Genomic DNA, 57,671 nt, shown 5'->3' with positions numbered 1-57,671 from the left:
TCCACGGCGACGTAGAGGAGCATGCCGAGCGACCACAGGTCGGCGGCCGGTCCGCCGACCCGGCCGCGGACCCGCTCGGGCGCCATGTAGTCAGGCGACCCGATGACCGAGTCGGTGGCCGTCAGGCGCGTGGCCCCCTGGAGGGCGGCGATGCCGAAGTCGGTGAGGACGGGGCGGCCGTCGGGGCGCAGCAGGACGTTCGCGGGTTTCACGTCGCGGTGCTCGATGCCGTGCGCGTGCGCGGCGACGAGGGCGGCGAGCAGGTCACGGCCGAGGCGGGCCGCGTCCGTGGGTGTCATCGGGCCGCGGTCGAAGCGGTCCTGGAGGGAGCCGCCGGTGACCAGTTCCATCACCAACCACGGGTAGGTGTCGGAGCCGCCGTCGATGATGTGGTGGATGGTGACCACGTTCGGGTGGTCGACGCGGGCCAGGGCGCGGGCCTCACGCAGGACACGGGCGCGCAGGGTGCGTACGCTCTCCGCGTCCTCGTCGACGCTCTGCGGACGGACCTCCTTGAGGGCGACGTCGCGGTGGAGCGCCAGGTCGCGGGCGCGCCACACGGTGCCCATGCCGCCGCCCCCGAGCCGTTGCGCCAACTCGAAACGGTCATCGATCACCCGTGGACCGTTGGCGTTCACCGGCCGGACTCCTCACTCAGGGCCTGCCGGGCGGCCCCGGCGTGCTGCGGCCATGCGCGCAGGGAGACCTCGGGGCCGGAGTGCAGGCGACGTGACGGGAGGTCGACGGGTCCGCGCGGAGCGACGGGGAAGGTGTGGGTCCGGGACATGACAGCGTGCGGGGATCTTTCCTACGGAGGGGGACGGAGGGGACGGGGGGGGTTACCAGGCCAGTCGCTTCCAGGGACTGCCGTCGTCGGCCAGCAGCTCCTTGGCCGCCCGCTCGAACTTCTCCACGTCGTCCCCGGCCTTGGTCTGGTCGAAGCGCTTGGCGCCCAACTGCCAGAACAGCCGCCCGGTGCGGAACGCGGACTCGTACTCCTCCCAGGACCGGTACGCGGACCGGGCGAGCTCCACCGCCTGCTCCATCGCCGCCCACGCCTCGTCCGGCTCGACGAACCCCGCGTCCGAGAAGATCCGGCTCACGTGAACGACGCGGGCGGCGTCCCACGCGACGATGCTGCGCGGCAGCGGCTCGGGGCTGCCGTAGGTGACGAGGTTGCCGTAGTAGTGGGCGCCGTTGATGAACTGGTTGCGCAGCCGCGTCGGGTCGAGGTCGTGGCGCAGGGCGAGTTCGGGCAGTTCGCGCAGGGCGCGCTCGTGCGGCTCCTTGAGCGCCGCGCGCTTGCGGGTGGGGGCCACCGCCAGGTACGCCTCCAGGTACGGCAGCAGCATCCGGTACGCGACGTCGTGCCCGCCGCCGAGCAGGTAGCGGTACGTGGCACGCGCCGACTCCGCGTCGACGGTGTCCCACGATCCCTTCGCCAGCCTCGCCGCGGTGCCCGCGTCGGCCTCCATGGTGAGGGCGTTGATCGGCAGATGCCCCTCGACCGCGTACATGGCGCCGAGGGCCAGGCCGCGGTCCTGCCCGGGGGTGAGAGCGGGGGCGCCTTCCAGGACGTTGTACGTGGTAGCGCCGGAGAACATGTCACGAAGAGAACTGAACAGACCCATGACAGCGGAGCCTGCCGATCCCGGCGGGCTCCGCACATCCGTGTAACTACGGATTCGACTACGTAAAGATGCTCTGACGTGCAGTCTTTCCGCATCGAGCGTGCGAGGGTGAGGGCGTCAGGCGTTGCGCCGGCGATCAGCTCGGCCATACCCGCGCGAGGGGCACATCCATGATCACGTTCGTCGTCGCTCTCTCCATCGCTCTCGCCGTGGGCGGCATCGCCCACATCGTCCGCCTCTTCATCCGCGACCACAGGATCGAGACGCACGGGCGGGACATTCAGGCCCTGGTGGAGGCAGTTCGCTATCTGAGCTCGAACGACAGCGGTGCCTCCACCATCTGGTATCGCCTCTCGTGGCAGGAGGACGGCACGACCAGGCAGGTGGAAGGCCGGGACACCATCCCCGCCTTTTACTCATCGAGAGTGCAGAAAGGCTGTGTGGTCACCATCAAGTACCTGGATGACGACCACCTTCACTTCGACTTCCACACGTAGCCGATTCCGTCCTCACGAGCGTCGAAACAGCGTCAGAACCTCACCGGCAACGCCCACACCACACGCCATACGCCACACGCCATACGCCATACGCCCCGAAGGAACCGCAGGTCAGGCCCGCTTGGCCGTCGGCTCCAGGATCGCCACGCACTCCACATGATGCGTAACCGGGAAGATGTCGGCCTGAGCGCATCACGGAAAAACCCAGGTCAGACACCATTTCTCAGCTCGCCGTCCTGCGTGTGGGTACCTGGAGCGTCAAACGAGCGTCACAGCCGACAGTCGGTGAACAGGCTGCCAAAGCCAGCTCTCCCCGCGGGTCAGCCTCCGCAGGCTCCGGACGCCAGCTCACGTCATGCCCCGCACCATATGTCCGACCGACATCATGGAGCCATGCCCGCCAGCCGCGAGCTGGTCAAGCACGGGCTGGCCGGGACCGGGACACCTCCCAAGAGGAGCTGCCCGCCCTCGGTGCAGAGCGGGCCCTGGAGGGATACTCCGTCACCATCGCGGCAGAGCTCGGGGACGGCCGCCACCCTGGGGAGACGGTGCGGGAGCGACAACGACCTGCCCACTCCCACAAGGCGGGCAGGTGCCAGGCCAAGAAGCGGGCCCCTGCTCCTCCCCTGGAAGCCGGCAAGGCGAAGCAACCCCTGATCGGGACCAGATGTCGTCCTTCGATCCCGATAAGTGCTCCCTGGGCTGGTACGGGTCAGCCGTCCTTCGGCAGGCTCGCGTACGAGAAGGAGCACCGAACCCGGCCATCGGCCGCAGGACGAGGCGCACCTGCTCGGCGGATCTGGAGCGCCGTGCCCGCCAGCTCTTCCCACAGTGACACCGTTCCTCCGGCCGCCCCGAACGAGAGGTACGGCCGCTCGGGACGGAGCACGCCACTTCGGCTGCCGAGTTTCGCCGCGGGGACCGTCGGCCCGACGCACGTCCACTCCGGCGTCACCCCGAAGTACGAAGGCGGATCCGTCTTCCGAACTGCGGCCGTGCGGAAGTCCTCCACCGCTTCTCCCGCCGAGTCCAGCGCGCACATCGCCACCACCGTCACCTGGGTGAGGACGTACAGCGGGACGCCGAGCCGTTCGACAGGGCTGACGAACGGGGCGTGCACATGCTTCGCGATCCCTCACAGAGCCGGGACGAACAGGGCGTACCTGAGCAAGATCGACAGCTTCACCGCCGATGCGGCCTGCCAGATCCCCGAAACGTCGAGGTCATAGGGTGTCAGCCCGAGACTGTCCGCGTACAACGCGTGCAGCACACGACAGCCGTGAACACGAGCGGTGCCGCCCAGGCTAGCCATTCGCCCCACGTCCACTGGCGGACCAGCAGCCAGATCCCTCCCACCGTCGCCGTGATGGCAAAGAGCGACAGCATCTCCACCGGGGTCCAGCCTCTGTCGTCCTCCATGCCCGCGCCGAACGCGACAACAAGGAGGTAGACAGACACCACACCGGCCATGAAAAGGCTCGCCACGCGACCGCCGGCCGCGAACATGCCATACGCCAATCGGGCTCCTCCGGCAAAGCACAACACCGCTGCACCGGCCCACACCCAGATCCGCACACCGCTGTGGTGCCGGGCGACCACGGCACAGAAGGTCATGGCGAGCAGCCAGGCCACGAGGCGGAACGTACGACGCCGACTGTCTTCGTCGCGACGCGGCACGATGTGCCTTCGCTCCCGGCCGTAGAGCGGCCGTACGTTGTGACAACCCTCGGAGCGGAACCGCCGGGCAAGTCCATGCGGGAGAGCCGGCGGGCTTCCGACGACGAGCACCAGCACACGCTGGTCGTAACGAATCCCCGGCATCAGCTCCCCCTCTCACCGGGCTCCGAAGGTACAGCGGCCTACGATGTGACGGTCACGGTGGAAGGAAGCCACTCCTGCGAGGAAACGGACGTGAAGACATGTCACCGGAGGACAGCGGCAGCCACCACGCACCCCAGCCGAAGGATCAGCTGTCCTTGTACGGCCGCTATCTGGCCGCAAGCGTCTGACGGCCGGGGTACCGCGCAGCGCCCGGCATCAGCGGCTATGGCAGCCAGCGCGCCGCCTGCTCCCGGGTGAACTTGGCCGCGTCGACCCACCAGTGCTCGGCCTCTTTGTCCCACCGGGCTCTGAGCAGGCGCTTCGCCTCGTCCTTCTGCGCATACGGGACTTTGAGGTACAGGCGGCCGTTTCGGATCAGCCCCGGGTACACCTTGTCGGCCTCCTCCGCTCGCTGGGCCGGCACCTCGGGCGCCGGAGCAGCCTGCTCGGCCGGGCGCCACGGCCCCCGCGCCGGGCGTTCCATGCGGGTGCGCTCCATCAGCCGCCGTACGCGGTCGCAGGAGGCCGGGTCGGTGTAGCGCATCATCAAATCCGTCGGCCCGATGTTCGCGAGCAGGTTCTTCGAACCGTGCCACAGGACCGAACCGTCGAGGATGAGAACCTTCTCGTGCATGCGGTCGCGGAACTCAACCCGGCAGCCGACAGCCTCCAGTTGCTGCACGAGTTCCCGGTGCCGTGCCACGCGGGACGGTTCCTGCTGCTCTTCCGGAGGGCGGGTGAAGACCGTCACCTGGATACCGGCAGCCGTCCTCGGCCCGAGCATCCGGGCCCACCGGCGGACCGGAGGCGCATCCATGAACGCCGAGTACAGCTCGATGCTGCGCCGGGCGCGCTCCACGTCCCACTCCACCGCGCTCAAGACCTCGCTGTGTTCGAAGAACGCGGGCCGTGCCAGCTCCTCCTCCGACAGAACGGCAAGCTGGTCCGCATCCCGGATGGGGATCAGCTGATCGGCGGAGATGGTCTGCGCGTGCGCTTCCAAATGGTCGATCATCGCCAATGCCTCGCTGTGCGGGGCCAGGTGCTTGCGCAGGAAGGCGACGTCCGCCACGACGACCAAGTGGTCCTGGGCCCGGCTGAGAGCGACGTTGAGAAGGCGGCAGGTCTGCGAGGACAGCCCCGTTCCGCTGTAGAAGAAGCCGGGGTCCTTGCCGGCGCCCGCCACTGTGTCGAGGAGCACGACGGGGCGCTGGCTGCCCTGGAACCGGTGGACGGTGTCGACCAGGCCGTCGTAATCCTCCCCGAATCGGTGGGCCAGGCTGCTCTTGAGGGCCTTGACCTGCTCCCGGTACGGCGAGATGACGGCGAGCCGGTCGGTCGCCCGTTCTCCCTCGGGGACCTCCTGCCACTTGCGGCCGGGGAGGACTCTCTCGAACTGGAGCCCTCGGACCAGTTCGTGGATGACGGCGGCATGGACAGCGTTCGTCATGTGGGGCTTGCGACCGCCGCCGGCTATCCGACGGCCGGATGTGTCGATCAGGATCACCGGGGAGTCGATGAGCGGGGTGAACGGCAGGCGGCTCGTTTCGCCCCGCCCGGTCCTGAGCGGTGCGTCGGAGTACGCCACCTCGTTGACGACCGCGCAGATCGGTTCCCTCATCCGATACTGAGTGTCGAGCGCCACCAGCCGAGGGTCCTGGCCCACCCGACCGGAAGGGTCGACCAGACCGGCGGCGTGGAAGGCGTCTCGCGCTGTCCATTCGCGGGAGTGGGCCCGCTCCTCCTCGCTCGCCTCCCGGTCGCTGTCGCCCTTGGTCACGGCGGGCAACTGCCGGAAGTCGCCCGCCACGATCACGCGCTTGCGGGCGAGACCGGCGGCGAACCATGCCGAGGGCAGGTTGACCATTCCGGCCTCGTCGATCACCACGACATCGATCTCGTCGAGCAGCTTCCTCGACTGGACGGCTCTGGCCACGGTCGCTCCGAGCACCCGGCAGTGGGACCGGACCTCGTCCTGAATGCGCTTGCGTTTCTGCCCGAGCTCGTCGATGAGCTTCTGGAGTGCGACGGCGGACTCGACGACGGTCTGCCGGGGCGGGATCCCCACGACGGCGGCGTAGGCCCCGGAGAGGACGCGGCGGGCTTCGGCCGCCTGCTTCTCGCCCGCCGTGTGGCGACGGACGGCGCGCGCGACAGCCTCCCTGGCCTGTGCCGCGCGGTCCTCTTCGGCCGCCAGGGCCGTCCAGAGGTCACTCAGTTTCGCCGCTCTGCGCTCCGCACGGAATCCGGTCGGGGATCCCACTTTCTCCATCTTCAAACGCAGTTGTACGGTCAGGGTGTCCGCTGTCGCCACCGTCCGAGCCGCCGCAGCGTGGTCGCGACCGGCCTCGGCCATCTCCGCCGTGGCGGTGGCCAGGTCCGACTCCAGGTCCCGGACGCGGTCGTGCAGGGCGATCGCCGCCCTCGCGCCCTTGAGTTGGTCGGTAGCCGTGCCGATCTGCCGGTCGATGCTCTCCACGAGCAGAGCGGCGATACGGGCAGGGTCGACCTGGTCGCCGTAGCGGCTGCGCAGCGACGGCAGGACGATGTTCCCGGCCCTCTGGACGATTCCCTCGGCGAAGCCCTCCTCGTGCTCCAGCAGGGAGCACATCCGCTCCAGCGCCTGGTCCACTGCGACGTTCGTGGGGGCGAGGAAGAGGACCCTGAGCCCTTGGCGGAAACTGCCTTCGACGATGTGGCCGACGACATCCGTCTTGCCGGTGCCGGGCGGCCCCCACAGGAAGAGCACGTCGCTGGCGAGGGCCTGTGCGACGGCGTCACGCTGACGCGGGTTCAGCTGGAGTCCCGCCCAGTTCGCCACCCATCGCCCCGGGTCCTCGGCACGGCCGGTACGGGGGTTGCCCCGCCCGACCAGCCAGCCGGCGTGGCCAGGATCGACGGGGCTGTCCTGCCCGCCGGCCGTCTCCAGGCGTTCAGCCAGGGCGGCCCAGCCGGCCGCGTCGTCCTTGCGGATCTGGACGTTCGCGGGCGCGATTCCGAGATCGGCTCTCGTCACGAGCCGTACGGTCCCGTCCGGAGCGCGGGATGCCTCGGCCGGATCCCATGCTTTCCGGGAACGTGACGGCCGGGCGAGGACGGGGACACCGTCCAGGCTGTCCTGCCAAGTGCGGCACTCGAAGAGATACTCGCGTGTCCCCCCGGAGTGCGCGAGAAGCCGCCCCTTGGAGAGGGCAACCTTCACGGCCCCGTCGGCGTCGCTCCGGTGTTCCGCAAGGATCTCGGCGCGCACCGCCGTCAGAAACTCCTCAACGGGATACGGATGCCCCGTCTCGGTCATGTATACCGCTCCCCCAAAATCGCCCCCACAGGTCCGAAGACTGTACGTGAGAGTGCCGCCGCCGAGCGGGGCGCTCGACGGCACTGGCCAGTCACTGGCTGGAATCATTCGCGGACCGTCATTGCCAGGAGCGATGTCGACAGCTCCGTATATCGTTGACGCAGCTCACCGACCTGGTGTGAATCAGGGGAGAACGTCGTGAGGCCCACTCTGGCCGCCGCGCAGTTACGGGACGTCTCACCCAGTACTTCACAACGACGTACGCGCTCACCGGCGAGCACACCCAGCGGGCGCTGGAGAGGTGTCTGGAGCATCCCGAGACCGGGATGCTCCGCGGTCCCTTTCTGCGGATGAGCTCCCTTCCACGAGGCCGAGGCCGGCTGGGAGAAGCACCTGGAGTGGGTTCCAGGGTTCGCCCCGTATCGGCATCAGACGAAGGCGTACGAGCGGCTGAGCACGCTCCACGGCCCGCCCTGCCGACGCTGGTCACGACGGGCACGGGTTCCGGGAAGACCGAGTCCTTCCTCGTCCCGGCGCTCGACCACTGCCGCGCCGTGAGAGGGCCCTGGGCCGGCGTGGGGGCAAGGCCGTTCTGCTGTATCCGATGAACGCGCTCGCCTCGGACCAGGCGGGCCGCATCGGCGAGTACCTCGCACAGCCGGAGTTCGCCCAGGCTTGCCACCAGCGGTGCAGGGCGGCGGCGGGGGTGAGCCAGGGGCGGTCCACGCGTAAAGCCCTGGGGCGGCAGGGCATTTGGGGCTAGCGGGGTGTGGCGGTGCCCCCTCTCTGGCCCGGTATCGGGGCAGGGATCCGGTGCGGTGGTGTCCGGCGCCCCGGGCGGGACGAGCCATTGGTTCCAGCAGAGGGAGAACGCTCAGTTGTCGCCGAGGTCGATTCGTGAGCGGTTTCGGGGTTTGAAGCGCACGATGCGGCTTTCATCGCCGAAGGCGCGCTGGACACCGGAGAGACCGTGGGCGAAGCGCAGCGGGCCGTCTACGAGGCCCGTTGCCGATTGCCTTTCAGGTGCCGAGATTGGTCCAGGTCTGCACGTCGGGCCTGCGGCCGTATTCGATGCGACTTTCGAACGCTGACGATAAACACCAAGCCTTACGCACGACACGTTCCGATCAGCCTGACGTGCAGAGAGCCACGTGGCACCTCACATTCTCATTACGCGTGAGTAAATCGGCAAAACCATCGCGCGTCGGGGTCACCCACAACGTAGTAAAGGCGTAGTTCTTTCCCTTCTCCCTCGACGCTCATCGCCCAAGTGTAATCGGTCGGACTCTTTTTTCGGTTCGCCGGAGTGGTATCGGAGCCGTCGATCTGCGCTTGCCCGACCTTCGCGTCACGCGATATTCCGTTCGTTATGGCTACTTGCACAAAGCGCCCATCGGCTACGGTGCGGCCACCTTCGTAAGGGCTAAGGATCCGCCAACTCCCTTTTCCGGAAATACTCCAGTGGTCCTCGAAATCCATTTCTTGTCCTCGAAGCCGCACTGCCGTCACCTCCCCCCCTTTCCTCAAGGAGAGACGAGCGCCTTCGGGCCCGTGCCACTCACCCAACAGCTCACCGACTTTGAAGTGAGGCGCCCGTGGCAGTGGCTCGTAGGCTGTCGAGCATGATGTCGCCAGGATGGAGAATGATGCGAGGCCCGCGAAGAAGAGTTTTCTGTAGCGCGTCACAGCTGGATTTTCCGTTCGTTTCGAGTCATGCATATTCCGCCATATGGAAACCTCATGGCTCACTTAATTTTGAGTGGGTGTGTCATCTTGACTTGGTCTCTCCAGCGAACTGTCATCGCCGCATCCCTCTGCCCGCGTGGGGCAAAATCCAGCCCCATCTCAGAAACCTTCTCCATGAGAGAATTACTCTTCCCCTTCTCATACCCAGACGCACTGGCATCCCGAGTAGCCGAGGCGCGAGTCATCGGGTTTTTGAGGGTGAATGTCACGCCTGCGTTTTTCGTCTTCGTATCGTAGGAATCGAAGCGGGCGCGGAGCGTGTAGGAACCAAGTATTGCTTGAGCTGCGGCCGGACCAGCCGCATCCATTCCCACGGCTCGGTCGGTGAACCGTATTGCATCGAATGCGGGGAGCGCCCATACCGGAATGTGATACAAATCGGCAGCAGAGGTGGCATGATAGTTTATCGCACCGCCGCCAACACTGTCCCCCACTGCCTTTCCTTCGAAATTCGCCAACATCAGCTTAACGATCTGTATCCAGTCCATATTCTTGACGTCCGCGGTAAATCTGTCGCCTTCCCAGAAATCCCATGCCGATGGCGCTGCCCCGAGAGCCCAGAGGGCGATTATCTGAGGTTCCGACGGGTCAAGTGGATTGATCTTCGAGATTCCTGGGAGCCCCGAGCGGTAGGCGGCGCCGGCTCTGCTGCCGAGGCTGCCTCGTCGCTCTTCGGAGTACCCGCCGCAGTACGGCTTGATGCAGGCGCCGGGACCGGGGATGTAGTCCTTTGAGCCGGAGAGGCGCATGCCGCCGTGTTTGTTCTGTACGACGCCGCTGGCGCTGCCGGAGCCGTCGGGGTTGGCGAACATCGTCCCGCTCGGGTCGTTGAAGGTCAGCGGGTTGTTGTTGCCGTAGGTGTAGCCGTTCATCTGCTGGGGGTCCGTCAGGTCCATGACGGGGTCGACGGAGAGGAAGCGGCCGGTGTCGGGGTCGTATTCGCGGGCGCCGAGGTGGGTCAGGCCGGTGTCGGTGGTGTCGTCGGTGCCGCCGACGTAGCCCTTGGAGCCGGGCCAGGTGGTCGGCCGGTCGCCGCGGGGGGTGCCGAAGGGGAGGTTGCGGCGTTGGGTGAGGGTCTGGTCGGCGGCGTTGACGGCGAGTTGGCCGGTGCCGAGGTGGTCGGCGAGGGTGAGGGTGTAGGTGCCGTCGTCGGCGAGGACTGCCTGGTTGCCGCTGCCGAGGGGGATGTAGCGGGTGGCTTTGGGCTTGTCGGCGCCTTTGTCGAGGGTGACTTCGGTGTGGTCGCCGAGGTAGAGGGTGGTTTTGGTGCCGGTGCGGGTGAGGAGGCGGTTGCCGTCGGCGTCGTAGACGTAGGCGGTGGTCTTGGTGCCGGCGTCGTCTGTCGGTTCGGTGACCTTGGTGAGGTGGCCTTCGGCGTCCCAGTCGAGGGTCTGCCGGTCTCCGTGCAGGGTGCGGCTGAGCGTGTTGCCCGCGGGGTCGTAGGTGTAGGTGTTCTTGGTGGTGCCGGTCGGGCCGGTGGTGTCGACCGTGGTGAGGCTGTGGGGCTGCGTGGTCTGGGGCTTGGGGTAGGTGTAGGTGCTTGTGGTGTCCTTGGCGGTGCCGCCGGACGGGTCGTGCTGGGTGAGGGCGGTGCGGTTGCCGGATGCGTCGTAGCTGTAGGACTGCCAGTACGGGGCGGGGCCGGCGATGAGGCTGCCGGCCGGGTTCGCGGCGCAGGTCTTCTGGTCCTGGGTCCAGGCGTCGGTGAGGCGGCGGAGGTAGTCGTAGGTGAAGCACTGGGTGTCGGTGCCGGCGCGGGAGACGTCGGAGAGGGAGGTGACGTTGCCCGTCTGGTCGTAACCGTAGGTGGCGGACTTGTCGACGCCGGGCACGTCCTGGCGGTCGACGCGGGTGTTCGACAGCCGCTGGGTGCCCCACTCGTAGGAGTTGGTGACCTGGGTGGGTTTGCCGCCGTCGCCGCTGAGCCTGTACGTCAGGGGACGCCCGGTGAGGGAGTACGTGGCGTCGGAGCGGATGCTGGAGCCGTAGACGGACGTCAGACGCATGGTGTCGTCTGCGTAGTCGTAGTTCCAGCCCTTGCCGAGGATGTTTCCGGCGGCGGAGAACGTACGCGACTTGGTGAGCCCGTTGGTGTAGTAGCCGGTGCCGTCCTGGTAGGTGCCGGCCAGTTTGCCCTCGGATTCGGGGATGACGGTGGCGGTGCGCTGGGGCCGGTAGAGCTTGTCGTACTGGGTGACCTTGTGGACGTAGGGCTGACTGTCGATGTAGCGGGTGGATTCGGCGAGTTGGCCCCGGGCCCCGGTGAGGGTGTCGTAGAGCCATGAGGCGCGCAGTGGGCCGGTGGGGCTGTCGTCCCGCAGTTCGGTCTTGCGGCCGAGGCCGTCGTAGACGGAGGCGAGGGTTTTGCCGCGTGCGTCGGTGGTGCTGATCTGCCGGCCGCGGTCGTCGAAGGTGGTCTTCGTGGTGCCCTTGTCCGGGTCCGAGGAGGCGATCTGGTTGCCGCGCTGGTCGTAGGTGTAGGTCCAGGTGGTACCTGCGGGGTCGGTGACCTTGGCCAGCTGGCCTGCGGGTGTGTAGGTGTAACGGGTGGTCTCGGCCGGGGCGTTGGCGGCGCGGGTGTGGTGCTGGAGGAGTTGGGTGGTCTGGCCGCGGGCGTCGGTCACCGTGGTGGTGGCGGTGCCGCCGGTGGGCGGGATGACGGTGGTGCGGTCGCCGCCGTAGAGGGAGCTGGTGACGGCGAGGACCTTGCCGCCGTCTCCGTTGCCGGCGACGTCACGGCTCTCGGTTTCGCGGCCCAGGCCGTCGTATGTCTTCCAGGTCTGGGTTTCGACGGAGAGCGCGTCGGCCGGTTTGAAGAGGTCGCGGGCCGGTCGGCCGGTGGTGTAGTACGGCGCGAACGACCGTGACTGCAGGCCGCGTTCGTCGTAAAAGGTGTCGCTGATCACCCGTCCTGCGTCCGGCCCCGGGGCTTGTGTCTGTCGGGGGCGGAGGTAGCCGTCCAGAAGGGCGTAGGAGACGGCCTGGGTGCCGCCTGTGGGGTTGAGGGTGCGGGTGGCGACGGCGGTGGGTTTGCCCTCTTCGACGAAGTAGTTGAACTGGTAGGTGGGCAGGGTCGCGGAGCCGCGGTCCGGCAGCCACACCATCCAGGCCCGTCCCAGTGCGTCGTACGTCATGGTGGTGCGTTTGCCGTTGGTGTCGGTGGTGGCGGTGGGCCGGCCGCGCAGGGGGTCGAGTTCGGTGGTGGTGGTCTGGGCTGTGGCGGGGTCCTTGGGATTGGCGGGGGGTGTGGTGGTAACGGTTTTGGTGGGGAAGCCGGTGGTGGGGGCGTAGGTCGTGGTGGTGGTGCGGCCGTCGGTGCGGGCGGTGCGGGTGGGGGCGCTGTCGCCGATGGCGGTGACGTCAGCCGTCAGGTCGGTGACCTTCTCGGGGCGGCCGTAGGTGTCGTAGGTGGTGCCGGATTCGAGGTAGGTGACGGTGGTGCCGTCGTGCTTCTTGAGCGTGGCGGTGGCGGTGGCGTCGCCCTTGGTGGGGGCGGCTCCGTAGGCGGCGGTGTCGTAGGCGGTGCGGACGTCGGAGATGACGTCCTTGGACCGGTCGGGGGTGCTGCCGCAGGCGGTGGCAACGGTCTCGGCCCGCGCGGGCAGGGTGAGGATGTTCTTGCCGGTGTTGGTGGCGTAGGTGGTGCGGGTGCAGCGGTCGTCGTCCGTGGTGGTGTCGTCGCCGTGGTCGTTGACCTCGGTGACGCGTCCGGCGACCGTGTCGAAGGTCGAATCAGTCGTGGTCGTACGCCACTTGGCGCCGGCCCCGTCGTCCAGGGAGGTCCAGGCGCGGGTGGTGGCCGTGCCGGTGAAGTTGGCGGTGACGGTTCCCCAGTCGCGGATCTTCTTGGCGGTCTCGTGGTGCCAGGGCCGGCTGACGGTCTTGGCCAGGATCTTTCCGTCGGGGGCGGAATAGGAGACGGTCCGGTAGGGGAATCCGGCGGCGGATGAGTCGTCGGTGAGGGGTTCGCCTTCGCCGGATTCCAGGGCGACGCTGACGTTCTTGGTGCCGCCGCCGGTGTTCTTGCGGTCGCCGTCCATGCCGCGCAGGAAGTAGCTGTCCTCCTGCGTCTTCATGGCGTCGGCAGCGGTGCCCTGCCCGCCGGTCCTGACGCGGACGTGGCCGTAGCCGCGCCACTGGGACCAGGTCTTGAACTTCTCCTTGGTCAGCCCGTCGTCATCGTCGTAGTGCCAGGCCGCGTCGCCGAGGTAGCTGTAGCGGGTGACCTGGTCGGGGGCTCCGCCGGTGCGGTCGGTGGTGGTGACGGAGGTGACGACGTACTTGTTGAACCACTCCTTGTCCATGTCGGCGCTGGAGCTTCCGCCGATGAACTGCGGGAAGCAGCGGGTGGTGTTGGCCTCGGGGGTGGGCAGGGCATCGAACGAGCAGGCGGGCGCTGAGTAGTTGACGTCGGTCTGGCCGCCGTATTCGTCGGCGACGGTGGACAGGCGGTCCTTGACGTAGGGGGCGTAGCCGTCGCCGGTCTTGTCGAGGCGGTTGGCGAGCTGGGTGTAGGCGAAGGTGGTCTTCGGCAGCGTGGTGGGGGTGGTGGCGGTGTGTCCTGTGTGCTGGATGGATTCCAGTTCCAGCTGGTAGTCGACGTCGGCCTTGCCCCAGCGGTGGGTGAAGGCCCAGGAGTCGACCGGGGTGAGCGTGCCGTCCTTGAGGACCTCGGTGGTGACACCCGTCAGCCGCTTGCGGGTCCAGAAGGTGGGCGAGAGCCGCCCCTGGTCGCAGGTGGAGCCGACCTTGCAGTTCAGATCCCAGGGCGTGTCGTACCAGTAGAAGCTCTTGGAGTCGATGGTGTCGGCCGCGCAGGTGACTCCGGCCTGGGGCAGGCAGCGCTCGGCGTTGGTGAAGGACACCTGGGCGAGCGGCTTGCCCGCGTAGAGGTCGCCGGAAGCGCGGCCGTATTCGATGCGCTTGAGGTAGCCGCCGCGGGTGTAGGGGGTGTCGTCGTCCTTGTTCAGGTCGCGGCCGTAGGAGTTGGTCTCCTTGCCGTAGTAGTAGGAGACGGCGTTGTTGTGCGGGTCGACGACGTAGTCGAGGTTCCAGCGCCAGCCCTGCCGGCACCAGGAGTCCTTGAAGGCGTCCTTGTGGCAGGGCTCGCCGCTGTCGTTGCCGAAGACCGGGACGGTCCAGGTGGAGTCGGTGGTGTCCTTGCCCGCGGCCCATCCCGGCAGTTTGTGGTAGCCGAAGGAGAAGCGGGTGCCGGTGGGGTCCGTCAGCTCCCAGTACTCGTTGTCGTCGTCGCCGTTGTCCCGGGCCGATGACGTCAAGTGCTTGATCTTGGTGCCGTCGTCGGTCTTGAGTCTCCACTCGTCCTTGCCGGCCGGAACCAGTTCGCCCGCCTTGCCGTTGAAGGAGATGAAGGCGTTGTCGTAGGACCAGCACAGGTCGCCGGGCTTGTTGCCGTCGGCGTGCTTGACGCCGTCGTCGGCGCAGGGTTTGTAGCGGCGCTCGATGTAGCCGGGCGACAGCTCGAAGCCGTCGCCGACCCACGACCCCTGGTTGTTGCTGTTGCCGGTGCGCCCGTCGATGGAACCGGACGAGTACGACAGGCCCAGGTCGGGCTTGAGACCGCCGGGGACTTCCGGGACGGGCAGGTCGTAGGACCAGGTGAAGTCACCGGTGTTGAGGTTGGTGTCCCACGTCGCGGAGGGGGCGAGATCGGTCGCCTTGTAGTCGCCCTTGATGCTCTTGTCGTCGCCGACGGCCGCCAGGACGGTGGGACCACTCGCCCGTAGCGCGACGGAGGAGGCGGTGAGGGTGTGCTTCTCGGTGTCGTTGCGGGCGGCGAGCGGTGTCGTGGTGCGGCAGGCCGCCCTGTCCGGGGTGGTGACCGCACAGGCCGGCAGCTCGACCAGGCGCAGCCGCGCCGCGTAGCCGCCACCGTACACACCGGCGAACGCGGAGTAGTCGACGCGCACGCGTAATGGGCCGGGCTGCTGACCTGCGGCGGGGGCGGAACCGGTCGTGGAGTTCTCGGTCGGCTGGAGGGTGAACAGCATGCCGTCGACACCGGCTTGGTGGGTCTGCCGGCGGCTGAGGACGCGTGCGGTCACCGCGCTCGGCACGACTGGCTTCGTGTCGTTTAACGCATCGGGGGCGCTGGATCCACCTGCGGCAGCCGGTTTCGCGTGTCCGGCCGTCCCGGTCGGCTTCGCGGGGGTGATCGTGAGGGGAAGCGCGTCGGCTTGGTGCGGCTTGGCCGGCGCCGTGCGTTTCCTGTCGCCGTCCGCGAGCGGGATCGTGACCGTGGCAGCGGCAGGCCAGGCGTTCTTCGGCGTCTCCTGTGGGCTGCGTGGCCCCGTGGGCAGCTTGCGGGGCTTGACGTGGATGCCGTCGCCGCCGGGAACCGGCTTGCCCGTGTCGATACGGTCGGCCGCACCCGGCGCGGCCGCTGCCGGCGGCGGCACCATCGCGGGCAGCAAGGAGCCGGCCAGCACGAGGGAAAGCCCCAAGGCGACTCTGTGCCGCAGGGGTCTGCGTCTGCGCAGCCTGATTCTGTCGTTCCTCACGGTCCCGCCCCTCGTTCGCGCACCGCAGGCGCCATCATGGCCGTTGCGGTGACCGACTCCATTGACTGCTCGCGTGGTTGCCCGGCCGGCGTGGGATGCCGCGCCGGTGGATCAGGTCACGTCGGGTACCTCGGTCGGCAGGTCGTACCACTCGCCTGCGATCCGGCTGACCTGTTGATCGCTCAAGGCGCCCTGGAACGTCCATACGTCGTCGATCGCTCCGGGCCAGTAGTCGCCGAAGGTGTCGTGGCCCTTCGCCCTCCCGATCTGGAGGGACTGCAACGCTTCAAAGGAAAGGACGTTCTCGGCCCACGGCACCGCTTCGGTGCACTGGCTGTCGTCCGCCTGCCCGTCGCCGTCCCCGTCGAGGCAGGCGGATTCGCCGAGTTCACCGTTGACGTAGAGCCGGACCTGCTTGGCGAAGCCGTCGTAGACGATCGCGATGTGGTTCCAGTCCGTGACGTCGGTGAGGGACTGCGCGTTGCCCGCCCAGTTCAGGTGAGGGTCCACGGTGTCGGTCTCGGGAACGGACACCTCCCAGAAGCCGGCCGTTCCGGTGCCGGTGCCCGGGTGGGGCGGTGAATAGCCGATGGCGAAGCTGCTGGTGTGGCTGCCTTCGGCGCTGACCAGCGCAGCGGGCCGCTTCGGCACAGCCGCTGCCTTCACCCATGCCGTCACCGTGAAGCTGGTGCCGGTATCGAAGGGCACCGTGCTGGACGCATGGTCCTGCACGCCGTCGAGCACCAGCCCGCGGTCACCCATGTAGGCGCCTTCCGGGGTGGTCTTCGACGCACCGCTCAGTGCCATGGCGGGCCCGCCGGGCACCGAATTGACTCCCCCGTCGGCCTCTTGGTCGAACTGCCAGCGGCCGGTCAGAACGGGACGCTGCCGGAAGAGCTGGTGGACCTCGTCCTCGGACACGGGACGGTCGAAGATGCGGACATCATCGATCCGGCCGTTGAAGTAGTCGGTGTAGGCGCCGTGGTAGAGCGCGCGGCCGATCTGCAGTGCGCCGGTTCCGTAGAACGAGTCAGGTGCGGCGGCGGTGCCTTGGAGAGCGCCGTTGACGTAGAGGCTGACCGTACCGTTCACGGTGTCGCGGACGGCGGCCAGATGGGTCCACCTGCCGATGCCTGCCTTCTGTTTCGATGTGACGCGTTGCCGGGCGATGGTGCCGTCGTCGGCGTCCTTGGTGGCGATGCGGGTGCTCCATACACCGTCGGCCGCTTCGTAGGAGAGGTAGAAGGCACTGAGGGACGAGCCGTCCTGGCCGATGACCGTCTGGTTGCGACTGCCGTCGGTGACCCGTGCCCAGGCGCTGACCGCGTAGGCGCGGTCGGAATTGAAGTGCGGCGCGCCGACGGACGCGTAGTCGTCCTTGCCGTCGAGAGACAGCGCTCTGCCCGCCACGCCGTCCTGTCCGGGTTCGGCACCGCCGTGGAAGACCGCGGGCAGGACATCGCCGTGGCCCGTCACCTGTGGTGCGCCCGGCGGTTCGTCGAGGGGGAAGACCGCGCGGGCAGGCCGGCCGGGGCCATCGATGCGTTCCTTGGCGTACAGGCGGCCGGCCTCGGACGAAGAGAGGGGCCTGTCGAAGATCTGGAGGTCGTCGATGGCACCGGGGAAGAACGCGTCCGGTGTGCCGTCGTAGGAGCCCGCGCCGATCTGCAGGCCGCGCCGGGCGTTCCAAGCGGTTGTGTAAGGGGCCTGGCCGACGAGTTTGCCGTTGACGTAGAGCAGCAGCGCTTTGCTGACGCTGTCGTAGGCGCCCACCAGGTGGGTCCATTCGTGTGCGGCGACACCGCCCGGCCCGTCGGCCATCGCACGGGCGATGCCGGCGTCCGTGCTGTCGGCCGTGTACTGGTTGAAGACCCACCGCTTGAGCTCGGATGAGTAGTACAGCTCGAATCCGGGGCGGTGATTGCCCGGCTGGGTGGCGATGATCGCCGGGTGGCCGGGGACCTCCGACAACTTCACCCATGCGGAGACGGCGAAACCGAGCGAGGTGTCGACGACGGGCGTACCGGTGGCCGCGTAGCCGTCGGTGCCGTTGAGGGAAAGGGCCGTGCCGATCGCTCCCTCGGTCCCGAGTGTCGCGCCGCCGTGCAGGACGGCGGTACGGGCCGGGGTCGAGCCCTTGGCCTCAGTGGCGCCGGCTGTCTCGTCCAGTTGCCAGGTGGCCCGTTCGGGTTGCCCGGCGGCGACACGGAAGGGGTAGGTGCGGATCTCGCTGCCGTTGCCTGCGGCATCGAAGGATTGCGCGGTCACGAAGTTGACGCCCGCTTCGCCGGGGAGGACATCGACGGATTTCGCCGCGCCGCCGGAGACTTTCACCTCGTTCTTCGCGGTGGGGTCGTTGTTGAGGCCGTAGCGGTAGCGGGTGACGTCCGTTGACGCGGATTTCAGGGTGAAGCTGCCGTATTGGCCCACGCCGTCGTACCAGCGGTCATCCGGGTTTTCCGGGTCGGAGGCCGGATAGGCGGCGGAGGAGATCGCGGGCGCCGCGGGTACCGACGTGTCGTAGACGAAGTAGCAGGCTTCAGGTGAACCGGCGTACGACCAGGGCGAGTACTGGGCGCCGTCATAGACGCGCACGTACCAGCTCACCGCCTTGTTCGCCGGGATGGAGGAGGGCAGGCCGATGGAGAAGCCGGACCCGGACTTCTTCGCCGTCGACAGTGCCGGCTTCCAGCGGGCCACGTTGCCCTTGCCGTCCCCCGTGTCCCAACTGGCCTGGAACTGCACCTGGACCTTGTCCCCGTCCGGATCGGTGACGCGGTTCGCGTACAACTTGCCGCGAGTGCGGACGCGGGCAGGCGCTCCCGACCTCTTGCAGGTGCCGCCGTACTCCATCGTCAATTGCGACGGCTTCACCTGCGGCGGCGGACGGTTGTACGTCACCCGCAGATACGCCTTGTCCGAGAACCGCTTCCACGCGTACCCGTCGCTCTCGCTCCCTGCCTTCAGCCCAAAGGTCAGCGTCGGCCATTTGCTGTCCGCCGCCTCCTGCACCGCCGGCCTGACATTGAACTCTCCGTCCTTGGCCGCACAGCCCTCATATCCGTACGCGAAGCTGTCGGAGGCCAGCTGCTTCTGCCAGAACCCTGACGCGTTCTGGGAATTCCACGTGGTCGAGGAGGAGATGGCCTTGGTGCGCCACAGCTGGACCTCCCGCTCCTTGCAGGATGCGGACCAGGTGTTGCGGACCACGAACTCGGCGGACAGGATCGACTTTCCCGCGAAGGCACTGGTCGGCACCTGGTAGAAGAGCCGCTTGGTGTCGTTGGGCCGGCAGTAGTTCCAGTTGCAGTAGCCCATGCCCGCGTCGTGATCGCCGTTGAACTTCCACTGCGGAGAGGACGCCCAGTACTTCGACGCCATCGTCCACGACGTCGCCCGCGGGGTGGACCACTGGGGGTCGATGAAGACGGGATAGACGGTGTCCTTGCCCCTGAGTACATCGGCGTCGGGCTTGAGCACGACCTGGTCTTCCCCAGCAGGGACGTCCACCGCTACAGGAGCGAGCTTGCCCGACTCGCCCGCCGAAGGTTCACCACCACCGGAACCGTCTGCGGCGGCCGACCTCGCCTTACCGGCAGCCTTCGGCGGGACAGTCCCCTCGCGGAGCGCGCCCGAGCCGCCACCCGTGCTGGAATCCCACATCAACGGCGTCGGCGCCTCGAACACCGGCGAACCGGCGCCCCGGTCCACCGCACTCAGCCCGCCGGCCGAGGTCTCCTTGACCTCCACACCGTCCGCCGCCAGCTTCAGCCGCAGCTGCCCGAGCTCCGAACTGCTCGCGGCCTCCGCCGACTTGACGATCAGCAGCTGGGTGAAACCGTCCGCCTGCGCCCCCATCCGCAGGTCCACACCGGGCAGCACGTCACGGTAGGTGGCCTCAGCACCGTCAAGCACCGGAGCGGGCAGCGACCCGGGCCAGGACAGCGCCAGTTCACGCCCCGCCTTACGCATCGTCACCAACGGCGCACTCCCGCCACCGGAGAACTCAAGCCCGATGACCGCGGCCTTCGGCGCAACCGCCCCGTCCCCGCGTCTGACCAGATCGGTGTCAATGTCCCGCCACTGACCTGACACCCTGGTGCGGACCGGACGCAGGTACTGCCGGGCCTGGAGCTTGCCCTCCGGAGTGGCCACAACATCGACCGACTCACCGCGCAGGGAAGCGACTTCCACCTCCCGCCCGGTGCGCTCGGCCTGCTCCAGGGCCGCGTCCTCGGTAGGAGCCGGGGCGTCCGTTTTGGACGCCGTGACGCTGGCGCCGCCGCCGCGCGACGGGCGAGGCACGGCCGAGGCGGACGGTGCAAGCGCGGGCAGCATCCCTGCCGCCAGCAACCCGCTCACCCCGGCCGACAACACCCGCCGTAACCGTCTCTGACGCGCCGACACCGGCATCCCGCCATCCCCCGCCCACAAAATGAAGATTCCATGAAGAAGTTGTGGGCGGGAACGTATACGCAAGTGCGTTCCCGCGGGTAGCTGAATGAATCGCCGAATACGGTAAGAAACTGGCATTCAGGATTCTACGGATATGTGATGCCTATCACCACTCTGTGAGGTTGTACGGCTTCAAGCCGCATCCGAGACCAGAACGCGCCATCGGGGCGTCCGCGTCCAGCCCGCCGAGCACAGCTCGCGCCTGACCGCCGACTGGTCGCCGCGGGCTAGCGCTTGGTCAAGTGCACTAGATGAGTAAGTCCGAAGTCTTCGGGTGCATGAAGCGAGGGTCTCGTTGGTCCGTGTGTGACGACAGACCTCGAAGCCCTCGCGACTGCACTGTCCGTGGAGATCGATGACTCTCTGGCAGGATCACGCCGAGGATCTACCGGATCTCGTTGACGACGTGGGGGTGGATGCTCGCCGGTGAACCGGCGCCGACCGGGCCCGCCCGCCGGGGCGCGAAGCCGCCCCTCTTCGCCGTCGCCGCGATCGACGACCCGGCACTGCCCGAAGTGCTGGCTGAGCTGGCGGCGGCACGGGCGGACGAGATGGGCGCCGACACCGTCAACCGGGAACTGTCCATCGCGCGCAAGGCGATCAGCTGGTGGCAGCGCCAAGGCTGGATCGCTGGCGACCCGACGATCGGCACCGAGCGGTGGCCGGCACCGCCAGGCCGCACCAAAGCCCAGATCGCCGCCCTGTGACGCCTCGACGTCGCCCTGCGGGAGAAGACGCAGTGGAAGATGCTCTACGAGTCCGCCGCACGGGCCGACGAGGTGCTGTGCCTCAACGTGGAAGACCTGTACCCACAGGACAAACGCGGCAGGATCACCGCCAAGGGCAGGGCGACAGAGCGGATTCACTGGCAGTCCGGCACCGCCCAACTCCTGCCCAGCCTCATCGCCCGCCGTACCCGCGGCCCGCTGTTCCTCAGCGACCGCAAGGCCCCGGCCGGAACACCGACGCTCGACGTGTGCCCGGAGACCAGCCGGGCCCGGCTCTCCTACCGCCGCGCTGAGAAAATCTTCGAGGAGAACACCCGGCTGCTGGCCAACCCCCTCGCCTCATCCGACGACATCGAGGACCTGGACGGCTGGACCCTGCACCCGCTCCGGCACAGTGCCCTGACACACGACGCCGACGACGGCACCTCCACCCCGATGCTGCCGGCCCGCTCCCGCCACGCCTCCGTCCGCTCCCTGGAGTGGTACGCCCGTCCCGGCGTCGACTCGGTCGCCCGGCACGTCGCCGAACGCGACCCCGCGGCCCGCCACCGCACGTAAATCCGAGCGGATCAGGGCTTCAAGATCATCCCGTTGCCCCTTTGGCGCGTATCACGGTCACACCTCTCCTGGGGGGGGAATCGACTACGTAACGGCGCATGAAGCTGGAAAGCCCCGAAAGATGCGTTTACGCAGGCCAGGGTGCCTGGAGAACGCATATGCGCAGGTCAGGGCCACGAGAGCGAGGACTTCAAGAAGATCTCCTCTGGTTCCCAGGAACCGTTCGCCCTTCGTTAGGGCTTCCCCTAAAGTCTTCCCCGGGATCCAAGAGAAGGTCCCAGTGCCCGTTCCGAACAACCGCCAACCTGCCCCCGGTCAAGGCAGAATGGGCCCATGGACATGGCAGATATGGGCGCAATCGCCGCCCTTCTCCCCGTCCCCGTAGCCGTCGTCACCGCGTGGTGGAACAAACGCAGCGCCGAACGAGCAGCAGACGCCACACTCTCAACGGGACTCAACCAAGCTGCTGCGTCCTTGACGGTCGCAGGACTCCAGGGACGCAACGAATACAAGACCTGGCATCGCACGCAACTCGGTTCAGCAACAGCAGAGTTCCTCCGCGCGGTGGATGCCCTGATCCGGACAGTGAGACGGTTGCCGGACATCGAACACGAACGGCGCCACTTGCTCCTCTGCGAGCGCACCGAACCGGTGGAGAAGGCGTACGGCCCGCTGGAGCTGATCGTGCCTGCGGGCCTCCTGCCCCCGACCAAGGAACTGCGCGCACAGTGCCGGCATCTGGAGCAGTTGGCGCTCGACCGGGCCGTACTTCGCAGTTCGCTCGCCGCCCTCGAAGACGGATGGTGCCCCGGCAACGCGGAGACTTGCGAAGACCCGCATCACAACTCAGCGTTCGTGGCCTGGGAGTTCCTCACTGGTTGGGCCAACAAGGAAGACGAGGGCAGGTGGAGGGACCGGGATCTGCTGGACTACTGCCTCCGCGAGAGCCGAAAGTTGTCCGACGCACAGGTGGACCAGACCGTCGCTCTCGCCGACCGCTGCCCCGCGGCCTGGCCCCAGCTGGTCGGCGGCTGGATTCGCGACCCTCTCATGGAGCGGGCCGAGTCCGCCCGCGAAGCCTTTGTCGCTGCCGCCCGAGCCATGGCCTCCGACAACACGCGGCAAATCGCTCCAGGTTGAGAGAGGAAACCAGGACGCCTCCGCTGGCCAGAAGAACGTCGCGCACCGAGCGTCATCATGAGTGCATGACGACATGGTTCCGCAGCTGCTGGGACGAGGAAGACATCTGGTTCTACTTCGAGGTCGGCGGCGACGGCTGGGTCCGCCGACAAATCGAGCTCCGAGGTGCCGAGCCGCAATGCGCCGCCGCTGCTTGGGACACGGACTCCGACTCGCAATACGGGGTCACCGCCGAGTCACCCGTGTCCGAGTGGAAGGGCTACGTGCCGGAGCCGTTGACGGCCGAGCAGTTCGAGAGCGTCTGGAGAACTGCCCGCCGTCAGTTGGCAGCGCGCTTCACCTGAGCTGATGTGGGCTACCGACGGCCTACCGATGCAGCCGCGCAACCGTCTGAATCACCAGCCGCCCACCCCGAACAGCGGCTCGCCACGGCGCATTGACCCCAGCCACCTGACGCCAAAGGGCCAACTCTCGCAAAGTGAGGCTGCGGAACCTCTGCTTCGGCAGGCGTGAGCAGCGTAAGCAGGCGACTGACGGCCCATCAGAACGAGCGTCAAATGAGCGTCACGAGCGTCATTTCAGCGTCGAGATATCGCCCGTAACGCCCACACCGCGCAGCGCATCATGCGCACGCGAAAACCCGCAGGTCAGGCCCGCTTGGCCGCCGGCTCCAGAATTGCCACGCACTCCACATGATGCGTGACGGGGAACAGGTCGAACGCCCGCATCCGTCGCGGCACGTAGCCCGCCTCCTGGAAGTACTTCAGGTCGCGGGCGAGGGCTGCCGGGTCGCAGGCCACGTAGGCGATGCGGCGGGGGGTGAGGGCGGTGAGTTGGGTGACGGTTTTTTTGCCGGCGCCGGCGCGCGGGGGGTCGAGGACGACGAGGTCGGCTTCGGTGATGCCGGTGCGGGGGAGGATCGACTCGACCTTGCCGTGTTCGATGCGGACGCGGTCGAGGTCCTGGAGGTTGTGGCGGGCGTCCTCGACGGCGCGCTTGCCGGATTCGATGCCGAGGACGGCGCCCTTGTCGCCGACGCGTTCGGCCAGGGCGCCGGCGAACAGGCCGACGCCGCAGTAGAGGTCGAGGGCCATGTCGCCCTTCTTCGGCATCAGGCCCTGCATGACGGCCTCGACGAGGAGGTCGGCGGCCTTCGGGTGGACCTGCCAGAAGCCGCCGTTGCCGACGCGCCAGGTGCGGCCTGCGGCGCGTTCGCGGACGAAGGGGCGGCCGTGGACGCGGTGGACGCCGCCGTCCTTCTCGTCGACGCGGAGGACCGAGACGGGCTTGTCCAGTTCGACGAGGGGGAGGCGACCGCCGGGCTGGGGGGTGAGGATGACCTGGCGGTCGTGGGAGCCGGTGGCGGCGATGGCTTCGACGGAGGCGATCTGGGGCCAGGTGTGGTTCTCGATGCCCAGTTCCTTGACGCCATCGGCGGCGATCAGGCAGTGGGTTACCGGCTCGACGTCGTGGGAGCGGTGCTTGCGGAGGCCGGCGTGGCCCTCGGCGTCGACGGCGTACTGGACGCGGGTGCGCCAGGCCGGGACCTCGCCCTTGGCGACCTTGTCGCCGGGGGCCGGTTCGACGGTGCCGTCCCAGCGGGCGTCCTCGGGGGTGAGGCCGGCCAGCCGCTCCAGCTGCTCGGTGATCACCGCGCCCTTGAGACGGCGCTGGGCGCCGGGGGCGGCGTGCTGCCAGTCGCAGCCGCCGCACCTGCCGGGGCCGGAGAAGGGGCAGGGCGCCTCGACGCGGTCCTTGGAGGGGGTGTGGATCTCGACGGCGTCGGCGCGCAGGAAGCGGGCGCCCTCCTCGCCGTCGGTGACACGGGCGGTGACCCGCTCGCCGGGGAGTGCGTGCCGTACGAAGAGGACCTGGCCCCCTTCGGTGCGGGCGATGCAGTGGCCGCCGTGCGCGACCGGACCGACCTCGACCTCGTACTCCGCGCCGACCAGCGACTTCTCGGGTTCTGTCTGCATGGCGGCGAAGCTCCAAAGGTGGGGGTGGCGCGGCGGGGCCGCGGCCGGGTACGGCGGGACGACAGCCTTCGATTCTACGTGCCGTCGTGCCGTGCCCGGTGCCGCGGACGCCGCACGCCCGGCGGGCCGCTACTTCTTGGTGGCCGCCTTGTCCTTCTTCGGCTGGGTGACCGGGCCGCGGCGGACGGCGCCCGGCGCGTTCCACTCGGCGCGCTTGCGGGCCCGCAGCTTGGCCGCCTCGGAGGAGTCCAGCTGCCAGGGCACGGAGGTGACCATCACGCCGGGGGTGAAGAGGAGGCGTCCCTTGAGGCGCAGGGCGGACTGGTTGTGCAGCAGGTGCTCGTACCAGTGGCCGACGACGTATTCCGGGATGTAGACGGAGACGGCGTCGCGCGGGCTCTCCCGGCGCAGGGACTTGACGTAGTCGATGATCGGGCGGGTGATCTCGCGGTACGGGGAGGCGAGGACCTTGAGGGGGACCTCGATGCCGCGGCGTTCCCACTCGGCGCGCAGCGCCTTGGTGTCGGCCGGGTCGACGTCGACGCTGAGCGCTTCGAGTGCGTCGGAGCGCATCAGCTTGGCGTAGTTCAGGGCGCGCAGGGTGGGCTTGTGCACCTTGGAGACCAGGACGATGGAGTGCACCCGGGAGGGGCGGACGACGTCGTCGTCGGGGGTGTCATCGGCGGCGATCTCGTCGGAGACCCGGTCGTAGTGCCGGCGGATGGCGGTCATCGTGACGAAGAAGATGACCATGCCGAGCAGGGCGACCCAGGCGCCGTGCGTGAACTTCGTCAGCAGCACGACGATCAGGACGAGGCCGGTGAAGGTGGCGCCGAACGCGTTGATCGCGCGGGAGCGGTGCATCCGGCGGCGGGCGGCGACGGACTTCTCGGTGCGCAGGTGGCGGTTCCAGTGCCGGACCATGCCGATCTGGCTGAGCGTGAAGGAGACGAAGACGCCGACGATGTAGAGCTGGATGAGGCGGGTGGAGTCGGCGCCGTAGATGTAGACGAGTACCGCGGCGGCGCCGGCCAGCAGCACGATGCCGTTGGAGAAGGCCAGCCGGTCGCCGCGGGTGTGCAGCTGGCGCGGCAGGTAGCGGTCCTGGGCGAGGATCGAGCCGAGCAGCGGGAAGCCGTTGTAGGCGGTGTTGGCGGCGAGGAAGAGGACCAGGGCGGTGGCGGCGGCCAGCACGACGAAGAGGAACGAGCCGCTGCCGAAGACCGCGGCGGCGACCTGCGAGATGACCGGGTCCTGGGTGAAGCCGGAGCCGACCGGGACGCCGTTGTGCAGCAGGTCCTTGGCCGGTGACTCGGCCATCTTGACGTCGGTGGCCATGGCCAGCGCGATGATGCCGCAGAACATGGTGACGGCCAGGCCGCCCATGAGGGCGAGGGTGCCGGCGGCGTTCTTGGACTTCGGCTTGCGGAAGGCGGGCACGCCGTTGCTGATCGCCTCGACGCCGGTGAGCGCCGCGCAGCCGGATGAGAAGGCGCGCAGCAGCAGGAAGACCAGGGCGAAGCCGGCCAGGCCCTGGTGTTCGGCGTGGATGGTGTAGTCGGCGGTGGGGGCCTTCATCGAGTCGCCCATGACCAGGCCGCGGACCGCGCCCCAGATGATCATGATGAAGACACCTGCGACGAAGACGTACGTCGGGATGGCGAAGAGCTTGCCCGATTCCTTGACGCCGCGCAGGTTCATCAAGGTCAGCAGCACGATGGTGGCGATCGCGCAGAGCGTCTTGTGCTCGACGACGAACGGGATGGCGGAGCCGAGGTTCTCCACGCCGGACGAGATGGAGACCGCGACGGTCAGGACGTAGTCGACCAGCAGGGCGCTGGCCACGGTCAGACCGGCCTTGGGTCCGAGGTTGGTGTTGGCGACCTCGTAGTCACCGCCGCCGCTCGGGTAGGCGTGCACGTTCTGCCGGTACGACGCCACGACGGTGAACATCAGCACCACGACGGCGACCGCGATCCACGGGCTGAAGTGGTACGCCGACACGCCCGCGACGGACAGCACCAGCAGCACCTCGCCCGGCGCGTAGGCCACGGAGGAGAGCGGGTCGGAGGCGAAGACGGGGAGTGCGATGCGCTTGGGGAGAAGGGTCTCGCCGAGCTTGTCGCTGCGCAGTGCGCGCCCGATCAAGATGCGTTTGGGCACGTCGGTCAGTTTGGACACGCAGAGGATGCTAAGCCTTCGTCAAGGTCCTCGCCCACCCGCCTCCCTTCCGGGTGTGCGGCCCGTCACGGGGTGTCCCCGCCCTGCCTGGCAGGGAGCCCGCCGCGCCCGCACCACCTGCACACGATCTGCACGAGTCGTCCGCCGGATGCCGACGCGGTGGCGCCCCAGGACCTCAGCGGGCCCGCCAGGTGGCCTTCACCTCCTGCCAGCGGCGGGCCTCATCGCCGGTGAGGCGGCCTCGGATCTCGGCGAGTTTGAGCAGGTTGGCCTCGGCGCCGCCGGTCAGGGTCTGGGCCTCGCTCCGGTAGTGGTCGTCGATCAGCGCGTCGACTTCCGTGTCGTTCATCACGGGCACCAGGCGCGCCGCGAGCTTGTTGGTGTTGCGGTACGAGCCCTGGAGGAGGAACGGCGGTTCGGTGCGGGTGGCGTCCGCCTGGGAGGCGGAGGCGAGGTAGGCGCGGTTGACGTCGAGCACCGTGCGCCGCACGCGCAGCAGCAGGCGCAGCACGGCGCGTATCTGTGCCAGCTCTTCCGGGGCGTAGGGGTGGGTGAGCTGGTCGGCGCGGGCGGCCGGGTCGTCCTGGGCGAGCCGTACCAGCAGGGCGGTGTCGGCGCGGTCGCGGGCGGCGAGCGGGGCGAGGACGGGGTGGGCGGTGAGGGCGTTCTCGATGTGGGACAGCGCGAAGAGGTCCTCCTTGCCGGTGAGGACGTCGCCGAGGTTCCAGACGTCCGCGCGGTTGGCGAGCATGTCGGGCAACCGGAAGCGCTGCCCCGACTCGGTGTACGGGTTGCCCGACATGCAGACCGCGAAGCGCTTGCCGCGCAGGTCGTAGCTGCGCGCCTCGCCGTCCCACACGCCGTCCATACGGCGCTGCGCGTCGCAGAGCGGGATGAATTTCTGGAGCAGCTCGGGCGAGGTGTGCTGGATGTCGTCGAGGTGGAGGAGGACGTTGCTGCCCATCTCCAGCGCGAAGGAGATCTTCTCCACCTCGCGGCGGGCGGCGGCGTCGGGTGCGGCGGCCGGGTCGAGCGAGGTGGTGCCGTGGCCGAGTGCGGGCCCGTCGACGGTGACGAGGACCAGGCCGAGGCGGGCGGCGACGTACTCCAGCAGCGTCGTCTTGCCGTAGCCGGGCGGTGACAGGAGCAGCAGCAGGCCCTGGCTGTCGGTGCGCCGTGCGTCGCCCGCCGCGCCGAGCTGCTTGGCGAGGTTGTCGCCGATGAGCGGCAGGTACACCTCGTCGATGAGGCGGCTGCGGACGAAGGACGGCAGGACGTGCGGGCGGTAGGAGTCCAGGCGCAGCCGGCGGCGTTCGGCGGCGAGGAGGGCGGTGCGGCGGCGGGTGTAGGCGCGGTGGGCGGGGACGCGGGTGGCGCGGAAGGCGCGGGTGCGGGCGAGGAATTCGTCCAGGCGCAGCGGGAGGGTGCCGTCGGGGTGGATCCGGGGGTGGCTGCCGAGCAGTCCGCCGACGACGGTGGTGACGGGTGCGTCGATGTCGCGGCGCGGCAGGTCGGGGCCGCACAGTTCGATGGCGGCGGCCTCGGCGAGGTCGTCGTGGGGCGCGCCACGGTCGTCGGCGTAGCCGCTCAGCCAGGCGGTGACGAGGTGGTGGCGGGCGGCGAGGTCGCCGCCGAGTGCGCGCAGGTCCTCGGTGAATTCCTTGACGGCGGTGGATCCGGGGCCGCCGAGTGCCTGCCGGAAGCCGGTCAGCAGGTCGCGGGCGGCGGCTCCGGTGGCGAAGTGCGGGCTGCCTGCCGCCAGTTCGTCGACGAGGTAGCCGCCGGGGCCTGCCGGGTCGTGGGGGTCGGGTGCCGCATCGGCGGGCGGCAGGCCGGTGTCCGTCAGGAAGCGGGCGGTGGCCCGGGTCAGCTCGGCGGCCAGTTCGTCGGTGTCGGCGCGGCGGCCGAAGCGGGCGCGGGCGCGGGCCAGGGAGTGCGCGCGGGTGGTCCACAGGGTGCGGGTGGTGTGGTCGGTGCCGTGGTGCCAGAACAGCTGGGCCGTGGCGCGGGTGGCCGGGGTGAAGCGGAGCGGGCCGGCGTCCGCGCGCAGCCGCAGCAGGGCGGCGAGCACAGCGGTGGTGTCGTGGTCGTGCACCCCGCGGTCGTAGCCCTCGTCGTAGCGGTCCTGGGCGGCGTGCCCGACGAGGCCGGCGAGGGTGCCGTCGGCGTCCGCGGCGCGCAGCGCCTCCAGGGTGCGGCCGTCCTCGCCGGTTTCGGCCCGGTCCAGGAGGAGGGCCGCCAGGTGTTCGGCGCGGTAGACGGCGGGGGATTCGGAGGCCAGCGGCTGGTCCCAGAAGGCGCGGTCGGCGGTGAGGCGGTCGTCGTCGGCGGGTGCGCGGTAGTCGGTTCCGGTGACGGCGAAGGCGAGGCGGCCTTCGTGCGGGACGAGGGTGAGGTCGAGGGGCTGGGTGTTGACGGCGAAGCGGTGCCTGCCGAGGCGGAGGGTGCCGGCGGTGTCGTAGAGGTCGGCGCGGTCGCGCAGGGCCCGTCCGGCTTCCTGGCGGGCGGCGGCGAGCCTGCCCTCCAGTTCGCCGGCCCGTACGGGGTCGGCGAGGGCGCGCAGCTTCTCGGCGGTGGCGCGGACCTTGGCGACCAGCGGGTCGGCGGCGAAGTAGGCGTGCACCTCGTCGGCGGTGTCGAGGGCGCGGGCGCGGCGGGTGACGGTGGCCAGGACCCGGTCGGCGGATTCCGCGAGCCGGTCGGTGTGCCGGGCGCGTTCGTCGAGCTGAGCCTGTTTGCGGGCGGCGAACGCCTCGCTGATCTCCTCGCGCCGGGCGGCGATCCGCGCCATGCGGTCGTCATCGCCGGTGGCGGCGTCGTCGGGTCCTGCGAAGCGCGCTTCGAGGTTCTCGACCTGGAGGAGCAGCCTGCCGAGCTGTTCGTCGCACTCCTCCGGGGTGGCGGCGTCGGCCAGCGCGCCCGCCATGGCCTGCCCGATGAGGGCGAAGTGGGCGGCGAACTCCTCCTGGCCCTCGGCGTCGGCGAGGGTGCGGCGGCGGGCTTCGAGGGTGGCGCGGGCGCGGTTGACGGCGCCCAGGACGTCGCCGATGCGGGTGAGGACGGCGGTGCGGACGGTGGTGTCGGCGAGGTCGAGGGTGCCGACGACGTCGGTGACGATCCGCAGCCCTTCGGCCTGTTCGTCGATGCGGGTGGCGAGCGGTGCGGCGTCGGCTGCGGAGCCGATGGCGGCGGCCTGCTCGGTGAGGGCGGCGACGGCGCGGTGGGTGGCGGTGAAGGCGTCGTCGGCGCTGAGGAAGGCGACGGCGCGGCGGCCGGTGGCGGCGGTGTCGTCGGCGAGTGCGGCGGTGAGGGTGTCGATCCTGGCGGTGTCGATGTGCCGGGTCTCGCGCAGGCTCTCCAGGCGGCCCTGGGCGTGGCGGAGCGCGGCGAGGTGGCGGACCCAGGTGTCGGCGGAGTCGGGCCGGTCGGCGCGGATTTCGCGGACCAGGGCGGTGGTGCGGGTATCGGCGTCGGCGAGCTGCGCGGCGGCGTGTTCGCGGAGCGCGGTGACCCGGGCGAATTCCTCGGTGATCCGGGACGCGGTGGCCCGTACGGTCGCCAACGGCTCGGCGGGTGCGCCGAGTTCGGGGTCGGCGAGCCAGTGGTGGGTGTCGGCGGCGCGGGTGGCGGCGGCCGTGATGGCGTCGTGGACGGCGGCGGACGGCTGCGTTGTGGCCGTCATCCGGGCCACGCCGAGGAGGTCGGAGATGCCGCGGACGAGTTCGGCGTTGCCGATGCGGGCCAGTGGCCCCTCGCCCTGCGGGCCGGCCGCCGCGTGGGCGTCGGACGTGAAGGGGGTGCGCCAGATCTGGACGGGGTGGACGCGGGCGGGCTCCGGGCCCCCGTCGCGCAGTACGGCCAGGGTGCCGTCGTCGAAGAGCGCGTAGCCGCGGGCGGTGAGCGGGGCGGCGGCCTCCTCGCGGATGACGTTGTAGGGGAGCAGGAGGGTGCGGCCCCCGGCGCGGTCCTGGAAGACGTACAGCACGTCCTCGCCGTTCGGGGAGCGGACCGCGCGGGCGAACTCCAGCCCCGCGGCGGGGGTGTCGAACGTTTTGGTGGCGCCGCCGGTGAGGTGGTAGCCGCCGGGGAAGACGATGCCCTGGTCATCGGGGAGGGTGCGGCACGCCTGGCCGATGGCGTCGATCCGGACGGCGGTGCGGGTGCGGGTGTGGTAGACGAGGTACCGGTCGGCGGTCTCCTTGTAGGGGCGCACCCGCAGCAGGATCAGCGGGCCGACGCGGGCGTGCGCCACCTCGGCGTCGGCGAGCGACTGGAGGGGTTCGTCGACGGGTTCGCGGTGGATGCCGTCGGCGGTGCCGGTGTCGTTGTCGGCCTTGAGGGTGAGGGCGCCGCCGGATGTGGAGACGTAGACGGTGTCCTGGACGGCGATGTGCGGGTGGCGTCCGGGGACGTGGTCGTCGCGGGTGGCGGGGGTCCAGGTGACGTCGTGCGGGGGCGGCGGTGCGAGGTCGCGTTCGCCCTTGGCGTCGAGGTAGGCGGGGGTGCCGTCGGCGGCGATCCGCCAGCGCAGGGCGCGAAGGTCGGTGGGCCGGTCGCCGGTGCGGAAGACGGCGAGCAACAGGCTGTCGGTGCGGCGCAGTTGGAGCAGGCGGGCCTGGCGGTAGTAGCGGTGCAGTTCGTCGAAGTCGTGCAGGAAGCGCGGGTCGTCGAGGAGTCCTGGCAGCGCGCCGGGCTCCGCGGGTTCGATGTGGTCGCCGGTGAGGCGGTGCAGGGCGAGGACGTCGGTGACGGCGGTGGGCGTGCCGTCGGTGGCCGCGGTGGCCGGCGGGTGGTGGCCGAACAGCAGGTGGCCGCCGACCTGGGCGAGGTCGCGGGGCAGGCAGGCCGCGGCGGTGTGCAGCCTGCCGGTGGCCAGGAGTTCCTGCGCGGCGGTGCCGAATGCCTCGATCCGGCGGGAGTTGAGCGTCCCGGCCCGGGTGGCGAGGTCGTCGGCGGCTGCGGCGAGCCGGTCCCGCAGCAGCTCGTAGGTGCCGTCGGGTACGCCGCCGGCCGGCGGGTCCGCCGCCTGCGTGGCGGACGGTGTGTGCTGCGCGTTGTCGGTGTTCACGTGCTGTCCCACTCCCTGCTGACTTCGTACGGGCGGCGGGCACGCGGCTGATCCGCCGCGTGCCGCCGCCCCGCGGCCCGCTCCCCCGCCGCGCCTGCGGACCTTCGCTACGAGGCGTGCGCCGCACTGCCGTTGCGGGCGGCCGGCAGCGTGGCGCCGAGGTCACCGATCCTGGTGTCGGCCAGGCCGCCCTCGCGCAGCGCGTCCAACAGGCCCTGGAGCGGCCCGGACTGCGGGCCGCCGGTCGCGATCAGCCGGCCCAGCGCGCCGGCCAGGGTCAGGTCGCGCAGCCCGGCCGCCCCGAGGCCGCCGAGTATCGCGCCCAGGTCGTCGGTGAACGTCGAGTGCTCCTTGTCGAGCCAGGGCCCGGCGAGTGTGCGGACCGTCTCGGAGCGGTCGACCAGCGCGTCCAGGCCCTTGGCGGTGCCGATGGAGCCGGCGAGCTTGTCGAAGAAGGCGCTCTCCCCGCCGACGATGTCGATGCGGGCCCCTTCCAGTCCGGTGGCGAGCACCGTCGCCTGGGCCTCGGCGACCTGCCGCCTGACGTCGATGTCCGCGAGGCGGATGTCCTTCTCGGCGGCGAGCCGCAGCCGGTACTCCTCGTGCTCCCGGCTCGCCGGGTCCAGCGCGGCCATCGCGGCGGCCTTTTCGGTGAGCCCCTCGGCCTCCGCCTTCAGCTTCTCGCCGATGGCGACGGCGTCGGCGAGCGCCTGCGCCTTGGTGCCTTCGGCGTCCGCGAGCGCCTTGAGGCGGGCGCCTTCCGCCTCGGCCTTGAGGAGCGCGCCGGCCGCCTCCGCCTCGGCGAGCCCGGACTTCTCGATGGCCTGCGCGTTCCGTTCGCGTACCTGGACGTCGGCGAGTCCGGCCGCGGCGGCTTCGGCCTGGATGCCTTCGGCGAGCCGGATCTTGGCCTGTGCGTCGAGTTCGGCGGTGCGGTGGCGGGTCTCGGCGAGCGTGGTCTGCTCGGCGGCGCGGTGGGTGGCCGCCTGCTCCGCCGCCTCGGCCGCCTTGATGTCCTTGACCAGGCGTTCCTGGGCCTCGGCCTCGGCGCGGATGATCAGCGACTGCCGCTCGCGCTCGGCCTCCTCGACCGTCCGCAGCTTCTTGATCTCCTCCTCCTGGGCGGCGACGGTCTTCTCGACCGCGATCCGCTCCCGGATGACGTCGGCGATCTCCCGCTTCTCCGCCTCGACTTCCTTGTCGGCGGCGATGCGGGTCAGCTGCGTCTCGCGTTCCCTGGCGATGACCTCAAGCAGCCGGTCCTTCTCGATGCGCTCGTTCTCGATGGCGATGACCCGTTCCCGGTTCTTGACCGCCACCGCGATCTCCCGCTCGCGGTTCTCGTTCTGGATGCCGAGCGCTTCCTCCGTCTTGAGGTGCGCGGCCTGCGCCCGCAGCCGCTCCTCGGCCTGGACGCGGGCGGTCTCGGCCTCTTCCCTGGCCCGGACGATCTCGATCTCGCGGTGCTGCTTGATCTCCGCGTCGGCCTGCCTGCGCTGGAGTTCGAGCACGGCTTCGCGGGCGTCGACGTTCTGCCGGGTGATCTCCTTCTCCTCGTGGCGCTGGTACTCGTTGGTGCGGACGTGCTCGATCGCGGTCAGCTCGGTGATCTTGCGGATGCCCTGTGCGTCGAGGATGTTGGCGGCGTCGAGCTGCGCCAGCGGGGTCTGCTCCAGGTAGTCGATGGCGGCGTCTTCGAGGCTGTAGCCGTTCAGGTCGGTGCCGATGACGGCGATGATGCGGTCGCGGAACTCGTCCCGCATCGTGTAGAGGTCCTGGAAGTCCAGCTGCTTGCCGACGGTCTTGAGCGCCTCGGAGAACTTCGCGTTGAACAGCGCCTGGAGGGTGCTGTCGTGGCTGGCGCGGTCGGTGCCGATCGCCTGGGCGACCTTGACCACGTCCTCCTTCGTCTTGTTGACGCGGACGAAGAAGGCGATCCGGATGTCGGCGCGGATGTTGTCCTTGCAGATCAGGCCCTCGTTGCCGGTGCGGCCGATCTCGATGGTCTTCACCGAGATGTCCATCACCTCGGCCTTGTGCAGCACCGGCAGCACCACGGCGCCGGTGAAGGTGACGTCGACCTTGCGGTACTTGGACACGATCAGCGCCTGGCCCTGGTGGACCTTGCGGTAGAGGCGGGTGACGGCGAAGACCGCCACGAGCACGATGAGGACGACGACGGCGATGGTCACGCCGATTCCTATGGTGATGGCATCCATCGGTGAATCCCTGTGTAGGTGCGGGAAGTTGACGACGCGTGAGCGTGGCGCGCGCGGCGAGCGGTGCGGCGCGCGGGGCGGCCGGGCGGAGCCGCCGGGGCGGGGTCTCAGGCGACGGGTTTGTGCGGGTCGAGGGCGCCGTCGAAGGGCGCGACCCGGAAGAACTCGCCGTCGGCGTCGTAGTCGAAGATGAGGGCGCTGCTGCCCGCGGCGAGGCCGGTCTCCTCGGTGCGTACCTGCACGATCGCGGTGGCACCGTCATCGGCGCGCACCTCGGCCTGGCCGAAGCCGGAGTCGACCCGGCCGGTGCGGATCACACAGATCCGGCCGATGAAGTCGTCGCGGGACGCGACCTGTTCGGGCGGCAGCACGCGGCGGGCGATGCGGGCCGCGAGGCGGGTGCCGGCCAAGGCGGCGGCCACCGCGACCGCGAGGGACGCGGCCCGCAGCGGGAGGTCGGCGGTCAGCGCGGCGCCCGCGAGGCTGACGAGCCAGGCGATGAGCAGTCCGAGTGACAGCGTCACCGTCACCGGAAGTCCGGCCTCCTGGGCGCCGGGGCCGGCGTGGCCATCCTCACCCCCGTCGAGGATGTGCACGCCGGCACCGCCGATCAGCACCAGCAGCCAGTACCCGGCGACGATGACCAGCGCGAAACTGAAGAGCGCCGCCGGGAAGGCGAGCGCAGCATGCAGAAAGTCGCCCATGGTCGTCCCCCGTAGCGCTGCCGATGACCGTGCCGCTGTCGATGCATCCATCGTGGCAGCGCAGGGGGCGCAGGCACATTGCCGGAATCCGGCAATCTTTACGCGTTCTTGATGGCCTGCTATCGCCGTACGGAGTGCGCCGCGGCGACCAAGCGCGGGACGGGGCGCGGCCCGGTGGGAGCGCGCCTACAGGGGCTTGTCCGGCCAGCTACAGGGGCTTGTCCGGCCAGCCCAGCACCCGGGCGCCCATCGCCGCGGTCTCCAGCGTGAAGCGCTGCAACCCGTCCGCGGGGTCGTAGCCGGTCAGGAACTTGATGCGGTCCAGGCGGTACGACAGGGTGCGCACGCTCAGCGACAGCCGGCGGGCCGCCTCGGCGTTGACGTAACCGGCCGCCGCGCACGCCGACAACGTCTCCAGCAGCGGCCCGGCCCCGCCCCGCGCCTGCGTCAGCGGCCCCAGGACGGTGCGCACCAGGTCGGCCATGGCCGCCCGGTCGCGCAGCAGCACCGGGAAAACCAGCAGGTCGGCCGCGCGCAGCACCGGCCCCGACAGCTCCAGCTGCTCGCCCAACTCCAGGGCGCCCAGGGCCTCTTCGTAGGAGCGCACCACGCCGCCCGCGCCGGAGTGCGGCCGTCCGATGGCGACCCGCCCGGCGCCCCGCTGCCCGTTCTCCGCCGCCCGCGCGAGGGTGGCGAAGGCGTCCAGGAGTGACTTCTCGGCGCTGGCGGCGATGCAGATCAGCCGGCCGTCCTTGGTGGTGATGAGCACATCGCGGTCGCCGAACCTGCCGATCAGCTCCCGCTCGACGCGGCGGGCCACGGGATGCACGTCGTCGAACGACCCGTCACCTTCGGCGACCGCGACGGCGTGGGCGTGGGCGAGCCGCAGCCCGAACCGTTCCGCGCGTTCGGCAAGACGCCCCAGGTCGCTGCGCCCGTAGAGCAGGTCGTCGACGAACTCCCGGCGGGCGGCCTCCTCCTGACGGACCGCCAGCCGCTGGGCGCGCTCGTGTCCCTCGCCGAGCGCGGAGACCGCCGCGTCGACGGCGGCCAGCAGGGCGTCGCCGGTCCTGGCGCGTTCGGCGGCACCTGCCGTGCGTGCCACACCGGGCAGCGTGCCCCAGAGCCTGCGGGTCTCGCCGAGGTACAGGCCGACCAGCTCCCGCAGCCCGTGCCCGGCCTCGGCCGCCTGCTCGCCGAGCGCCCGCAGCGACTCCAGTTCGGGCCTGCGCAGCGGCCGTCCGGTGGCCGATACGTCGCCGAGCAGGGCTCCGTATCCGTCGAGGTGGTCCGCGGATATGGCGGTCGTCCCCGGTGTCGTGCGGCGGCTCACCGGATCCCGCCGCACGATGCCGCGCCCGCGCCCGCAGGCCGCCCGTCACCCCGGCCGGCCGGCCGCCGGCCGCCCCCGCACCTGTCCACCACGTCGTGCACTCCTCACCCGTTGATTGCCGGATCCCGGATACCGGGACACCGTCAATCCTGCCGGATCCCGGCAGCGACCGGACGCCGGCCCAGCAGTTCGCCGAGCCCCTGGCGGGTGGCGGCGAGCAGCACCCGGTCCTGGGGCCGCAGCACATAGCCGTCGCCCAGCTCGTGCACGAGGTGGGCGGGCTCGCGCTCCTGGCCGGTCTGTTCGGCGGCGGGAGCGTCGTCGGCCGCGGGGTCGTCGGGTGCCGAGGTGTCCACGGCCAGCACCCGCAGCCGGCCGGGGCGCAGCACCTCGCCGACGGTGCGGCCCGCCAGCTCCGGGTGCCCGCGCGCCTCGACGCGGGCGACCAGCAGCACCCGGCGCTCGACGGGGACGGCACCGATGATCTGACGGCCCATCATGGCGCCGGCGAAGGCGGGCGCCGCCAGGAAGGTGACGCTGCGGCTGCGGGTCAGGGCGCGCGGGTGGGCGGCGCGCAGGGTGCGGTAGACGGCGGTGGCGAAGCGGTCGTCGAACAGCCGCAGCGTCACCCGCAGCCGCGGGGTGAGCGAGCGGGCGTACAGGGCGGCCTCCAGGTTGGTGCTGTCCACGCTGGTCAGGGCCAGCAGGGTGCGGGCCCGCCCGATCTTGGCCGCCTCCAGGACGCCTTCGTCGGTGACGTCCCCCAGGACGGTGGGCACCCGCAGCCTGCGGGCCAGCGCGATCCCGCGCGCCTCGGGGTCGGCCTCGACGCACACCACGGGGATGCCCATCTCGTGCAGCCTGGCCAGCACCCGGGTACCGACCTTGCCGAGGCCGAGCAGCACCACGTGACCGGACAGGCCGCGCGGCGGACGGCGCAGCGCGGCGGCGCTGCGGAACGTCCCCAGCGCCTCCAGAACCGCCGCGATCAGCACCGGCAGCAACAGCAGTCCCGTCAGACCGGACAGCAGTTGCAGCACCTTGCGGGCGAGCGGCTCGTCGACCGCCGGGTCGTTGATGGCGAACAGGTCGAGGAGGGAGAGGTACGCGGCGTGCAGCGGGGGCTCGCCGGTGGTGAGGGTGGAGGCGACGGCGAGCGCCAGCACCGCGCCGACGATGCCGGCGAGCGAGAAGCGCAGCCGCCGGGAGAAGAACGAGCCGAGCGGGGCGCCGCGACCGCGCAGCGTACGCGGGCGCACCTCCCGCCCGGCGTAGGAGACGGCCTCCAGGACGACGGGGCTGCGGCCGGAGGCGACGGCCGCGGCGGCCGTCGCGTCGTCGGGGAGCATCACCGGCCCGTCGTCAACGCCGAGGCCGCCGTGGGCGGCGCCCTCGCCCGCCGGCTCGTCGGCGGACGGGGACAGCAGGGCCAGGGTGCACAGGGCGGGCCCCGAACGGCCCGGCCTGCCCGGCGGGCGCTCCACGGCGCGCAGCAGCAGCCCGTCCGCCTCGATGACCTTGCTGGTCCCGGCGACGGCGGTGGCCGTGAGGGCGGGCGCCACGGTGTCGGCGTCGGAGAGCACGGTGGTGGAGGCGTCCACCGCCCCGGCGCCCTCCGGGTCGTCCCGAGCGGCCACCGCAGCCGCCTGGTCGAGCAGCTCTTCCAGCTGCTGGCCGAGCTTGCGGTTGTAGAGCCGGATGACCAGCCGCAGGCGGGGGTTGAGGCGGCGGGCGCGCAGCGCGGCGTGGATGTTGGTCTCGTCGTCGTCGTAGACCAGCGCCAGCGCACCGGCTTCGGGGATCCGCGCCTCGATCAGCGTCTCGTCGTCCGCCTCCGCCGACTCCAGGATGCGCACGGCCTCCTCGGGCGGCTCGTCCCCGTCGGCCCCCGGCCCGTCGGACGACAGCAGCGAGGTCCGGGCCATCGCCGCCGAGACGCGTCCCAGCAGGGCGGTGGCCCGGCCCAGTCCCGGCAGCGCGGGCAGCACGCGCGGGCGCTGCGGTTCCCGGCCCGATGGCAGGACCAGGGTCACCCGCTCGCGGTAGACCTCCCGCAGCTCCGCGGCGATCCGGTGGGCGAGGGCGTCGTCACCGCAGACCACCATGTGCGGGGGCGGCGGGGGCTGGTGGGATTGTTGAGGCAGGTTGGGCACACCGCGTAGGTTGCCTCATGATCACCGGGCGGCGCATCCGGCGGCGGGCCCTCCGGATGGCCCCCGCCCCCTCGCGCACCGGCCCCCCGTACACACCGCCGCAGGCCCGGCCCGCCGGCCCCCTCCGGACACCCCGAAACGGAACCCGCGTCATCACTTCGGTGAGTGTCCCGCACGTCACCGACCGCACACACCACCCTTCCGCGGGACGGAACGCCCCCGCGGATGAGGGCAGCACGGGGGATGCGGCATAAGCTCGTCCCCCGGGCAACGCCGAACGCCGTTGCCCCGTTGGTGCCCGGCAGCCGGAGAGAGAAGAGTGAGCAGGGTGTTTGTGCAGGTCAGCGGCATGATCAGGACTGCGGGGTAGGTGAAGGTGCACATCGTCATCATGGGATGCGGGCGCGTCGGCTCCGCGCTCGCACAGACCCTGGAGAGCCAGGGCCACACCATCGCCGTCGTCGACCAGGACCCGACCGCCTTCCGCCGCCTGGGCTCCTCCTTCGGCGGACGCAGAGTGACCGGCGTCGGCTTCGACCAGGACACCCTGCGCGAAGCCGGCATCGAGGAGGCGGGCGCGTTCGCCGCCGTCTCCAGCGGCGACAACTCCAACATCATCGCCGCCCGGGTGGCCCGCGAGATGTTCGGCGTCGAGAACGTCGCGGCCCGGATCTACGACCCGCGCCGCGCCGAGGTCTACCAGCGCCTGGGCATCCCCACCGTCGCCACCGTCCGCTGGACCGCGGACCAGATGCTGCGCCGGCTGCTGCCATCCGGCGCCGAACCCCTGTGGCGCGACCCCAGCGGCGGCGTCCAGCTCGCCGAGGTGCACACCTCCGCCTCCTGGGTCGGCCACACCATCGGCAAGCTCCAGGAAGAGACCGGCGTCCGCGTCGCCTTCCTGACCCGGCTGGGCGAGGCGATGCTGCCGACCTCCCGGACGGTCCTGCAGGAAGGCGACCTGGTGCACGTGATGATGCGCGTCGACGACGTCGAGACCGTCGAAGCGGCATTCGCCGAAGGACCTGAGGAGGCCCACGCATGAGGGTCGCGATTGCGGGCGCGGGCGCAGTGGGCCGGTCCATCGCCGGCGAGCTGCTGGAGAACGGGCACGAGATCCTGCTCATCGACAAGGCGCCGACCGCCATCTCCGTCGAGCGGGTGCCGCTCGCCGAGTGGCTGCTGGCCGACGCCTGCGAGATCACCTCGCTGGACGAGGCGGCGCTGCAACGCTGCAACGTCGTCATCGCGGCGACCGGCGACGACAAGGTCAACCTCGTCGTCTCGCTGCTCGCCAAGACCGAGTACGGCGTCCCGCGGGTGGTCGCCCGGGTCAACAACCCGAAGAACGAGTGGCTCTTCAACGAGTCCTGGGGCGTCGACGTCGCCGTCTCCACCCCGCGCCTGATGTCCGCCCTGGTCGAAGAGGCGGTGAGCGTCGGCGACCTCGTACGGCTGCTGCGCTTCAGCCACGGCGACGCCAACCTCGTCGAGCTGACGCTGCCCCCGGAGGCGGCCCTGGCCGGCACCCGGGTCGGCGACGTGGACTGGCCCGAGGACACCTCCCTGGTGACGATCATCCGCGGCACGCGGGTGCTCACCCCCAACAAGGAGGACGCCCTGGAAGCCGGCGACGAGCTGCTGTTCGTCGCGGCCCAGTCACGCGAGGAGCAGCTGGAGGACCTGCTGTCGGTCCGCCGCAAGGACAGCTGACCGCCACGGGCGGGCCCGCGCGCACCGCGCAGCGCCCGCCCCGCAAGCCGAAGGGCCCGGGAACCTCATGGTTCCCGGGCCCTTCGGCACTGTGGTGAGCGGTCAGCGGCGGTGCCGCGGCCCGTCCTTCGACGAACCACGGGCCCCCGCATCGGCAGCTCCGGGCACGGCGCCCTGCACCAGCCCGTCCACGGCCGGACCACGCTTCGCGCGCTCCTTCGCCTCCTGCTCCGCCTTCTCCGCCGCCTCCATCTCCGCGAACACGTCGATCGGCGGCGGCGCCTTCGCGAGGAACACCCAGGTCAGATAGACGGCGAGGAGGAACGGCGGGATCTTCAACGCGATCAGCACCCAGCCGAGCTGAGCGGTGTCCGCCCACCAGTACAGCGGGAAGAGAATCGCGCACTTCGCGAACAGGATCAGCCCCCACGCCCAGCTGGCCTTCGCATACGCCTTCTTACGGCCGGGATTACGGGTCCGCCAGGACAGGTTCTCCTTGAACACCGGGCCCAGGATCAACCCGATCAACGGGACACCCGCGACGGTCGTCACCATGTACGCCAGCGCCAGACCCAGCGTGTACAGCATGCCCGGCAGGTAGAAGTCCTTGGCGTTGCCGGTCATCATCGCGAAGACGACGCCGAACGCGACACCGAAGACCCCGCCGAAGGCGTGCTTGATGGTGTCCCTGCGGACCAGCCGCACCGCGGCCAGCACCAGCGAGACCGCGAGCGCCGCGATCGCCGAGACGTGCAGGTCCTTGTTCACCGTGAAGATCGTGACGAACAGCAGGCCGGGCAGCACGGTCTCCACCATGCCCCGGACACCGCCGAACGCCTCGAACAGGGCCGCCTCGGTGACGGCCTTGCCGTCGGCGTCCGCTCCTGCCGTGCCCGCGCCCGCGGCCGGGTCTGCGGAGGAATCCGTGTGCGCAGCGGCGGCGGGCGGGGATTCTGCGAAAGCGTCAGTGGTCGGTCGGTCGTGAGACGTCACCGGCTACTCCTGTCCGAGCGGTCGGAGTTCGTACTTCGGATTGAAGAGCACCCGGCGTCCGTGGCTCATGGAGAGACGGCCCGATGCGATGAGCTTGCGGCCCGGCTCTATGCCGACGATGGAGCGGCGGCCGAGCCACACCACGTCGAGCGCGGCCGAGCCGTCGAACAGCTCCGCCTCCAGCGCGGGCACACCGGCACGTGGCCGCAGCGTCACATGCCGCAGGGTGCCGGTGACCTTCACGATCTGCCGGTCGTCGCAGTCACATATACGGGTGCAGCCCGTCGCCTGCGTATCCTCCCGCAGCTCGGCGGTCTGCAGCTCCTCCTCGGAGGACGACAGCCTGTCGAGCATCCGGCGGAAGCGGCCGGCCGGCTTCTCGGATCGGATCCCAGCACTCATAACTCCAGCGTACCGGTGCGCCGGGCCCCCGATCACTGCCCGGACGCCCGCTCCACCCGGCCCCGCGGCACACGGCACCCCGCGGACGGCCGCCCCTCACTGCTCGAACCGGTACCCCATCCCCGGTTCCGTGACGAAGTGCCGCGGATGCGAGGGGTCACTCTCCAGCTTCCGGCGGAGCTGGGCCATGTAGACCCGCAGATAGTTGGTCTCCTTGCCGTACGAAGGCCCCCACACCTCCTGGAGCAGCTGCTTCTGGCTCACCAGGCGGCCCGCGTTGCGCACCAGCACCTCCAGGAGGTGCCACTCGGTCGGTGTCAGCCGGATGTCCCGGCCGTCCCGGTTGACCTTCTTCGCCGCGAGATCGACGGTGAAACCCTCCGTCTCGACGATCACGTCGGCCCCCGCCGACCCCGTCGGCTCCGCTCTTCTCACCGCCGCCCGCAATCTGGCCAGCAGCTCATCCATGCCGAACGGCTTGGTCACGTAGTCGTCCGCCCCGGCATCCAGCGCCTCGACCTTCTCGTCGGACGTCTGCCGGGCGGACAGCACCAGAATCGGCACCCGCGTCCAGCCCCGCAGCCCCTTGATCACCTCGACGCCGTCCATGTCGGGCAAGCCGAGGTCGAGCACCACGACGTCGGGATGGCGGGCGGCGGCCAGTTTCAGGGCACTGGCCCCGTCGGCAGCCGCATCGACCTCGTACTTGCGCGCCTTCAGGTTGATCACGAGGGCGCGGACGATCTGCGGCTCGTCATCGACCACAAGCACCCGGTTCACTGGAGTTCTCCTCGCGGTATCGGTGTCCACGGGGCCCGGCCCGCGGAACGAAGAATGGGAACGGCCGCAACGGCCGCGGCGCAACAGACGGCGGCCGGCCCCGCCTCCCGGCTCATGTGACGGCCTGCGCCGGCAGATCCGGCCTGACCGGCGGGCGGCCCGGCGCCGCCCGCAACGTGAGCACCATCGTCATCCCGCCGCCCGGGGTGTCCTCCGCGACGAGCGTGCCGCCCATCGCCTCGGCGAACCCACGCGCCACAGCAAGCCCCAGGCCCACCCCCGCACCACGCGGCGCGTCACCATGACGCTGGAACGGCTCAAAAATCCGGTCCTTGGCCTCATCCGGGACACCCGGGCCACGGTCGACGATCCGCACCTCCACCCGGTCCCCCAACGCACTCGCCGCGACCAGCACCTCCGTGGCGTCCGGGCTGTACTTCACCGCGTTCTCCACCAAGTTGGCCACCGCACGCTCCAGCAGCCCCGGATCGACGGCGATGATCGGCAGCTCCTCCGGAATGTCCAGCGTCACGCTGCCCTCCGGCACCCCGCCCAGCGCCATCGGCACCACCTCGTCGAGGTCGATCTCCCGGATCAGCGGGGTCACCGTGCCGGTCTGCAGCCGCGACATGTCCAAGAGGTTGCCGACCAGGTGATCGAGCCGGTCGGCGCCCGCCTCGATACCGGCCAGCAGCTCCGCCTCGTCCTCCGGCGACCAGGCGACGTCGTCGGAGCGCAGCGACGTGACCGACGCCTTGATACCGGCGAGCGGCGTCCGCAGATCGTGACTGACCGCGGCCAGCAGCGCCGTCCTGATCCGGTTGCCCTCCGCCAGCTCCCTGGCCTGCGCCGCCTCCCCCACCAGACGCTGCCGGTCCAGGACCACGGCGGCCTGCGCGGCGAACGCCGCCAGCACCCTGCGGTCCTCGGCGGGCAGCACCCGCCCGCTCAACGCCAGCGCCATGTGGTCACCGACCGGCATGTCGACATCCGCGTCCTCGGGCCGCAGCAGCGCCCTGTCGTCCGGTGTCTCCCCCACCCGGCCCGCACAGGTCCACGGATCCACATCGCTCTGCCGCTCCAGCAGCGCCACCGCGTCCATCGCGAACGTCTCCCGCACCCGCTCCAGCAGCGCGTCCAGACTCGTCTCGCCCCGCAGCACACTGCCCGCCAGGAACGACAGGATCTCCGACTCGGCCCGCAGCCGGGCCGCCTGATGCGTACGGCGGGCCGCCAGATCCACGACCGAAGCGACCGAGACCGCCACCGCGAAGAAGATCACGATGGCGACGAGATTCTCCGGATCGCTGACCGTGAGGGTGTGCGTCGGCGGCGTGAAGTAGAAGTTCAGCAGCAACGACCCGACGGCAGCCGACGCCAGCGCGGGCAACTGCCCGCCGAGCAGCGCCGCGACCACCGTCAGGAACAGGTACAGCAGCACGTCATTGGCCAGCCCCGGCCCCTCCTCGACACTGGCCAGCAGCAGCGACAGCAGCATCGGAGCGACCACCCCCACCAGCCAGCCGGCGATGATCCGCGCCCGGCCGAGCCGGGCACCACGCGCGACCGGCAGCCCACGCCCCTTGGCGACCTCGTCGTGCGTGACGATGTGCACGTCCAGATCAGGACCCGACTCCCGGGCGACCGTGGCACCGACCCCCGGACCGAACACGTACTGCCACGCCTTGCGACGACTGGAACCCAGCACGATCTGAGTGGCGTTCACCCCCCGCGCGAACTCCAGCAACGCGGCCGGTATGTCATCCCCGATGACGTGGTGAAACGTCCCGCCCAAGTCCTCCACCAGCGTCCGCTGGACCGCCAGTTCCTTGGGCGAGGCGGACGTCAGCCCGTCGCTGCGCGCTATGTACACGGCGAGCACCTCGCTGCCCGAACCCTTGGCCGCCATCCGCGCGGCACGGCGGATGAGAGTACGGCCCTCCGGGCCACCCGTCAGCCCGACCACTATCCGCTCGCGCGCCTGCCAGGTCGACCGGATGGAATGCTCGGCGCGGTACTGCTGAAGGTATTCGTCCACCCGGTCGGCGACCCACAGCAGCGCCAGCTCGCGCAGCGCCGTGAGATTCCCCGGGCGGAAGTAGTTCGACAGCGCGGCATCCACCTTGTCGGGCTTGTAGATGTTGCCGTGCGCCATCCGGCGACGCAGCGCCTGTGGCGACATGTCGACGAGTTCGAGCTGCCCCGCCCGCCGCACCACCTCATCCGGGACGGTCTCCTGCTGCCGGACGCCGGTTATCGCCTCGACCACGTCCCCCAGCGACTCCAGATGCTGGATGTTGACCGTGGAGATCACATCGATGCCGGCTTCCAGCAGCTCCTCGATGTCCTGCCACCGCTTGCCGTTGCGCGAACCGGGAACGTTGGTGTGCGCCAGCTCGTCGACGACAGCGACGGACGGCCTGCGCTCCAGAACCGCGTCGACGTCCATCTCGGTGAACGTCGCGCCCCGGTACTCCATCTCACGGCGCCGCACCTGCTCAAGCCCGTGCAGCATCACTTCCGTACGCGGCCTGCCGTGGTGCTCGACGAACGCCACCACGAGGTCCGTCCCCCGCTCCACACGGCGGTGCGCCTCCGACAGCATCGCGTACGTCTTGCCGACGCCAGGTGCCGCGCCGAGATATATCCGTAGCTTGCCGCGTCCCATGGCCTCATTGTCTTACGTGAAGGCCGCCCCCACCGGGCTGGACCTGCTCCGACAGTACCTACCCCCGGAGCGGACAAACGCCCAGGAGGCCAAGGCGGGGACGGGTTTTGACGCGACCCTGATGTTTGACGCGCCCTTGACGCAGAACGCGACGAATCGCCGCCCCGGGGACCGTCGAAACTCCGCTCCGCACCGGGCACGCCCGTGGGAAGCGGCCCTACCTGGCGGGGTGGGAGGCTGCGACGATGACCGCCGCCGGGTCGTCGGAACAGTCACGGAGGCGACGGCGACGACCGACCGCTACGAACGGGAGAACCATGAAGCCGGAGGGAACCGCCGTGAGCGAGGGCACTCAGGATGACGTCGAGGTGCGAGGGAAGGGGCGGAGCGCAGCAGCGGCATCCCCGCAGGTCGGTCCGCAGGCCACCGGCCACCCCACGTCTCCCGGCAGCACGGCCACCCTGCGCGTCGCCCACACCGCCGACCTCGACGCGGCCACCCTCCGCACCGCACGCGCCCTCCTCCACGACGTCTTCGACACCATGACCGCCGACGACTGGGAACACGCCTGCGGCGGCCTGCACGCCCTGATCCACGAGAACGGCGAGCTGATCGGACACGCCTCCGTCGTCCAACGCCGGCTGCTGCACGACGGCCGGGCCCTGCGCTGCGGCTACGTGGAAGGCGTCGGCGTCCGCGCGGACCGACGCGGACGGGGCCACGGCGCGGCCCTCATGACAGCCCTGGAACGAGTGGTACGCGGCGGCTACGACCTGGGAGCCCTCTGCGCGTCCGACGAAGCCACCGCCTTCTACGCCGCCCGCGGCTGGCAACTGTGGCGCGGCCCGTCCGCCTCCTTCACCCCGGACGGCATCCGCCCCACCCCCGACGAGGACGGCAACCTCTACGTCCTGCCGACCACCGTCCCGCTCGACCTCGACACCCGCCTGACCTGCGACTGGCGCGACGGCGACGTCTGGTGACAGCCACCTCGGCGCCCCGCTTCCCCGCGCCCTGTGTCCCGTGTCCCGTGTCCCGTGTCCCGTGTCCCGTTACCGTGCGGCGGGCCGCGGTCCGAGCCCTCAGCAGCGGCTCACCGCACCGTCACCGCGACCAGTGCCCGGGGCGGCTCAGCCCCGACGGCAGCTTCGTCGCCGCGTCCCCCTTGGCGGCATTGAGCTGCGACTGGGTCAGGAAGAGACAACCGGTGAGGTCGGCACCGCTGAGGTCGGCGTCCCGGAAGTCCACCCCGATGAGGTCCGCCGACCGCAGATCGGCGCCCTTGAGGTCGGCCGCGATCAGATACGCGCCCCGGAGGTTGGCCCCCCGCAACGCCGCGCCCCGCAGCCTGGCCCCCATCAGGTCGGCACCCCGGTGGTTCTTCTTACGCCCCGGCACCTCGGCCCGCACCAGCTCGCTGACCCGCAGCAACAGCCCGCTGATCTCGTGACGGATCTCCGCCACGTCCGTCCCGATGAGCGTCTCGGCGCTGCTGCGGGTGAGGGCATCGATGTCGTCGAACGCCCGCCGCAACTCACCGTGGAGCGTACGGGCCTGCGGCAGCGCCAGCGACTCGGTCAAGTACCAGAGCAGTTCGTGGAGTTGCCGCATCACGGGAAAGACATCGAACATCTGGCGGGCGGTGTGCGGCGCCTGCCGCCAGTCCTGACCCCCGTACGTCGTCTGCGAGACCTTCTGTCCCGCGCCGAAGCAGTCGAAGACGGTGCAGCCGGAGAAGCCCCGCTCGCGGAGGCTGCTGTGGATGCCGCAACGGAAGTCGGTCTGCAGATTCCCGCACGGCGTGCCCGCCGGCTTGTCCACGGCGAAGCCGGACGAGGCCGCGAAGGGCAGCGCGACACAGCACAGCCCGAAACAGTTCGCGCAGTCCGCCTGCACCTCACTGCGGCCCCCACCGGACACGGGGGCTTCACACTTCTCGGACACCGCGTGCCATCTCCTGCCACAAAAAAACGAGCGCCGCCGTGTAGCGCGCTGGGAGCGTCCTATTCTCCCCGATATCCAGCACGGCTACGGGCCACGGGGCCCCGCCCCCTCCCTCCCCCACCCCCTCGCCCCCGCTCCCCTCCACCCTCCCCGCGATCACCCCACCTCTGCCGCCTCCTCCACCTCGTCCACCTCTTCCGTGATCACCCCATCGCTCAGCTCCAGGACACGGTCGGCGAGAACGATGAGGTGGGGGTCATGGGTGGCGACCAGCGCCGTGACGCCCTCGCTGCGGACGACCGCGCGCAGCAGCTCCATCACCTCGCGTCCCGTCTCGGCGTCCAGCTGTCCGGTGGGCTCGTCCGCTATGAGCAGGGCGGGGCGGTTGGCGAGCGCGCGGGCAATCGCGACGCGTTGCTGCTGCCCGCCGGACAGTTCACCGGGCCGCTGTTCCGTGTGATCGGCGAGCCCGACCAGCGAGAGCAGCAGGGCGACGCGTTCCTCCCGCTCACGTGGCGCCACTCTGTTCAGCCGCAGAGGCACCCCGACATTCTCGGCAGCGCTGAGGATCGGTATCAGCCCGAAGGACTGGAAGACGAACCCGATGCGGTCGCGCCGCATCTCCAGGACACCGCTCTCGTCGAGGTCCGCCAGGCACGTCCCGTCGACCGTGATCCGTCCGGAATCGGGGGTGTCCAGGCCGCCGACGAGGTTGAGGAGCGTGGTCTTGCCTGAGCCCGATCTACCCCGCAGGGCGACGAGTTCCCCCCTCGGGACGCGGCAGTTGACACCTCGCAGGGCATGGACAGCTCCGGCGGCGCTCCCATAGCTGCGGTGCACATCCTCAACGACGACCATGGGCCCGGACGCCGCCTCTTCCTCCGACAACACCGCCCCCACCGCACCCGGCGCCGCGTCGCGCTTCCCCTCCTCGGCGGTGCCACCGTCCCGCCGCCCGCCACCCCTACCGCTTCTCTCGTCCGTCATCCCCGCTCCCCCGCTTTCCTCAGCTGCCTGCGCGGCGCGGCCTGCTCGCGCCGCTCTCCCCTCCCCTACCACCAGCCTTCACTCCCCTCGGCCGTCTCCGTGATGATCGCCCGCGGCCCCGGATCGCCGTGCGTCGCCTGCTGGTTGCGTCAGTATGCGTACGCCGCGATCCGGCAGGCAACGCCTGTGGATAACTCCTGAATCCCGCTCGATTTCCACCCGGATCAGCCACCGCCGCACGGGCCGAGAATGCACCGCCGGCCAGAGGAGCCTCCCGGAGATCACCACGGGAGCACCAGCAACAAGGGAACATTGCCCCTGCCCCAAACGCCCGCGGTGGCCCGCGCACACAAGCGCAAGCCACCGCAGCGTCAACCCTCGACGTCAACTTTCACCAAGGGAAGTCACCCCTCACCCTCCGACGCAGTTCGCTTCACCGCGCGGAGGCGACAGTCGGCTGCCCCGCAACCAACGTGCCTTGGTGTGCACCGGCCGAACCGGTCATCCCTTCTGGTGCGCCATCTCCCGCAGCGCGGTGTTCAACTCCAGGACGTTGACGCGCGGTTCTCCCATGAAGCCCAGGACGCGTCCCGTGGTGTGGTCGGCCACCAGCCGGCGCACCGTCGCGTCGTCGAGGTGGTTCTCCTTGGCGACACGGTCCACCTGCAACTGTGCGTACGCCGGGGAGATGTCCGGGTCGAGGCCGGATCCGGAGGACGTCACGGCATCCGCCGGCACCTTCGCTTCCGGCACTCCGTAGGTCACGGAGACCCAGTGCTTGCGTTCCTTGACGGCCTTGACCAGTTCGGTGTTGCTCGCGGCCTGGTTCGTGGCGCCGGAGACCTGGAGGTCGTAGCGGGTGTTGACGCCGTTGTCCTTGTTGCTGCCCAGCCCTGCCGAGGGCCGCGGCTGGAAGAACTTGAGGTCCGGCACCGGGTTGCCGTGCTTGTCGTGGCCCTTGTCGTAGCGCTGGCCGAGCAGTGACGAGCCGACGACCTTGCCCTCGGAGCGCACCTCGGATCCGTTGGCCTTCTCGGAGAAGGCGGCCTGGGCGACGCCGGTGACGGCCAGGGGGTAGAGCACCCCGCAGATGACGGTCAGGACGAGGAGGGCGCGCAGGCCCGCGGCTGCCAGCCGTGCGGTGCTGCGTACGGAGTTGTTCACGAGGGTCACCCGATTCCGGGGATGAGGGACAGCAGCAGGTCGATGGCCTTGATGCCGAGGAACGGTGCGATGAGGCCGCCGAGTCCGTAGACGGCCAGGTTGCGGCGGAGCATCCGGTCGGCGCTGACCGGGCGGTAGCGCACTCCCTTGAGGGCCAGTGGCACCAGGGCGATGATGATCAGGGCGTTGAAGATGATCGCGGAGAGGATCGCGGAGTGCGGTCCCGACAGCCGCATGATGTTGAGGGTGTCCAGGCCCGGGTAGGCCGCGGCGAACATCGCCGGGATGATCGCGAAGTACTTCGCGACGTCGTTGGCGATGGAGAAGGTCGTCAGCGCGCCCCGGGTGATGAGGAGTTGCTTGCCGATCTCGACGATCTCGATGAGCTTGGTCGGGTTGGAGTCCAGGTCCACCATGTTCCCGGCCTCCTTGGCGGCCGAGGTGCCGGTGTTCATGGCCACGCCGACGTCCGCCTGGGCGAGTGCGGGGGCGTCGTTGGTGCCGTCGCCGGTCATCGCGACGAGCTTGCCGCCGGACTGTTCCCGCTTGATGAGCGCCATCTTGTCCTCGGGTGTGGCTTCCGCGAGGAAGTCGTCGACACCCGCCTCTTCGGCGATGGCCTTGGCCGTCAGCGGGTTGTCGCCGGTGATCATGACGGTCTTGATGCCCATGGAGCGCAGGGCGTCGAACCGTTCGCGCATGCCCTCCTTGACGACGTCCTTGAGGTGGATGACGCCCAGCAGCCGTGCGCCGTTCTCGTCCTCCATGGCGACCAGCAGCGGTGTGCCGCCGGCCTGCGAGATGGTGTCGGTGAGTTGGGCGGCGTCCTCGGCGACGGTGCCGCCGCGTTCGCGGACCCAGGCGATGACGGAACCGCTCGCGCCCTTGCGGACCTTGCGGCCGTCCACGTCCACTCCGGACATCCGGGTCTGTGCGGTGAACGGCACCCACTCGGCGTCGACCAGCTCGCCCTGGTGTCGCTCGCGCAGTCCGTATGCCTCCTTGGCGAGGACGACGACCGAGCGGCCTTCGGGTGTCTCGTCGGCGAGTGAGGAGAGTTGGGCGGCGTCCGCGACTTCGGCGGCTGTCGCTCCGCGTACGGGTACAAATTCGGCGGCCTGACGGTTGCCGAGGGTGATGGTGCCGGTCTTGTCGAGCAGCAATGTCGATATGTCACCCGCTGCTTCGACGGCCCGGCCCGACATCGCCAGCACGTTGCGCTGCACGAGGCGGTCCATTCCCGCGATGCCGATGGCCGACAGCAGCGCACCGATCGTCGTCGGGATGAGGCACACCAGCAGGGCCAGCAGCACGGTCATCGACTGCCGTGCGCCCGCGTAGACGGCGAACGGCTGCAGGGTGACGACCGCGAGCAGGAAGATGATGGTGAGGGACGCGAGCAGGATGTTCAGCGCGATCTCGTTGGGGGTCTTCTGCCGTGCGGCGCCCTCGACGAGGTTGATCATCCGGTCGATGAAGGTCTCGCCCGGCTTCGTCGTGATCTTGACGACGACCCGGTCGGACAGCACCTTCGTGCCGCCGGTCACCGCGGAGCGGTCGCCGCCGGATTCGCGGATGACCGGCGCGGACTCGCCCGTGATGGCGGATTCGTCGACGGATGCGACACCTTCGACGACGTCTCCGTCGCCGGGGATGATGTCGCCGGCCTCGCAGACGACGAGGTCACCGATGCACAGGTCGGTGCCGGGCACCGATTCCTCCGTCGTGCCGTTGAGCCGGCGCGCCACGGTGTCGGTCTTGGCCTTGCGCAGGGTGTCGGCCTGCGCCTTGCCGCGTCCTTCGGCCACCGCTTCGGCGAGGTTCGCGAAGATCACGGTGAGCCAGAGCCAGGCGGCGATGGCCCAGCCGAAGCCGTCCGAGGGCGCCAGGCAGGCGAAGACGGTGGTCAGCAGGGCGCCGACCTCGACGACGAACATCACCGGCGAGCTGACCATCACGCGCGGGTCGAGCTTGCGCAGCGCGTCCGGGAAGGAGGCGATGAGCTGTCGGGGGTCGAACAGGCCGCCGCCCACAGGGCCGCCGCCTGGCCGGTTTCCGCCGGAGACGTCCTGGTGCGGGGCGCGGGTCGGGGTTGCTGTGGACATGGAGCCGGGCTCCTCCGGTTTCACGGGTGCGGTCATGACAGCCCCTCGGCGAGCGGCCCGAGGGCCAGTGCGGGGAAGTAGGTCAGACCGCTGATGATCAAGATCGTGCCGACGAGCAGCCCCGCGAAGAGCGGCTTCTCGGTACGGAGGGTGCCGGCGGTCTCGGGTACGGGCTGCTGCCCGGCGAGCGAGCCGGCGAGTGCCAGGACGAACACCATCGGCAGGAAGCGGCCGAGCAGCATGGCGAGGCCGATCGTGGTGTTGTACCAGGGGGTGTTGGCGTTGAGTCCGCCGAACGCGGAGCCGTTGTTGTTGGCTCCGGAGGTGAACGCGTAGAGGACTTCGGAGAATCCGTGCGGTCCTGCGCCCAGCGCCTTGGTGTTGAGGATCGAGCCCAGGGCGTCGGGCAGCACCATCGAGGCGGCGGTGAAGCCGAGTACCAGAGTGGGGGTGACCAGGAGGTAGCACGCGGCGAGTTTGATCTCGCGGGTGCCGATCTTCTTGCCGAGGTACTCGGGGGTCCTGCCGACCATCAGGCCGGCGATGAACACCGCGATGATCGCCATGATGAGCATGCCGTAGAGGCCGGATCCGACGCCGCCCGGGGCGATTTCACCGAGCATCATGCCGAGCAGTTGGATGCCGCCGCCGAACGCGGTGAACGAGGAGTGGAAGGAGTCGACGGCTCCGGTGGACGTGAGGGTGGTGGCGACCGAGAAGATCGCCGAGCCGCCGATGCCGAAGCGGTTCTCCTTGCCTTCCATGGCCGCGCCCGCGGCCTGCAGGGCCGGGCCGCCGTGCGCGAACTCGGTCCACATCATCAGCGCGGTGAAGCCGAGCCAGATGATGCCCATCGCGGCAAGGATGGCGTAGCCCTGCCGGAGGTTCCCGATGAGCCGGCCGAAGGTACGGGTCAGCGAGAAGGGGATGACGAGGATCAGGAAGACCTCGAAGAGGTTGGTGAAGCCGTTGGGGTTCTCGAACGGGTGGGCGGAGTTGGCGTTGAAGTAGCCGCCGCCGTTGGTGCCGAGTTCCTTGATGACTTCCTGGGAGGCCACCGCGCCGCCGTTGGTCTGCTGGGTGCCGCCCATGAACTGTCCGAGCCCGTGGATGCCGGAGAAGTTCTGGATGGCGCCGCACGCGACGAGCACGATCGCGCCGACGACGGCGATCGGTATGAGCACGCGGGTGACGCCGCGCACCAGGTCGGTCCAGAAGTTGCCGAGGTCACCGGTGCGTCCGTCGGCGTCCGCTGCGCCGCCCCGGACGCGCGCCCGGACTCCGGCGAAGCCGCGGATCAGGGCGACGGCGACGGCCATGCCGGTGGCGGCCGATACGAAGTTCTGCACCGCGAGGCCGGCGGTCTGCACGACGTGGCCCATGGCCTGTTCGCCGCTGTAGGACTGCCAGTTGGTGTTCGCGACGAAGGACGCCGCGGTGTTGAACGCCTGGTCCGGGCTGATCGACGTGAAGCCGAGTGACAGCGGCAGGACGCCCTGGAGTCGCTGGAGCAGGTAGAGGAAGAGCAGTCCCGCCGCGGAGAACGCCAGCACCGACCGCAGGTAGGCGGGCCAGCGCATCCCGGCGTTCGGGTCGGCGCCTATGCAGCGGTAGATCACCTTCTCCACGCGCAGGTGTTTCGGGGAGCTGTAGACGGCGGCCATGTGGTCGCCGAGAGGGCGGTACGCCAGGGCCAACGCCGCGATGAGCGCTGTCAGCTGAAGCACGCCGGCAAGAACGGGGCTCATACGGTGCTCAGAACCTCTCCGGGAATACGAGGGCGAGAACCAGATAGCCGAGCAGGGCGACGGCCACGACAAGGCCGACGATGTTCTCCACGGTCACAGCTTCGTCACCCCCTTGGCGACGAGAGCCACCAACGCGAAGACCGCGATCGTGACGACGACGAAGGCCACGTCGGCCATCGCTTGCTCCTAGGAACGGCGGGATTCGGACCCTTAGAGCAAACCCCCGTGACGTCGGCGCACGACCATCGTTGACGCCTCCCATACGGCGGGCGGCGTTCCCTTGACGGTTTCCCTACGCCCCCGCTCCCACCTGCGCCGACACCGTCGCGGACGCCTGTGCACAAGGGGCTCACGGCGGCACGCGGACGGCGCACGGGCCGTCGTCACAGGGGCAATTCCAGCCGACACGAACAGGCGCGAACAGCAACAGGGGCCGTACCCCCGCGTGGGGAGTACGGCCCCTGTGACCGTGGTGCGGTACGGCCCGCCGTCGGAACCCGGGACGCTACGCGCCGGCCGGCAGGTCCCGCCCGGCGGCCCTGGTTCAGCGGATCTCGGTGATCTCCGGTCCGCGCTCCAGGCGCTCGACGCCGCCGCCGAAGCGCGACCCTTCGGCCGGCTCCTGCTGCACGCCGTCGGGCACCATCTGCGCGTCGTCCGGCAGCTTCAGGACGATCGGGTCGCGCGGCGCCATCGGGGCGTCGCCGCGGATCACGACGGTGTCCAGGAAGATGTGCTCCAGTACCCCGGCGGCCTGCGGCTGCACCGCGCCCTGCCCGGAGATGACGCCGCGCAGGAACCACCGCGGCCCGTCGACGCCGACGAAGCGCACGACCTGCACGCCGTTCGTCCCGTCCGGGAGCTGTACGGGCACCTGGGCGCGCAGTTCCCACCCGAGGGGGCCCTCGACCTCGTCGATGACGCCGCCCTGCTGGGTGATGCCGGAGGCGATCTCCTCGCGGACCTCGCCCCAGATCCCCTCGTTCTTGGGGGCGGCGAACGCCTGGAGCTGCACGGCGCTGTCCTGCAGCACCACCGTCGCGGCGACGATCGCGTCACCGGCGACCTCCACCCGCAGCTCCATGCCCTCGACGCCGGGCACGAACAGGCCGCCGAGGTCGACCCGGCCCTCGGCGGGGTCCTTGACCTCCGACACGTCCCAGGGCCCGTCGGGACGCGGCGCGGGCGGCAGGGCGAGCCGCTGGTCGTCGGCCGCGTCCTCCCCGTCGGCCTCGTCGCTCACCGCCGTCCCGTCGGCGAGCTCCGTGTCCTCCGCCGGCTCGTGCGCAGCCTCGTTCTTCTTGCGACGTCCGAACACGTCACTGTCCTTCCCGGTCGGCACCGACCGATGCGTAGCCATTCCCGCCCGTGGAGCCGCCCACCGCCGCATGGCCGCCGGTGGACCCGAATCCCCCCTCGGCCCGCGCCGAGCCGGGAAGTTCCGCCACCTCGTGGAAGCGCACCTTCTCGACCTGCTGGACGACCAATTGGGCGATCCGGTCGAACCTCTCGAACCGCACGCTCTCGCGCGGATCCAGATTGACCACGATCACCTTGATCTCCCCACGGTACCCGGCATCCACCGTCCCAGGGGCATTCACCAACGCCAGTCCGCAGCGGGCGGCGAGGCCGGAACGCGGGTGCACGAAGGCGGCGTAGCCGTCGGGCAGCGCGATCGACACACCGGTGGGCAGCACCGTGCGCTCGCCCGGCGCGAGTTCGGCGGCCTCACGGGTCACCAGATCGACGCCGGCGTCGCCGGCATGCCCGTACGAGGGGACGGGTACGTCGGGGTCGAGCCGTCGCAGCAGTACGTCGACGGGATTGCGTCCCTGGCTCACGGGTTCACCTCGAAGGCACGTGCGCGCTTGACCTGGTCCGGGTCGGCCATCGCCGCCTGGATCTCCTCGGTCCTGCCATTGTCGATGAAGTGGTCGACCTTCACCTCGATGAAGACGGCGTCGGCCCGCACCGCGGCCGGTCCGTCGGGGCCGCCTATCCGGCCGACGGCGGTCGAGTAGATCTTCCGGCCGTGCACCGCGGTGACCCGCGCGTCCAGGTACAGCACGGTGCCCAGCGGCACCGGGCGCAGGAAGTCGGTCTCCAGCCTGCCGGTCACCGCGATCACCCGCAGCAGCCAGTTCAGCGCGCCGAGCGTCTCGTCGAGCGCGGTGGCCAGTACGCCGCCGTGCGCGAGGCCGGGGGCGCCCTGGTGGGCTTCCTTGACCGTGAATTCGGCGCTGATGCTCACGTCCTCGCCGGCCCGCGCCTCCAGGTGCAGGCCGTGCGGCTGGCCGGTGCCGCAGCCGAAGCAGCGGTCGTAGTGCGCGCCGAGAAGTTCTCCGGGCGCCGGCGCCTCGGGGTGCCGGACCGGGGCGACGGCGTCCTCGGGTGGCGTCAGCCGCGTCCTGGGTTCGTCAGTTCCACTCACGAGTGCAGACCCTACCCGCGCGCGTCAGGGGCCCGCGCCGCCGTGCCAAGCTGGTGCCATGCAGCCGTACGAAGAACGTCTCACCGCGCCCCGCTCCTGGTGGGTGATCGCCGCCCTGATCGGTGTCGCCTGCGCCCTGATGCTGCTCCCCGTGGGGACGCTGCCGATGCTCGGCGGGCTGATCGGCGGGGCGGCGCTGTCCGCGGTGGCGGTGAGCTCGTACGGCTCGGCGCGGATCCGGGTGGTCGGCGACGCGCTGATCGCCGGCGACGCGAAGATCCCGCTGACGGCGCTGGGCGCGGCCGAGGCGCTGGACGCGGAGGAGGCGGCGGCCTGGCGTACGCACAAGGCCGACGCCCGTGCGTTCATGCTGCTGCGCAGCTACATCCGTACCGCGGTGCGGGTGGAGATCGACGATCCGTCGGACCCGACGCCGTACGCGTACCTGTCGACGCGTGAGCCGGAGCGTCTGGTGGCGGCCCTGGCAGCCGTTCGCGCCTGACCTGCGGGAACGGGGGCGGCGGCCCGCGGAGCGGATTCCGGCCGGTCCTGTGGGCTTCCTGCGGGCCGGTCAGGGGGTGCGCGGGGCGGCCGGGAGGGCGTCCCACGGCACCTGCCGGGCGCGCAGGTCCTTGCGGATGGTCGCCGCGAGCTTTCCGGTGTCCCGGCGGTTCAGGAACGCGCCGACCGCGGCGCCGACCAGGAACGGGGTGAGGTTGGGCAGATTGCGCAGCGTCCGCTTCATGATCTGCTGGCGCAGTTCGCGCTTCATCTGCCCGCCGAGCGCGACGTTCACCGTGGCCGGTTTCGTGACCTCGATGCCGCGTTCCCCGGTCCAGGACGTGAGGTAGGCCATGGCCCGCTGCTTGCGGGTGCCCTGCGGTCGCAGGCCGTAGACCTCGTGGAGTTCGGCGATGAGTTTGATCTCGACCGAGGCCACGCCGACGACTTCGGCGGCCAGCTCGGCCGGCATGGCGGGCGGCACCGGCAGCATCGCGGCGGCGCCCACACCGGCGCCGACCGTTGCGGTGGCCCTGGTGGCGCCCGCGACGAGCTTGTCGGCGAGTTCCTCGGGGGTCAGTCCGGGGAACTGGGCGCGCAGGGTGGCGAGGTCGCGGACCGGGATGCGCGGGGCGGTGGCGATCAGCCGGTCGGCGATGGCGGCGAGTGAGGCCCGCGCGCTCCCGCCGCCCTTTCGGGCGCCACGGCCGACCCTGACCGCGAGCGAGGCCACGCGGCCTCGCTCCTGCGGTGCACCGGTCGTCCGCTCCGCGGGAAGGGCGGTCGGGTCGGCGGGCACGGGCGCGGTTTCCTCGCGTGATCGTGCGCCGGCCGCCGGGCCTCTTACGCCCTTGTGGCCCTTACGGAACGGGTTCACGCCTGCCACGGCGTCGACCGGTCCTCAGGCCGCGCAGTCGCGGCAGATCGGGTTGCCGTTCTTGTCCTCCGCCGCGAGCTGGCTGCGGTGGTGGACCAGGAAGCAGCTCATGCACGTGAATTCGTCCTGCTGCTTGGGCAGGACCCGTACGGCGAGCTCTTCGTTGGACAGGTCGGCGCCGGGGAGTTCCAGGCCCTCGGCCTGCTCGAACTCGTCGACGTCGACGGCCGAGGCGGACTTGTCGTTCCGCCGCGACTTCAGTTCTTCGATGCTGTCCTCGTTGAGGTCATCATCTGTCTTGCGTGGGGTGTCGTAATCCGTAGCCATGTCGCTCTCCCCCTCTGGGTGTCTGCGGTGTCTCAGCGCTCGTAACGCGTGAGAGGCCGGACTTGTGCCCGACCTGAGGCGGAGATTTTGCCTCACATCAAGGTCTGTTACTCAATCGACACCCAACCGCACCCCTGGCGAGGTGATCGGTTTGGATGGCGAACAGGACCGTACACGGTCCGAATGTCGCATCGCGCGGATGCCATCACGTGTACTTCCCGTGATCAGGGCCCCGGGAAACCCGGATTTTCCCGGCTTTCCACCGGGTGTTTTGATCACGGAGAGTTGATGCCCGGAATGCGGCTCCTGTGAGCGATCACACACAGGAGAACGACTGGGAAAGGCGTCTGAATTCCGCGCAAAGCGAACTCGGCGAAGGATGACCGCCGCGCCGCCGTCCCGTCAAACCGCGCCCCGGCCCCGAGGGGCTGTACGGCCGCTCAGTGAGCGATCGGCCGCACAAACGTCCGAGGAGGCCGGGGCCGCCGCTCCGCGCCTCCAGCAGCCGCACAGCCGCCACGGCGGGCCCTTCGGGGCGCCGCCGTCACAGCGGCAGGGCGGTCACAGCGGGAGGACGACCCGCATCGTGAGCCCGCCGCCCTCACGCGGCTCCGCCGTGATGCTCCCGTCATGCGCACGCACCACCGAACGCACGATGGACAACCCCAGCCCCACACCCTTGTCACTACCGGTCCGCTCCGTACGCAACCTGCGAAACGGCTCGAAAAGGTTCTCCACCTCATACGCCGGAACCACCGGACCCGTATTGGAGACCACCAACACCGCACACCCCGGCCGCGGCTCGGTGCCCACCTCCACCCAACCCTCACGCGACACGTTGTACCGCACCGCGTTCTGCACCAGATTCAACGCAATCCGCTCCAGCAGCACACCACTGCCCTGCACGAACACCTGCTGACGCACCCCACGGAACTCCACACCCCGCGACTGCGCCTCCCCCCGCGACTGCTCCACCGCCTGCGACGCCACCTCCGACAGATC

At 70.1% G+C, this 57,671-nt stretch carries 39 protein-coding genes (1 of these 39 running past the window's edge); 9 read left to right on the top strand and 30 right to left on the bottom strand.

What is annotated here, in order from left to right:
* A protein-coding gene (locus ACIBK8_RS16030) for a serine/threonine-protein kinase (protein ID WP_399042422.1) crosses the window boundary here: on the bottom strand, window positions 1-638 show its beginning. It extends 988 nt beyond the left edge of the window; the window shows 638 of its 1,626 coding nt (coding positions 1-638); its start codon is at window positions 636-638; its stop codon lies beyond the left edge, outside the window.
* A 201-nt stretch (window positions 639-839) separates the two neighbouring features.
* Window positions 840-1,604, bottom strand: a complete 765-nt coding sequence (locus ACIBK8_RS16025) for a DUF1266 domain-containing protein (RefSeq protein WP_399042421.1) — start codon at window positions 1,602-1,604, stop codon at window positions 840-842.
* 197 nt (window positions 1,605-1,801) lie between these two features.
* On the opposite strand from ACIBK8_RS16025, the gene ACIBK8_RS16020 reads away from it, so the two are divergent.
* Window positions 1,802-2,128, top strand: coding sequence for a hypothetical protein (locus ACIBK8_RS16020; RefSeq protein WP_399042420.1), 327 nt, complete (start codon window positions 1,802-1,804; stop codon window positions 2,126-2,128).
* Window positions 2,129-2,840: 712 nt separating this feature from the next.
* On the opposite strand, the gene ACIBK8_RS16015 is transcribed toward ACIBK8_RS16020, so the two are convergent.
* From ACIBK8_RS16015 to ACIBK8_RS15995, 5 genes are all read right to left on the bottom strand, one after another.
* Window positions 2,841-3,248 carry a hypothetical protein gene (locus ACIBK8_RS16015; protein ID WP_399042419.1) on the bottom strand — a complete coding sequence of 136 codons (408 nt, stop codon included), beginning with the start codon at window positions 3,246-3,248 and terminating at the stop codon, window positions 2,841-2,843.
* Between the two features lie 113 nt (window positions 3,249-3,361).
* Window positions 3,362-3,760 (bottom strand): hypothetical protein, encoded by a 399-nt coding sequence (locus ACIBK8_RS16010; protein WP_399042418.1) that lies wholly within the window; start codon window positions 3,758-3,760, stop codon window positions 3,362-3,364.
* A 412-nt stretch (window positions 3,761-4,172) separates the two neighbouring features.
* On the bottom strand, window positions 4,173-6,965 hold the full coding sequence (locus ACIBK8_RS16005) for an AAA domain-containing protein (protein WP_399042417.1): 2,793 nt from the start codon (window positions 6,963-6,965) through the stop codon (window positions 4,173-4,175).
* 2,027 nt (window positions 6,966-8,992) lie between these two features.
* Complete coding sequence (locus tag ACIBK8_RS16000; RefSeq protein WP_399042596.1) at window positions 8,993-15,004, bottom strand: RHS repeat domain-containing protein; 6,012 nt, start codon at window positions 15,002-15,004, stop codon at window positions 8,993-8,995.
* 621 nt (window positions 15,005-15,625) lie between these two features.
* Entirely contained in the window at window positions 15,626-19,927 is a 4,302-nt protein-coding gene (locus tag ACIBK8_RS15995; RefSeq protein WP_399042416.1) for a LamG-like jellyroll fold domain-containing protein, read from the bottom strand.
* 440 nt (window positions 19,928-20,367) lie between these two features.
* On the opposite strand from ACIBK8_RS15995, the gene ACIBK8_RS15990 reads away from it, so the two are divergent.
* From ACIBK8_RS15990 to ACIBK8_RS15975, 4 genes are all read left to right on the top strand, one after another.
* Window positions 20,368-20,676 carry a hypothetical protein gene (locus ACIBK8_RS15990; protein ID WP_399042415.1) on the top strand — a complete coding sequence of 103 codons (309 nt, stop codon included), beginning with the start codon at window positions 20,368-20,370 and terminating at the stop codon, window positions 20,674-20,676.
* A 39-nt stretch (window positions 20,677-20,715) separates the two neighbouring features.
* On the top strand, window positions 20,716-21,255 hold the full coding sequence (locus tag ACIBK8_RS15985) for a site-specific integrase (protein WP_399042414.1): 540 nt from the start codon (window positions 20,716-20,718) through the stop codon (window positions 21,253-21,255).
* Between the two features lie 333 nt (window positions 21,256-21,588).
* The gene (locus ACIBK8_RS15980) at window positions 21,589-22,395 is read left to right on the top strand and encodes a hypothetical protein (RefSeq protein WP_399042413.1); all 807 of its coding nucleotides are present in this window, start codon (window positions 21,589-21,591) and stop codon (window positions 22,393-22,395) included.
* 65 nt (window positions 22,396-22,460) lie between these two features.
* Complete coding sequence (locus tag ACIBK8_RS15975; RefSeq protein ID WP_399042412.1) at window positions 22,461-22,739, top strand: hypothetical protein; 279 nt, start codon at window positions 22,461-22,463, stop codon at window positions 22,737-22,739.
* A 303-nt stretch (window positions 22,740-23,042) separates the two neighbouring features.
* Here the strand turns inward: ACIBK8_RS15975 and ACIBK8_RS15970 are convergent, their stop codons facing one another.
* The 7 genes from ACIBK8_RS15970 to ACIBK8_RS15940 all read right to left on the bottom strand — a co-directional run bounded on the left by ACIBK8_RS15970 (window position 23,043) and on the right by ACIBK8_RS15940 (window position 37,981).
* On the bottom strand, window positions 23,043-24,371 hold the full coding sequence (locus tag ACIBK8_RS15970) for a class I SAM-dependent RNA methyltransferase (RefSeq protein ID WP_399042411.1): 1,329 nt from the start codon (window positions 24,369-24,371) through the stop codon (window positions 23,043-23,045).
* A gap of 129 nt (window positions 24,372-24,500) precedes the next feature.
* Window positions 24,501-26,552: an APC family permease gene (locus ACIBK8_RS15965; RefSeq protein ID WP_399042409.1), complete on the bottom strand. Its 2,052-nt coding sequence runs from the start codon at window positions 26,550-26,552 to the stop codon at window positions 24,501-24,503.
* Between the two features lie 175 nt (window positions 26,553-26,727).
* Window positions 26,728-31,620, bottom strand: coding sequence for a DNA repair ATPase (locus tag ACIBK8_RS15960; RefSeq protein ID WP_399042408.1), 4,893 nt, complete (start codon window positions 31,618-31,620; stop codon window positions 26,728-26,730).
* Window positions 31,621-31,727: 107 nt separating this feature from the next.
* Entirely contained in the window at window positions 31,728-33,839 is a 2,112-nt protein-coding gene (locus ACIBK8_RS15955; protein WP_399042407.1) for a flotillin family protein, read from the bottom strand.
* Window positions 33,840-33,946: 107 nt separating this feature from the next.
* Window positions 33,947-34,543: a hypothetical protein gene (locus ACIBK8_RS15950; protein WP_399042406.1), complete on the bottom strand. Its 597-nt coding sequence runs from the start codon at window positions 34,541-34,543 to the stop codon at window positions 33,947-33,949.
* A 208-nt stretch (window positions 34,544-34,751) separates the two neighbouring features.
* Entirely contained in the window at window positions 34,752-35,843 is a 1,092-nt protein-coding gene (locus tag ACIBK8_RS15945) for a PucR family transcriptional regulator (protein ID WP_399042595.1), read from the bottom strand.
* Window positions 35,844-36,019: 176 nt separating this feature from the next.
* Window positions 36,020-37,981, bottom strand: a complete 1,962-nt coding sequence (locus ACIBK8_RS15940; protein ID WP_399042594.1) for an NAD-binding protein — start codon at window positions 37,979-37,981, stop codon at window positions 36,020-36,022.
* A gap of 424 nt (window positions 37,982-38,405) precedes the next feature.
* Here ACIBK8_RS15940 and ACIBK8_RS15935 point away from each other — a divergent pair, with 424 nt between their 5' ends.
* Entirely contained in the window at window positions 38,406-39,074 is a 669-nt protein-coding gene (locus ACIBK8_RS15935) for a potassium channel family protein (protein WP_393687060.1), read from the top strand.
* Window positions 39,071-39,742: a potassium channel family protein gene (locus ACIBK8_RS15930; RefSeq protein WP_399042405.1), complete on the top strand. Its 672-nt coding sequence runs from the start codon at window positions 39,071-39,073 to the stop codon at window positions 39,740-39,742. Before ACIBK8_RS15935 ends, ACIBK8_RS15930 begins: the two co-directional genes overlap by 4 nt.
* A gap of 102 nt (window positions 39,743-39,844) precedes the next feature.
* On the opposite strand, the gene ACIBK8_RS15925 is transcribed toward ACIBK8_RS15930, so the two are convergent.
* From ACIBK8_RS15925 to ACIBK8_RS15910, 4 genes are all read right to left on the bottom strand, one after another.
* Window positions 39,845-40,735 (bottom strand): DUF3159 domain-containing protein, encoded by an 891-nt coding sequence (locus ACIBK8_RS15925; RefSeq protein WP_399042404.1) that lies wholly within the window; start codon window positions 40,733-40,735, stop codon window positions 39,845-39,847.
* A gap of 3 nt (window positions 40,736-40,738) precedes the next feature.
* Window positions 40,739-41,137: an OB-fold nucleic acid binding domain-containing protein gene (locus ACIBK8_RS15920; RefSeq protein WP_393686945.1), complete on the bottom strand. Its 399-nt coding sequence runs from the start codon at window positions 41,135-41,137 to the stop codon at window positions 40,739-40,741.
* Window positions 41,138-41,233: 96 nt separating this feature from the next.
* Window positions 41,234-41,917, bottom strand: coding sequence for a response regulator (locus tag ACIBK8_RS15915; RefSeq protein ID WP_393686946.1), 684 nt, complete (start codon window positions 41,915-41,917; stop codon window positions 41,234-41,236).
* A 112-nt stretch (window positions 41,918-42,029) separates the two neighbouring features.
* A complete protein-coding gene (locus ACIBK8_RS15910) occupies window positions 42,030-44,585 on the bottom strand; it encodes an ATP-binding protein (protein ID WP_399042403.1) in 2,556 nt (851 codons plus the stop codon).
* Window positions 44,586-45,046: 461 nt separating this feature from the next.
* Here ACIBK8_RS15910 and ACIBK8_RS15905 point away from each other — a divergent pair, with 461 nt between their 5' ends.
* Window positions 45,047-45,568: a GNAT family N-acetyltransferase gene (locus tag ACIBK8_RS15905; RefSeq protein ID WP_399042593.1), complete on the top strand. Its 522-nt coding sequence runs from the start codon at window positions 45,047-45,049 to the stop codon at window positions 45,566-45,568.
* 121 nt (window positions 45,569-45,689) lie between these two features.
* On the opposite strand, the gene ACIBK8_RS15900 is transcribed toward ACIBK8_RS15905, so the two are convergent.
* The 9 genes from ACIBK8_RS15900 to ACIBK8_RS15860 all read right to left on the bottom strand — a co-directional run bounded on the left by ACIBK8_RS15900 (window position 45,690) and on the right by ACIBK8_RS15860 (window position 54,964).
* A complete protein-coding gene (locus tag ACIBK8_RS15900) occupies window positions 45,690-46,529 on the bottom strand; it encodes a pentapeptide repeat-containing protein (protein WP_399042402.1) in 840 nt (279 codons plus the stop codon).
* A 156-nt stretch (window positions 46,530-46,685) separates the two neighbouring features.
* The gene (locus tag ACIBK8_RS15895; protein WP_399042591.1) at window positions 46,686-47,387 is read right to left on the bottom strand and encodes an ABC transporter ATP-binding protein; all 702 of its coding nucleotides are present in this window, start codon (window positions 47,385-47,387) and stop codon (window positions 46,686-46,688) included.
* Between the two features lie 630 nt (window positions 47,388-48,017).
* The gene (kdpC, locus tag ACIBK8_RS15890) at window positions 48,018-48,689 is read right to left on the bottom strand and encodes a potassium-transporting ATPase subunit KdpC (RefSeq protein ID WP_399042401.1); all 672 of its coding nucleotides are present in this window, start codon (window positions 48,687-48,689) and stop codon (window positions 48,018-48,020) included.
* Window positions 48,686-50,785: a potassium-transporting ATPase subunit KdpB gene (gene kdpB / locus ACIBK8_RS15885; protein WP_399042399.1), complete on the bottom strand. Its 2,100-nt coding sequence runs from the start codon at window positions 50,783-50,785 to the stop codon at window positions 48,686-48,688. Before kdpB ends, kdpC begins: the two co-directional genes overlap by 4 nt.
* 32 nt (window positions 50,786-50,817) lie before the next feature.
* On the bottom strand, window positions 50,818-52,533 hold the full coding sequence (kdpA, locus tag ACIBK8_RS15880; protein WP_399042398.1) for a potassium-transporting ATPase subunit KdpA: 1,716 nt from the start codon (window positions 52,531-52,533) through the stop codon (window positions 50,818-50,820).
* Between the two features lie 7 nt (window positions 52,534-52,540).
* Window positions 52,541-52,630 carry a K(+)-transporting ATPase subunit F gene (gene kdpF / locus ACIBK8_RS15875; protein ID WP_018543380.1) on the bottom strand — a complete coding sequence of 30 codons (90 nt, stop codon included), beginning with the start codon at window positions 52,628-52,630 and terminating at the stop codon, window positions 52,541-52,543.
* Window positions 52,631-53,077: 447 nt separating this feature from the next.
* Entirely contained in the window at window positions 53,078-53,851 is a 774-nt protein-coding gene (locus ACIBK8_RS15870; protein ID WP_399042397.1) for a DUF3710 domain-containing protein, read from the bottom strand.
* Between the two features lies 1 nt (window position 53,852).
* On the bottom strand, window positions 53,853-54,374 hold the full coding sequence (gene dut, locus ACIBK8_RS15865) for a dUTP diphosphatase (RefSeq protein ID WP_399042396.1): 522 nt from the start codon (window positions 54,372-54,374) through the stop codon (window positions 53,853-53,855).
* Window positions 54,371-54,964 carry a PaaI family thioesterase gene (locus ACIBK8_RS15860; RefSeq protein ID WP_399042394.1) on the bottom strand — a complete coding sequence of 198 codons (594 nt, stop codon included), beginning with the start codon at window positions 54,962-54,964 and terminating at the stop codon, window positions 54,371-54,373. Before ACIBK8_RS15860 ends, dut begins: the two co-directional genes overlap by 4 nt.
* A gap of 58 nt (window positions 54,965-55,022) precedes the next feature.
* Between ACIBK8_RS15860 and ACIBK8_RS15855 the strand changes: the two genes are divergently transcribed.
* Window positions 55,023-55,466: a DUF3093 domain-containing protein gene (locus tag ACIBK8_RS15855; RefSeq protein ID WP_399042393.1), complete on the top strand. Its 444-nt coding sequence runs from the start codon at window positions 55,023-55,025 to the stop codon at window positions 55,464-55,466.
* Between the two features lie 69 nt (window positions 55,467-55,535).
* Here ACIBK8_RS15855 and ACIBK8_RS15850 read toward each other — a convergent pair whose 3' ends face one another.
* The 3 genes from ACIBK8_RS15850 to ACIBK8_RS15840 form a co-directional block, all read right to left on the bottom strand.
* Window positions 55,536-56,264 carry a hypothetical protein gene (locus ACIBK8_RS15850; RefSeq protein WP_399042392.1) on the bottom strand — a complete coding sequence of 243 codons (729 nt, stop codon included), beginning with the start codon at window positions 56,262-56,264 and terminating at the stop codon, window positions 55,536-55,538.
* Window positions 56,265-56,366: 102 nt separating this feature from the next.
* Window positions 56,367-56,669: a DUF4193 domain-containing protein gene (locus ACIBK8_RS15845; RefSeq protein ID WP_016575747.1), complete on the bottom strand. Its 303-nt coding sequence runs from the start codon at window positions 56,667-56,669 to the stop codon at window positions 56,367-56,369.
* A gap of 561 nt (window positions 56,670-57,230) precedes the next feature.
* The coding region (locus ACIBK8_RS15840; RefSeq protein ID WP_399042391.1) for a sensor histidine kinase at window positions 57,231-57,671 on the bottom strand (441 nt) is incomplete at its 5' end.

The organism is Streptomyces sp. NPDC050161, assembly GCF_044460025.1.
Classification (GTDB): Bacteria; Actinomycetota; Actinomycetes; order Streptomycetales; family Streptomycetaceae; genus Streptomyces.
This window is presented reverse-complemented; position numbering and strand designations above follow the sequence as displayed.

Coding starts and splice junctions, on each gene's coding strand:
- ACIBK8_RS16025 (WP_399042421.1), bottom strand. CDS start 1,604: ATGTTCTCCGGCGCTACCACGTACAACGTCCTGGAAGGCGCCCCCGCT.
- ACIBK8_RS16020 (WP_399042420.1), top strand. CDS start 1,802: ATGATCACGTTCGTCGTCGCTCTCTCCATCGCTCTCGCCGTGGGCGGC.
- ACIBK8_RS16000 (WP_399042596.1), bottom strand. CDS start 15,004: ATGCTGTTCACCCTCCAGCCGACCGAGAACTCCACGACCGGTTCCGCC.
- ACIBK8_RS15995 (WP_399042416.1), bottom strand. CDS start 19,927: ATGCCGGTGTCGGCGCGTCAGAGACGGTTACGGCGGGTGTTGTCGGCC.
- ACIBK8_RS15985 (WP_399042414.1), top strand. CDS start 20,716: ATGCTCTACGAGTCCGCCGCACGGGCCGACGAGGTGCTGTGCCTCAAC.
- ACIBK8_RS15980 (WP_399042413.1), top strand. CDS start 21,589: ATGGACATGGCAGATATGGGCGCAATCGCCGCCCTTCTCCCCGTCCCC.
- ACIBK8_RS15975 (WP_399042412.1), top strand. CDS start 22,461: ATGACGACATGGTTCCGCAGCTGCTGGGACGAGGAAGACATCTGGTTC.
- ACIBK8_RS15970 (WP_399042411.1), bottom strand. CDS start 24,371: ATGCAGACAGAACCCGAGAAGTCGCTGGTCGGCGCGGAGTACGAGGTC.
- ACIBK8_RS15955 (WP_399042407.1), bottom strand. CDS start 33,839: ATGGATGCCATCACCATAGGAATCGGCGTGACCATCGCCGTCGTCGTC.
- ACIBK8_RS15950 (WP_399042406.1), bottom strand. CDS start 34,543: ATGGGCGACTTTCTGCATGCTGCGCTCGCCTTCCCGGCGGCGCTCTTC.
- ACIBK8_RS15940 (WP_399042594.1), bottom strand. CDS start 37,981: ATGGTGGTCTGCGGTGACGACGCCCTCGCCCACCGGATCGCCGCGGAG.
- ACIBK8_RS15930 (WP_399042405.1), top strand. CDS start 39,071: ATGAGGGTCGCGATTGCGGGCGCGGGCGCAGTGGGCCGGTCCATCGCC.
- ACIBK8_RS15920 (WP_393686945.1), bottom strand. CDS start 41,137: ATGAGTGCTGGGATCCGATCCGAGAAGCCGGCCGGCCGCTTCCGCCGG.
- ACIBK8_RS15910 (WP_399042403.1), bottom strand. CDS start 44,585: ATGGGACGCGGCAAGCTACGGATATATCTCGGCGCGGCACCTGGCGTC.
- ACIBK8_RS15895 (WP_399042591.1), bottom strand. CDS start 47,387: ATGGTCGTCGTTGAGGATGTGCACCGCAGCTATGGGAGCGCCGCCGGA.
- kdpB (WP_399042399.1), bottom strand. CDS start 50,785: ATGTCCACAGCAACCCCGACCCGCGCCCCGCACCAGGACGTCTCCGGC.
- kdpA (WP_399042398.1), bottom strand. CDS start 52,533: ATGAGCCCCGTTCTTGCCGGCGTGCTTCAGCTGACAGCGCTCATCGCG.
- ACIBK8_RS15855 (WP_399042393.1), top strand. CDS start 55,023: ATGCAGCCGTACGAAGAACGTCTCACCGCGCCCCGCTCCTGGTGGGTG.
- ACIBK8_RS15845 (WP_016575747.1), bottom strand. CDS start 56,669: ATGGCTACGGATTACGACACCCCACGCAAGACAGATGATGACCTCAAC.